This is a genomic window from Faecalibacterium hattorii (assembly GCF_003287455.1).
Taxonomy (GTDB): Bacteria; Bacillota; Clostridia; order Oscillospirales; family Ruminococcaceae; genus Faecalibacterium; species Faecalibacterium hattorii.
Genome location: NZ_PRLC01000010.1, coordinates 55,606 through 111,046, shown reverse-complemented (window position 1 = coordinate 111,046; position 55,441 = coordinate 55,606). Strand labels below are relative to the sequence as shown.

Genomic DNA, 55,441 nt, shown 5'->3' with positions numbered 1-55,441 from the left:
TCTTCCAAGTGGGCGTCGCACAGGTTCGACCACTTGACCGCGAACTCGGTGCCTTCGTCCAGCAGGGGCATGAAGTTTGCCGCAAAGGCCGTGTGGCGGCCGTTGGTCTTGGTGCCCACGATGCTCTCGGCAGGGATGTCCACCAGCCCCAGCGGCTCCTGCGCCACGATATTCACCCCGGAAAGGATCTCATCCAGCACCTCCAGATAAGGCGACTGGCCCCGCGCCACACAGGCACGGTAGGCGCGCTGACCCGCGCGCAGAGCGTTTTTATAATCTTCCAGCATAGCAAGACTCCTTTCAAAGAATGCAAAGCTGATCTTCCTTTTTTCAGAGCCTACGGCTCCAAGGACAGTATACCATGAAATTTTGATTTGTGGGAGACTTTCTCCCCCAAAGGTGTTGATTTCCATTCTTTTTTCAGGTACGATAAATAGAAAGATCGAATTTTGAGAGGTAGTCACTATGCAAACGGAACAGCTGCCCCGTCTGGAAGCGGGCGAATACCCCGGCGGCATCTGGTATTACGAACCCCACACCTACCAGCCCTACCGCTACGTTCTGGGCCGGGTGGGCAGACATCCGCTGGTCTGCATCGGCATCAACCCCAGCACCGCTCAGCCCGGTGCGCTGGACCCCACCCTGAAAAGTGTGGAGCGCCTTGCCGCCGCCAACGGGTTCGACAGTTGGATCATGTTCAATGTTTACCCCCAGCGTGCCACCGACCCCAACGATATGGACAAGACCCCCGACCGGGCCCTCTGCCACGAGAATCTGCGCTGGCTCAAGGCCGTCCTCGCCGAGACTGAGCCGACCATGTGGGCCGCATGGGGCACCCTGATCGAGAAGCGGGACTATCTGCCCAGCCTGATGCGGGAGATGGTGGCCCTGACCCGTGAGCGGGACATCCCGTGGGTCACCTTTGGCAAGCGGAGCAAAAAGGGCCACCCCCACCACCCCCTCTATCTGCGCAAGGATTCCACCCCGGAACCCTTTGATGTGGAGAACTATCTCGACACCTGTTTTTGATTTTTTCAGGAGGGCTGCACCATGACACCGGAACGCTATCAGAAGCTTTTGCACTGGATGGAGGCCCACCCTGCGGTCAGAACGGCCGTCATCGCCCTCAACCGCTGGCTCCCGGCGGTGCCCTTCGTCTGCTACCCGTTGCTCCTCGTGCTGTTGAACGTCCAGTGGTTCCGGCTGCTGCAAGTGGGGCTGAACCAAACCGCTCTTGATTTTATGCAGCTCATCGCCCGCGCCATTCTCGTGCCGGGGTTCGTCTTCTTCGGCGGAACGGTGCTGCGGGCCAAGCTCAACTTCCCCCGCCCCTATGAGCAACCCGGCTTCACTCCGCTGGTGGAAAAGGAGACCCACGGCCATTCCTTCCCCTCCCGCCATGCCCTGAGCGCGGCGGTGCTGGCAATGGTCTGGCTCTACTTCTATCCCGCCGCCGGGGTCGCCATGGTGGTCGTGGCCGCCGCCATCTGTGTGCTGCGGGTGCTGGCCGGGGTCCACTTCCCGCGGGATGTCCTCGCCGGGGCAGCTCTCGGTTTTGCACTTGGCTATGTCGGAATGTGGATTTTCTGACCGCATCGTGCCCCACCCGGCGAAAAAATTTCAAAAAAATTGGTATTTTTGCTTGACAGAACCGGATGGGTATGGTATTATATCTCTCGCAGCCCGCCGCCGACGGCTCGCTGTCCAAGATAAGGAACCCAATGGGATAACAACGTGCGCCCGTAGCTCAGGTGGATAGAGCAACTGCCTTCTAAGCAGTGGGCCGGGGGTTCGAGTCCCTTCGGGCGCATTTATGTGGTGCCTTTAGCGTAGTCGGTTAACGCGCCAGATTGTGGATCTGGAGACCGTGGGTTCGAATCCCACAAGGCACCCTCTCAAAAAAGATGCAGAAGCGATTGCTTCTGCATCTTTTTTTATCACAGTGCCTTGTGGGGTTCGAACAGGGCGGCGGTGCATTGCACCGTAAGCGATCAGCCCACTGGGCTGTCGCTTAGCCCGCGGGTCCTAGACCCTTAGGAATGTCTACCGGGGCTTCTGCATCTTTTTTTATTATAGTGCCTTGTGGGGTTCGAACAGGGCGGCGGTGCATTGCACCGCAAGCGATCAGCCCACTGGGCTGTCGCTTAGCCCGCGGGTCCTAGACCCCTAGGAATGTCTACCGGGGCTGCTCTCTCATGAAAGCAGCCGGGTCCCAAAGCCTGTATTCTGTTCTTCCCGTTCAAACAAAAACAGCCGCAGCGCAGGAAAAAGCATCTCCTGCACTGCGGCTGTTTGTTTAGCTGTTGAGCTGCCTCATGATTCTCGCCACCTCCCCGCTGCTGTACCCCTCTTTCAGCAGCTCGGTGCGGATGGCCGCATCATTCTTGCCCTGACTGCGCATCCGGGCGGCGGTATAGGGCACGGTGCCGCCGGAGGAAACGCCGCTCTTGCCCACGGTCAGGCCGCCGGTGCTGCCCAGTTGGCCGGTGCTGCTTTTCGCCGCCGCATCCGCGCTGGCCTTTTGGACCTGCTGCGCTGCCTTCGACTGCTTCAGCGCCCATTCCCCCTTCGCGATGTTCAGCCGTTGGCTGGTCACATCGTTGGTGAACTGCTGCTGGCGGAGCTTGTCCTGATACTGCTGCTGGGCAAGGGTGTTGTCGAACTGCTGCTGCGTCAGGCCGTCCTGATATTTTTTCTCCTGCATCTGCTGGTTCCACGCGGTGTCGGCGCGGTCGGCCTCGTAATCGCGGTTGTTGGCATAGATGTTGTACCCGGTGTTCAGCAGCGAACCAGCCAGCGAGCCGAGGCCCGTGGTGCCGGAAACCAGAAGCTGCACCGCGTCGCCCACGACGCCCAGCGCCGTGACGGCATTGTTGAACCACTGCTGCTTCTTGGCCGCCTGCTGCTGTTCCTGCTGGGAATAGTAACCGTACAGGGTGTTCAGGCGGCTCAGGTAGTCCTGATACCGGCCGTAATCCTTCTGGTAGGCGCTGTTGTAGGCACTGCCCAACTGTTCAAGCTGAGTGTAATAATCCGAAAGTTTCTGGTTGTACAGCCCCTGCGCGTTCTGTTCCTGCGCGCTGAGCTGGTCCAGCCGCGTCACAAGGGCATCGCCGCTGCTGTCGTAGGTGTCCAGTGCCAACTGGTACAGGGTCGGGATGGCCAGATTCAGCGCCCCGATCTGCTGCTGGTACGCTTGCTGGGCCACGCTGGCCGCGTAGCTGGAGCCGTAGCCGCCGGTCAGCGCCGCCGCCTGTGCCGCTGCGTCCGCGCTGGCGTTGTGGGCGTTCTGGGTGTACACCTGTGCATACTGGTGGTAAAGCGGGTCATTGACGTAATTGTAGCTGAAGTCCTTCTTCCCGCTCAGGTCGTCCAGCGCCGCGTCGATCCGGTCCTGATATTTGCTTTCATAGTCGCCGGGGCGGTTCTCCTGCAGTTCCTTCAGGGCATTGCCCGCAGCCGTCACGCTGTCAGAGGGGCGGTACCCCGCCGAGGCCAGCGCGTTCTGCACCTCCTGCCGGCTGTTCAGCCCCTCGGTGGAGTACGATCTCTTCCTTTCGTCGTTCGCCATAGGTTCTCCTTTCTCCTCACAGGCTGCGCAGCTTGGTGCCCAGCTCATCCGATACGTTTTCGATGTCCAGATTGGTCAGCACATACTGCAGCTGCTCCTGCATCTGGTAGAGGTAATTCCGCAGTGCGCGGGCATCCTCCGGGTCCATATTGTCGCTGAGTTTCGGCAGTCCCAGCTTGCTCAAACCGGAAACACTTGCCATCCGTCATACCTCCTGTTCTAAAATGCCGCCCCGCGCCGAAGCGATGGTCCGCGCCAGACTGCGCAGGGTGATCTGCCCTTCGCCGCGCAGCCGGAGCCGGAGCGTGCTGCACCGGCGGGGCACAAAACTCTGGTCAAAGTTCTTCCGCTGGCCGCTCACCTGCCACGCGGCCACAGGCTCCCACCCGCCGCCGTCATAGCTCACTTCCAGCGCCACGGTACTGGCGCAGTCGGCGTCCAGCCGGAGGGTCAGCCGGGAGAGGTAGCGGTCCTCCGCCCCGTCCAGCCCGATATCCCCCGTGATGAGTTCAAAGGGGATGGTCGCCTCCACGCCCTCGGTGGTCTGCCAGTCGCTTTCGCGGCTGGGGTCGGCAGCCCAGATGTCCGCCCCGTCCCAGAGGTAGAGCTGGCCGCCGGTACTGGCCATCTCGTAGGAGCAGCCGTTCTCCTCCTGCCACAGGCCCCGCTCGGTGTCGTAGACCAGCAGCCGCTCTTCGGGCTTCTCCCCGCCGCTGTCCCGCACGAGATACAGGTAATACCGTCCATCCAGCGCACCGCCCACTGCTGCCCGCACATTGGACAGCCGGGCGGTGTTCAGTTTTTCGGATACCTTGCTGGGCACGCTGCCGTCCCACGCCATCACACCGTCCGGCGAGAGGTAATACAGCGTCTCGTTCAGCACGCAGAGGCTGCGGCTGGCGTTCCGCGCCACGCCCCGGCAGCGGATGGCACTGAGCTGAAAGTCCGAGGGCTTGGAGCCGTACAGCTTGTGGATGCAGTTCTCCTTGAAAAAGAGCACATAGCCCAGACAGGTGGACGCGCCGGTAAAATCCCCGTCGCTGCCCACGGTCACGGCGTAGCTGTCCTCCGCGATGCCCCGGTAGGAGAACCAGTTGGTCGGGTCGCCCAGCTTGCAGCCGTAGATGGCATTTTCCGCCTTGGAGCAGCCCCACAGCCGGTTGTCGCACTCGGTCAGGTAATCGAGGTCGGGCACCCGCCGCTCCAGCCGGAACGGGTCGGGGCTGCCCTCCAAGCCGCTGCCCTTGCCGTCGATGCTCTTCCAGCGGATGACGTCTCCGCTCTTGGTCAGGGTGCCGTAGAAGTAATCGCCGCCGGGCTCGGCCCGGACCTGCACCCAGTCCTCGCCGCGGGCGTAGACGATGCGGTCCCCCTTCAGCCCCTTCCAATACCCGCCATCGTCGTCCTTGATGCCGCTCAGCGTCACGGTATCCCAGACTGCAAAATCGGCCCCGATGCCCTTGCACTCGATCCGGCACCAGTTCAGTTCAATGGCCGACCAGTTGCCCGAAGCCTCGCTGTAGATTTCGAGGATGCTTTCGCTGCTGTAGGGCACCTGCGAGTTGACTACCTTGAGGAACAGGTCGCCGTCTGCGGGGTCTGTCGGCTCCTTGGGGCCCCGGTTCTTGACGGTGTAGGTCTTCCCCGCCGCGTCGCAGGGCGTCAGCACCACATCCGCGTTCCCATTCGTCCACGCCGCCGCCAACGGCGTCACGGACAGGTCTTTCGTATCAAAGGCCGCCTTGTCCGGGAAGATGATGATCTTGGTGCCCATGCCCACCAGCACCTTTTTGCTGTCGGTCACGACGTTTTCCACGGTCTGCACCGTCTGCGGGGCGTCGTCGGTGCTGTAGCAGAGATTCGTCCCTTCCACCACCAGCAGCCCGTTCAGGTGGTACATTCCGTTCACGGGGGCCGCCGTCCGCAGCTTCCGGCGGGGGATGCGGGTGCTCAGCGCCGGGAAATTCCGGGCCGAGAAATTCTTGCCGCTGCTGCATTCGGCCTCGGTGCAGCTGTACGTCTCGTTCAGCCCACCGAAGGCCCGCAGCAGGGTGCGGGTGTTTTTCAGCCCCGCACGGTTTGCCAGTGCCATCGTTTTTCCCTCCTCACCAGCGCCAGCGCACCCGTCGGCGGGGCAGGTTCTCCTGCCGCAGCCCGGCGGCCAGTCCGCTCAGGATGCTGTTGTACTGCGCCTGTTCCCCGGCGTAGCGGTCGGTCTCCCCCAGCGCCGCGTCGATGCGGGCGCAGAGGAAGTGCGGGTAGAGGGTGTCGTAGGGCACCGGCACCAGCAGCTCCGTGCTGTCCGGCAGGGTGCTGCCAGACCATGCCGCATCGGCACCGACTTTTTCGTACCCGGCCGCGCCGCTTTTCTCAAAATACAGCTTGCGCAGCATGGCATCCTCCTCGCAGAGCCAGCGTCTGCGCGTCTCGTCCGAAAGCTTGCACCCCGGCCGCAGCTCTGCGGCGCGGTCCAGCGCTTCTCTAACGGTCATCTCATCGCTCCTTTCGAAAAAGGCCCGGCTGGGCGATCTTCCCGGCCGGGCCGCTGTTTGTTACTGTACGCCGTTTTCGGCAGCCGCGATGCGGGCGGCGGTCCGCTCGTCCTGCATCTGGCTGTGCTCCAGCACCTCGGCCACCTCCGGCGGCACCTCCACCTCAACGCCCCGGCGGATCTTATAATTCACCCCGTTGACGCTGACGAACAGATCCTCCTTGTACCGGCTGTTGTCCTTGAAAAGCTTGATTTTCATATGACTCCTTCCTGCCCTTTGCCGCAGGGCCCAACGGTTCTTCCTCTAAGCAGAGGGCACTTAGTTCGCGGATGCGCTGGCCGAGTAGCTCGACACACTTTCAATGCGGATCATGTACTGCTCCACCAGACGCTCGGCGGCGCGCATTCCCTTCCAGCCCACGGACGCACGCTGGTTCAGCGGGTCATCACCGTAGCCCAGCTGCTTGACAATGTGCTCCAGACCGCCGCCTTCCAGCTCGGTCACGCCGTAGGCGTGAGCGCCCAGCACCAGCGTGCCGAACACGGCCAGACCCGCCGGGCAGGTGGCGTCCTTCCAGATCTTCGCCTCGCTGGTCTCGATGAAGCGGATGTTGCCCAGCTTGCCGATCTCGCCCCGGAACATGGCCTCCGGGTCCGCGTACTTGTGCACCTCGATGAACTCCTTGCTGGTCTTCAGGTCGTAGGCAGCGTAGGGGTGGATGATGGCGATGTAGCTGTCGCCGATGGGGTCGGCGTTCATCGCGCCAAGCTGGGCGGCGGCTCGGAAGAACAGCTTCGGGGTCAGGGTGCAGGTCTTGTCCAGATTGGCGCGGCTCTTCACAACGGACTCGGTGCCGTCCGCCGCCACCTTGGGCGCATAGATGACATTGGTGCCGCCGGCCAGCACATCGCGGGTGATGCTGTCCATGGTGCGGCCCGCCTGACTGGCCAGCACGCGGGTGGCCTGTACCACATTGTTGTCGATGGCGGTCATCTGCAGCTGGTCGGTCAGCGGGGTCCAGCCGCCGTACTGGTGCAGGTCGCTGGTGATGGTGGTCACGTTCAGAGCCTGACCGTTGGGGGTCACGCCCTCGGTCAGCGGGGTGGTCGCCTTGGGCAGACTGTCGTACTTGCGGAACTCGATGGTCTTGCCGCCGTTCTGGGGCACCGGGTAGTAATCCGCAAACTGGTCATGGACGAGGCGCGGCTCGGCCTGATCGATGAGGCGCTTCTCATAGAAGGTCTTCATCTCGGCAGTCATGCCGGAGGTGCTGGTGGTGTTGTTCAGCGCGGCAGATGCGTCGGCGAACAACTGGAGGTCGATCATTTCATGCTTTTTCATAACGTTTTCCCTTTCTTTGTTGTTTCATCGATTCTTGGCTCCCCTATCAGGAGCGTTCCGCAAGACGCCGCCGGTGGCGGATCGCTGCGGTGACAAGTCCTCAAAATACGATCCGTTCGCCGTGCAGCGCTTTCCGCTCCAAGGCTTCCCGCTGGGCGCGGCTCATCCGGGAGACATCGGCTCCCGTCACCGCCGCGCTGCCGGGCCGGGTGCCGTTTTCCGCCGGGCGGGCGGCGCGCTGGCGGATGCGCTCCACGACGCCCTGTTCTACGTCGTGGGCCGCTTGGCGCAGCGCGTCATTGTAGTGGGCCAGCCGGTAGGCATCTGCCATCCGCATTCCGGGCAGCTGCATCAAGCGGCGCATTTCGGGGTTGCGCAGTTCCTCTTTCAGCGAGAACTCCGGCACCATCCGGCGCATCAGCGCTTCCTCTGCGGCCCAGCGGCTGTGGAGCCCGTCCACGACCTCCCGGCCCGGAAACCGTTCCGGCAGCGGTGGGCGGGGCGGCTCCGGCTGCGGCTTGGATTCTGATTCACCTCCTTCCCCGCCGGTTTCTTCGGCCGTTTCCTCCGGTGCGGGCGGTGCCGCCTCGTCGGCTTTTGCACTGCCCGGCTTCATGGTGCCGGAGGCAATGGCCTGCTGGGTCTGGGCCGCGCTCAGGGCCGGGGCAGCGCCCTCGCCGCCCTCCGCGAAGAGCTGCAGGTCCATCATCCCCCGTTCGCCCCGGCGGCTCACGTCGGCAAAGCGGAGGTTGTCCGGGTAGCGCTCGGCCAGCAGGGCAAAGCCCGTTTTCGCCAGCTCGAAGGCTCCCTCCACCCACGGCTTCTGCGGGGCATCGGCCACCACCGCCAGCCGGGGGCCGTCCGGCTCGTCCCATGCGTCGCTGTGGGTGCTTTCCTCCCCGGCCAGCAAGCTCACCAGAGCCTGCATCAGGGTGCTTGCCCCAGCGCAGACGATGTCCTGCCCGGCGGGGGCGTAGCCCGCGTGGCCCGCTGCTTCCAGCCGGAGCGTCACCCCCTCCGGCCCGTCCAGTTCGTTGTAGAGCACTTTGATCATTTACTGTTCCTTTCCAAGGCCCATGGCGTGCGCCACCGCCTTTGTCGTCAAGTTGTCGGCCGGGCCGGTCAGCGGGGCCCGCCGGGTCTGCATCTGCTGCATCCGGATGAGCTGCGTCTGCAGAGCGGTCAATTGCTGCGCGAGAGTCCCGTTCAGCCGCACCCGCTGGCGCACCTTCTCGATGCCCTCAAAGTCCATCATGTCCAGCGCCGCCAAGGCCGCGTCCGCGTTCGCCGGGGCAAAGAAGCCCAGTTGGTAGCACTCCTTGGCCGTCTCGTTCTGAGAGAGGCGGCTGAAGGTGGATTTCTTCTCGGCGCTCACCACGATGTCGAAGATCGGCTCGCGGCTGCCCAGTTCTACGCCGCCCACCACGCCGCCGGGCTGCGGGCGGAGCGCCGCGCCGGAAAAGGGCACGAACTCGTTTTCGCCGGTGCCGCCCACGATGCGGAACACCCGCTCCTCGTCGTAGAACTGCCGCATCAGATCAAGGATGAGGTAGCACTCCTTGGCAAAGGCCCGGTAGGCACTTTTCAGCATGTCGCGGCTGAGCTTCGACCCTGCCTCCTGCAGGGCCGCAATGGCCGAAGCCGCCGTCACGCCGCCCGCAGTGCCGCCTTGGGTCATATCCCGGTTGCCGGAGATCTCTTTCAGCTCCTCGATCCGGCTGGCGCGGTAGCTCAGGCTGTTGCCCTGCAAGCCCGCCGTCTGCAAGGGGCGGAAGCTGTCGTCGTTCAGCCGCCCCACCACATGCACGATATCGCGGGAAAAATCGGCCAGCTCCTCTTCGTTCACCCCCGCCGTGTCGCTCAGCACATACCGCTGTTTCGAGGAGAGCAGCACATTCTCGTCCATGGCGTGATTCATCCGGTCGATGGCGTTCTGGCACTCCTTCATCACGTCGATGTACCCGAAGCCCGCCGGGCTGTCCTCCTCCATGAAAAGCGGGTCGAACACGAAGGGATACTTGCCGTGGTCGTAGAAGCCCCGCCCGGCCAGCGCCGGATCGTTCTCGCTGGCGTAGAGGACCACGCCGTTGCAGAACTTGCAGTAGTGGAGCAGCACCCGGCCATTCTCATCCGGCTTTTTGTAGTACCAGTCCACCACCACGCTTTTTTCGCTGGTGTCCAGCCCGCCGTCGTGGATGAAGCGGGGCACGTCCAGCACGCTGGCGCTGTGACCCTTGAGCTGGGGCCAGCGGGCTTCCAACTGCTTTGTGTTCTCCATGTTCAGGGAGAAAAAGTGAGGCGATGCCTGAATATCCTCCACGCCCGGCTCCCAGTAGAGCATCAACAGGTTCATGGGGCGGATGGCGATCTCGCCCACGCCGCCGTGCTGTTCCGGGTCCCAGAAAATGCCCTTGACGCCGGTGCCCTGCTTGAGCTTGCGCCACCATGTGTCGCTGTACACCTGCTCGTAGTCGGCCTGTTCCAGCACCACGGGCAGAATGCTGGACAGCACCCGCGCCGTCTGCTCGTCGTCCGCCGCGCGGGGCAGCACGTTGGGGGCCGGGTAATTGTCCATGGCATCGGCGTGCTTGTTGGCGATGGAGTTGAACAGCCACCCGCTCGACGTCTGGGGCTTGCCCTCCATCATCGGGTTCTGGTAGTTTTTCCAGTGCCCCATCCGGAACCACAGTTCGTTGTCCACCAGCCGCTTGTCCAGCGCAGCCTTGCCCGCCTTGTACTTCTGCAAGATGGCCGCCGCCTCCGCGACCTCCTCCGGGCCGATGGGCAGTTCCCGCAGCTCTGTATTGTTCAAAATCTCATCTTTCATAGGTTCTCCTTTCCGTCAGCATCCTTGCCCTCTCAGTCAAAGCCTAACAGCTTTGCCAGCTCCGCGACACGCCGCCGTCAGGCGGACTGCGCGCTGAGAGGGCTAGATCCGGTAAAATCGCGCCCTCTGATGCAGCTCCAGCGGGTCATCCGGCTGCGGGGGCCGCACGGTGCGGCGGGGCGGCGAGATGGGCTTTTCCATCAGCACATACCGGCATTCGTCGTAGATGTGGTCCTCCTGCCGGGTGTCGATGTCCTCCACATTGCTCTCGTCGTAGACCAGATTCGGGATGGTCCGGATGAAGTGTTTGCAGGTATTGAAGACCTGAAACATCGGCTTGCCCTCCCCGTCAAACGCCAGCCGGTAGTGGAACTGCATCTTGCCCGCAAGGCGGGTGTGGTCGCCGGGCATCCAGTGCAGGAAGTTCGGGCTCCGCTCCATCATGGCCGCGATGCTCTCGCCCCGGCTCTCGTCGAAGATAGCAGGGTCGGCAATGCCTTGGATGACCCGCCCCCGCAGCACCGGGTCGTTCTGCTCGGCCTCCCGGATCCGCCGGGCCTGTTCCACCGGGTCGATCCGAAGCCCCTCGTTGGGGCGGCCGGTGCAGCCGTACAGCTCCTTGATCCGGTAGAGCCGCCCCTCCTCGTCCACCGCGTACCACCCCACCGAGAAAGGCTTGGAAAAGCCGAAGTCGTAGCCCCGGTAAATTTTCCAGTGCTTCGGGATGGGGAACGGTTCGATAACATGGGTCCAGCGCTGGTCGAAGTAATGGCTGGGGTCGTTCCGCCACTCGGTGAACACCTGCCCGGAAAAGCTGTCCCAGCTGCCGTAGAGCAGGGCCTGTTTTTCCGCTTCGGGCAGGGACGCAAGGCTGGCGAGGTAGTCCGGGTCATTTTCCAGCAGAGCGGGGTTGTCGAAGATGCTGGACGGGATGAACACCCGCGCCCGCTTCAGCCGCTTTTCGCTGCCGTCCGGCATTCGGATGGGATATTCCTCCACGATGGGGGTGCCGGGCGGGGCCGGGGTGATGAACCGGGCCTTCACCCACCCGTGGCCCACGCCGCCGGGGTTGGTGGTGGCCCGCAGATACACCCGTGTGCCGGGGCCGGTGGGGCGGTTGCGGCTCATCATGTAGCTGTACTCTTCCCACTCGAAGTGGGTCAGCTCGTCGAACCCGATGAAATCGAAGGCCTTGCCCTGATAATTCGTCCGGTCCTTGGTGTGCTGCATCGAGCCGAAATAAATTTTCGCCCCGCTGGGGAAGACCCAGACATGGCTCGTGGCGTTGTACTGCGCTTCGGGGAAAGCCCTGCGGTAGTAGAGCTGGCTCTTGTCCACAAGGTCGCTCAGCTGGGGGAAGGTCTTGCGCAGGATCAGCGCCCGGTAGTGAGGGATATCCACCTGCCGCAGCGCCTCGATCACCAGCGCGTCGCTTTTTCCGCCGCCTGCGGCCCCGCCGTACAGGGCCTCCGGCTCCGGCCGGCGCATGAACTCCATCTGCCGCGGCTGAGGCCGCCAGACCACGGCTGCATTCGTTCCAGTCTTCATACGTCCTCCACCTTCGGCAGCAGCACCACGCCGCACTCTCCGCCCTCGGCCTCTGCCCCCTGCTCGTTCACGGTCTTGGTCACAGCGGCCACATCCTTCAGGATGGCCGTGATCTCCTTCATCGCCTTTACGATGCCGCTGGTCTCGGTGCCGTCGCGCCGCGCCGTTTTCTGGCGGGCGCTCAGCTCCTTGACCTCCAGCGCCAGCATCGCGCTCAGGGTATCGGCGGCGCGGTAAAGGTTTTCAAGGCATTTGCCCTCTGCGGATCGTTTTTTCTGCGCCATTCGGTTTGTTTCACATCCTTTCGTTTTGGCTTGGCAAAAGAATACCACGTTTTTGTCTTGCCCGGCAGTGTGTCCTTTTGTAGGCCCACAGAGTAGTTTTCGCTTTTTGTTATCCAGTTTGTATAATCCAAGTGCATAAAAAGTTCCCTGTCCGCGTTCTTTTTTCGCAGACAGGGAATCGAACCTCCAATTTTTTGATGGAAGGCATCCAATTTTTTGCGCAAAAAAGGCCGACACAGCCTCTGCTCCACCCGGAGCGGCCATGTCAGCCTTTTCTTTTTTCCGAATTTATAACGTCTCTACGCGGTCAAACAGTTCCTTTGCCGCTTCCACAGCTTCCTTGCTGCCAAAAGCAACGCGGGTGCCGTGCTCTGCGGCCTTGCCGAGGTCTGCCGCCATCGCTTTCAGCGCCGCTTCGTCCACGCCGCACAGCGCCCTGCGGTCCGCCGCCAGCATCTCGTCGGTGATGCCGCAGAAGTACCGGCGGTCGAGTTCCTTCGCCTCGGCACAGGGCTTCATGGGCTTGTCCATCTCGGAAACGGTGCCCACGATGGACTCGGTCAGGTCCTTTTCGGTGTAGCTGCGCGCGGCCAGCTCCGCCGGGCCCTTGGCAAACGTCTCGTAGCTTTCGGCCATGTGGGGGTCGCGGTAGGTGTAATAGGCCTCCGCCCCGGCGCGGGTCAGCATCCCGGTGCCGTAGGCGCCGCCCACCTCGCGGATGTTGTGCCACAGGTATTCGTAGCTCATCACGCGGGCCAGTACCCGGCGCTCCGGCTTGCGCTCCTGCGGCCATGCCAGAATGTCATAGTTCACGCCGCCGTCAATGAGGAAGGCTTCGTTCACCGGGGCGGTCAGCTCCTGCGTGTAGGGTTTGGCCGTGCCGCGGGCTTCTTCCGCGAACACACTGCCGGGCAGCAGAGCTTCCAGCTTCTGTTTTGCCGCTTCGCTGCCGTGGAGGCTGATGGTCAGGGCCGCGTGGTGCAGCACCTTTTCCCGCACTGCTTCCAGCTTTTTGCCCAGCGCCGCCCAGTCGGCCTGTTCCAGCAGACCGCAGAGGAACTTGTACCCGGTCACGCCGCTGCAAGCCTCGCTCAGCGCATATTCCACTGTATAGTGGCTCATGGCGCGGACCATCGCATACTGGTTGCCCATCTGGATGAACTGCTGTTCCATGTTCAGCTTCTGCTGGCTCAGCACGCGGGCAAACGCCGCCTCAGCCTTTTCGCCGGTCAGCTTGGTCTCGTACAGGAATTCCCCGCCCAGCTCGATGGCCTTTTCAAGGCTGCGCTCCAACAAGCTCATGCTCAGCACCAGCTTTGCGTGGCAGGGGGTTCCCTCCTGCCGCCCGGTCCAGAACGCGATGCACGCCGTGCTGTCGCCCAGCCACGTGCTGCGCAGGGTGTTCAGCTCGCGGGCCGTGTGGCGCGGGGTGTCCAGCTCGTCCAGCATATCGGTCAGGATGTCCAGATACTGCACTTCTTCCTCGCTCAGCCCGCCGAGGTCGTAGTAGAGATTCAGGTACAGGCTGCCCTTGGAGGGGTGGTGCAGCAGCTCTGCCCCGGCCACTGTGCCCACCACGCCTTCGGCGCTGGGGCTGCCCTCGCCGAGGTCGGTCACGGTCAGCGGGTGGTCCAGCACCAGCTTGCCGTCGGTGCGGGCGGGGGCGGCGTTCTCGTCGTCCTTCTTGGGCAGGGTCGGCACTTGGATGACCTGCACCGGCGCGGGGGCAAACAGCTCCCGCAGCAGCTCGTTGAACCAGCCGCTGTCCAGCTTCTCCCGCAGGGCGGCAAAGAGCTTGTCCGTGTGGAGCAGCAGGGCCGGGTCTCCGGTGTGGAGCCAGCCGGTCGCGGCGTGGATGGCGTCCAGCACGCCGTCGGGCAGACTGCCCGGCCGCTCCAGCGAAGCGAACTCCGCCGCGTTCAGGCTGGCCAGCAGCAGCTCTGCCGGGATGCCCTCGGCAAGGATGCCGTCCACCGCGCGGCGGACCGCTGCGGCGAACTGTTCCGCCGTTTCCTCGGTCGCGCCCCGCAGCACCAGCTCCAGAACGGGCTGCAGTGTGCTGTCATCGAAGCCCACATCGATATCCGCGCCCAGCTTTTCTTCCAGCAGTGCCGCTTTCAGCGGGGACTGGTTGGTGCCCAGCAGCGCGTCCAGCAAGATCTCCACGCCCAGCTGCCGCTCCCGGTCAGCGAAGGCGCCGGTGTACCACGCCAGCGCGCACTGCACCTCGTCGGCCTCCGGCTTTTCGGTGTAGTAGGGGATCTTCACGCAGACGCCCGGCTGCTCACTTTGCAAGGTCAGCTTGGGCTGGCTGGTGCCCTTGGGCATCTTGCTCAGGTATTCTCTGTCGAGAAAGTCCAGCTTCTCGGCCATATCCATCTTGCCGTACAGGGTCACGCAGCAGTTGTCGGCGCTGTAGTGGCGGCGGTACACCCGCTGATACTTCTCATAGGTCAGCGCCGGGATGGACGCCGGGTCGCCGCCGGAGACGAAGCCATAGGCCGTGTCGGGGAACATGGCCCGCTCCAGCGCATCTTCGAGCTGAGCGTCCGGGGCTGCCAGCGCGCCCTGCATCTCGTTGTACACCACGCCGCTCACGGTGCCGTCGGCGTCGCGGTGCCAGCCCTCCTGCTCGAACACGGCCTTGTCCACCATGGCCAGCGGGCAGAATACCGCGTTCAGGTAGACGTCCATCAGGTTCTTGAAGTCCGTCTCATTCGGGGTCGCAAAAGGGTACACCGTCTTGTCCGGGAAGGTCATGGCGTTGAGGAAGGACGCCATGCTGCTCTTGAGCAGTTGCAAGAACGGCGAGGTCACGGGGTACTTCTCGCTGCCCGCCAGCACCGAGTGTTCGAGGATGTGGAACACGCCCGTATCGTCGGAGGGAAAGGTGCCGAAGCCGATGCCGAAGGCCTTGTTCACGTCCTCGTTCTCCACCAGCAGGACGGTCGCCCCGCTGACATCGTGGGTCAGCACGGTCAGGGTGCCGTGCTGTTCGGGGCAGTCTTCGCTCCGCACGACCGTATAACCGGGATATTGCTTCATTGGGATTCTCCTTTTTTCTGAATTGGGTTTTGTTTTATTGTATCACGCTCTCTTGTAAGACGCAACAAACAAAAACAGAAGGGGATCGTCGGCGTTGCCGACGATCCCCTTCTGTTTTACTCTTTACAAGACATCTTGAACAGCACAAAGCCGATGATGAACAGCACGATCAGCGAGCCGACGCCCACATTGGCGCTGCCGGTCAGCTGGCTGCCCACGCTGACGATCATGGTGCCGAGGAAGGAGGCCCCCTTGCCGCAGATATCGAACAGGCCGAAGTATTCGCCCGACTTTTCCGGCGGGGTGATCTTGGCGAAGTGGGAGCGGCTCAGCGCCTGTACGCCGCCTTGGAACATACCCACGATGACGGCCAGCACCCAGAACTGCCACTGCTGGGTCAGGAAGAAGGCGAAGGCCGCGATGCCCGCATAGGCCGCGATGCAGACCGGGATCAGCGTCGTGGACGGGTATTTGGAGGACAGCCGCCCGAAGATCAGCGCCGAGGGGAAGGCGACGATCTGGGTCACCAACAGCGCCAGCAGCAAGCCGGTGGTGTCCAGCCCCAGCGCGGTGCCGTAAGCCGTCGCCATGTCGATGATGGTATACACGCCGTCGATGTAGCAGAAAAAGGCCAGCAGGAACCAGAACACCTGTTTGTCCTCGTGCAGATGCCGGATGGTGTGGCCGATGCGGGCGAAGCTCTGCCGGATGGCGTGCTCCTTCACCTCCACATAGTGTACCTGCTTATAATTTTTCAGCAGCGGCAGAGTCGTCACCAGCCACCACACAGCGGTGATGAACAGCGAAATGTTCAGTGCCGTCATCTGGCTCAGGCCGATGGCCCCGGCCCCCAGCACCAGTGCAAGGCAGACTAGGAAGGGCACGCAGCTGCCGATGTAGCCCCACGCATACCCGCGAGAGGACACTACGTCCATCCGCTCCGGTTCGGTCACGTCGCTCAGCATCGCATCATAGAACACCAGACTGCCGGAGAAGCCCACCTTCGCGAAGATGAAGATCAGCAAAAAGGGCAGCCACGTTTTCGCCAGCCCCATGGCGCAGCAGCCGGCCACGCCCACCACGAGGCAGAGGATGAAGATGGGCTTCTTGAAGCCCTTGGTGTCGGCCAGCGTGCCGAGGATGGGGCTCAGGATGGCCGTGATGACGGTCACCGCCGAGGCCGCATAGCCCCAGTAGGCCAGATACTCCACCGAACTCAGGCCGCCTTCCTCCGCCAGTGCATTGAAAAAGATGGGGATGAGGGTCGCCACCAGCAGCACAAAGGCCGAATTGCCGACATCGTATAAGATCCACGCGCGTTCCAGCCCGGTCAGGCGGAATTTTTCCTTCTGTTCCATTGATTCCTCTCAATTCTCTCCAAAGGTGTGCTGATACGCCGCATCCAACGGTGCATCCGTGCTCAGCCCGTCCACATACTCCGTGATGAGCCGGACCGCCAGCGGGATGGCCTTCTGGTACAAGGCATCCAGCCCGCAGCCGCTCTCGGCGCAGTCCGGGTTCGGCTTGGGGTTCGCCACCAGTCCGTGCATGAACTCCCACTTGCCCGCCAGCCGCATGGCGCTCAGCACCACCCAGCGCTTTGCCGGGTTGGAGGCCAGCAGCATCTTGTGGACGAAGACCATGCCGGTCATGGCCTGATAGGCTTCGTCCACGCTGATGCCCTCGTAGAACGGAGCCACAACATTCGCCCAGATGCGGCTGGGCTGGATGTGGCTGGCCGTCAGGTAGTGCATCGGGTCGTGGCCGTCCCGGCGGAGCAGCATGTTATCGAACTCCGTCTCGATCTCGCAGTGGCTCACCCCGCTGGAGCGGACATACTGCTCCACGTACGGGTGGCAGGTGCTGTCCAGCGCAAAGTGGCAGATGAACCCCAGCGCGTACACCAGCGCGGCATCCTTATTCTTGGACTTGCGGATGACGCCCCGCGCCCGCTCGAAGAACACCGCACCCGGCTGCTCGTGCATGGCGCCGCCCAGCCGGCTCACATGGTTCGACTGCAATGCCTTGTAGTAAAACAGCAGGTCCGGCCCGTGGAGACCCAGATCATACAGCGCACGGTAAGGCTCGATCTTGTCCCGCAGCTCTTCCGGCAGCCGAGCCAGAACATCCGCCCCGAACCGGCGGTGTGCATAAGTAGAAGGCATATTTACTCCCCCTTACGATTTTCATACGAAGCTAGTATACCAGAAACATTTTCCCTCTGCTACCCTTTCGGGCATTATTTTGGTAAAATATTTGAGATATCTTTTGTAAAAAAAGCTGTTCGGTTGCCGCAAAGCAGCTTCCGAACAGCCATTGCCTCACTTCAATTCATTCTTCGGGTCGCGGTCCATCAGGGTGCGCACGGCCTCCGCCGCGCCCATGCCCTTGTTGACGATGGCATTCACGGTCTGGACGATGGGCATGTCCACCTGATACTGCTCGGCCAGTTCCAGTGCGGCGGGCAGGGCGTTCATGCCCTCCACCACCATGCCGACTTCCTTGACCGCGTTCTCCGGCGTCTCGCCCTTGCCGATGAGGATACCGGCGCGGTTGTTGCGGCTGTGCATACTGGTAGCCGTCACGATCAGGTCGCCGATGCCCGCCAGACCCGCAAAGGTGTGGACATTGCAGCCCATCGCCACGCCCAGCCGGGCGATCTCGGCGATGCCGCGGGTGATGAGGGCAGCGCGGGCGTTGTCGCCGTAGCCAAGGCCGGTGGAGATGCCGACGCCCAGCGCGATGACGTTCTTCATAGCGCCGCTCAGCTCCACGCCCTTGATGTCCTCATTCGTGTACACGCGCATGACGCTGTTGGAGAAGACCTCCTGCACGAACTTGGCCGCCTCCATGTCCGGGCTGGCCGATACGATGGTCGTGGGCAGGTCCACCGCCACCTCCTCGGCGTGGGTGGGGCCGGACAGCGCCACCAGACGGATGCCCTTCGGGCCGCCCTCCTTGCCCAGCTCGTCGGCCAAGATCTCGGTCATGGTGTACAGGGTATCGGGCTCGATGCCCTTTGCCACGTCCACGATGATCTGGTCATCCGCCACATAGGGCCGCGCCTTGGCTGCCGTGGAACGCACGAACACCGACGGCACTGCAAACAGCAGCACGTCCTTGTCCTTGCACACTTCCTCGATGCTCTTGGTAAAGCGCAGCTCGTCCGGGACCTTCATTCCGGGCAGATTGGGGTGCACGCGGGTGCTCGACAGGCTGTCGATCTCCTTTTCGATGGCCGACCAGACCTGCACATCGTTCCCGCTCACGCAGAGCATCCGTGCCAGTGCCATGCCCCAAGTACCTGCACCCAGAACCCCGATATTCCGTTTCGTCACGTTCATATCCTCCGAATCCGCCGCGCGGCTTTCGCGCCGCTGGCATATTCCCCGCAAATTTGGCGGGGGCTTGTCAGTTTCTATTGTACACGAAACTCCCGTCAACGTCAACTCCTTGCCAGACTGCACAAAGTTAGCGCATGTTTCCCCGCGCTTTTGGTAATAACAGGGGAATTGCCCAAACAAATTGCGTCCGCTGGAAATTCATGTTATAGTTTTCTGGTAGGAATTATAGGATTTCACTTGACTTCAAGTGGCCTTTAAGGTATATAATAGACACTCCGCAGTTTCTTTTTGTCAAAAGAAGGAAGATTTTCAATGCTCGAAACGATTCTTTCCAACCGCACGGCCAGCGTTTTGTGGGAAGCGCTGCCCCGTATCCTGTCGGCGGGTCTCACCATGACCATCCCGCTGACCCTCATCTCCTTCTCCCTCGCCATGGTGCTGGCCGTGGTGGTGGCGCTGGTGCAGTACGCCAATGTTCCGGTGCTGCGGCAGGTGGCCCGGTTCTACATCTGGGTCATCCGCGGCACCCCGCTTCTGGTCCAACTGTTCATCATCTTCTATGGTCTGCCCAGTGTGGGCATCATGCTGGACGCCTTCCCGGCGGCGGTCATCGCCTTCGCCATCAACGAGGGGGCTTACTGTGCCGAGACCATGCGCGGCGCGCTGGAAAGCGTGCCGCAGGGCCAGCTCGAAGCCGGTTACTGCGTCGGCATGACGTGGTGGCAGATCATGCGCCGCATCGTGCTGCCGCAGGCGCTGCGCACCGCCGTGCCCGCCCTCTCCAACTCCCTCATCGGCATGATCAAGGATACCTCGCTGGCGTCCAACATCACGGTGGCGGAGCTGTTCATGGCCGGCCAGCGCGTCGCGGCCCGCACCTACATTTTCCTGCCCATCTACTGTGAAGTCGCCGTGGTCTACCTGCTGTTCTGCACGGTGGTCACCAAGCTGCAAAGCCTGTTGGAGCGCCATCTGAACGCCCACGGCTTCCAGTGAGAAAGGAGGAAGCAGCATGGCTATGTTAGAAATTCAAGACATCCACAAATCGTTCTATACCTACGACGATAAGCCCCGTTTCCACCTCGGCCCCTTCCCCCGCGGCAGCGCCCGCCGGGTGGCCAGCACCCTGAATGTGCTGCGCGGCGTGGACCTGACCGTGGAAAAAGGCGACGTCGTGGCCATCCTCGGCCCCAGCGGTTCCGGCAAGACCACCCTTCTGCGCTGCCTGAACTTCTTGGAGCCCGCCGACAGCGGCCGCCTCGTCTTTGACGGCGAGACCTTCGACCTCGGCAAGATCACCAAAGCCGACATCGCCCGTCTGCGCAAAAAGACGGCCTTCGTCTTCCAGAACTACAACCTGTTCCGGAACAAGACCGCCCTCCAGAACGTCACCGAGGGCCTCATCGTTGCCCGCAAAACGCCCAAGGAGGAGGCCGACGCCATCGGCCGGAAGATGCTGGAAAAGGTCGGTCTGGCCGACCGGGCGGACTACTACCCCCGCCAGCTTTCGGGCGGCCAGCAGCAGCGCGTCGCCATCGCCCGCGCCCTTGCCACCGACCCGGAGATCATCTACTTCGACGAGCCGACCTCGGCGCTGGACCCGGAGCTGACCGGCGAAGTCCTCGCCGTCATGCGGCAGCTGGCCGAGGAGGGCATGACCATGCTCGTGGTCACACACGAGATGGGCTTTGCCCGCAACGTCTCTTCCAAGACCGTTTTCATGGAAAACGGCGTAGTGGTCGAACAGGCTCCCTCCCGCGAATTCTTTGAGAATCCGAAGGAAGAACGTACAAGAGAGTTTTTACGTAAAATTGAACATACAAATTAAGAGGTATAGTATGAAAAGAAGAACCTTTATTTCCCTGATGAGCGTCATGGCAGCCGCCGGTGTGCTCACGCTCTCCGGCTGCTCCTCCAACAGCAGTTCCGCCAGCACCACCGCTTCCGGCGCTGCTTCCGCCGACTCCGCTGCGGCAGACCAGCTCGCCGCCATTCAGGCCAACGGCAAGCTGATCGTTGCGCTGGAAGGTGCATGGCAGCCGTGGAGCTATCACGATGAGAGCGACACCCTCGTCGGCTATGACGTCGAGGTCTCCCGCGCCATCGCCGAGAAGCTGGGCGTGGAGCCGGAGTATGTGGAGAGCGACTGGGACAGCCTGTTCGCCGGTCTGGATGCGGGCCGCTATGATATGGTCTGCAACGGCGTCGAGGTCACCGATGAGCGCGCCCTGACCTACGACTTCACCACCCCCTACGGCTACATCCACACCGCCCTCGCCGTCAAGAAGGACAACGACGACATCAAGACCTTCGAGGACCTGAAGGGCAAGACCACCGCCAACAGCCTCGCCTCCACCTATATGGAACTGGCCGAAAGCTACGGCGCCACTGTGCAGGGCATCGACACGCTGGAGGAGACCATCCAGCTCCTGACCGCGGGCCGCATCGACGCCACCCTGAACGCCGATGTCTCCTTCTATGACTACCTGAACGTCCATCCGGACGCCGACTTCAAGATCGTCGCCCAGACCGAGGAAGCTTCCCACGTCGCCATCCCCCTGCGCAAGGCCGACGCCAGCGCCACCCTGCTGGAGGCCGTCAATAACGCCATCGACGAGCTGCGCGCCGACGGCACCCTCAAAGAGCTGAGCGAAAAGTATTTCGGTCAAGATATCTCTTCCGAAAACTGAGCTTAAATTAAAATCGGCCCTGTCGAAAAATCGGAAAAGCGTTTGCGCCGACTGGCGCACCGCCCGATTTTTTTGACAGGGCCTTCTTATTTGGGGTTATCAGGGGCGAGCAGCCCTTGATTCGTGCCCGCGCCTCGAAAAAGCGGCGCTTTTCTGGTACTCTTTTGGCGCGCAAAAGAGTACATTCCTTCAGGTGTGAAAATACTCGTAAATGGTCTGCGCCAACAGCGGCCCCACACCGGGCGTATTCTCCAGCGCTGCGGTGCTGGCTTCCCGCACCGCAGCCACGCTCTTGAACTGGTTCATCAGCGCCTTGGCTGTTTTCGGCCCCACGCCGGGCACCTCGGTCAGGGCGGAGGCGTAGCTCTTTTTCTTCATCTGCTGCTTGCGGTAGGCGTTGGCAAACCGGTGGGTCTCGTCCTGAATGGCCGTGATGAAGGTGAATGTCCCCCGGTTCATGTTGATGGCGATTTCCCGCCCGTCGCTGTCCACGATGGCGCGGGTGCGGTGGTGGTCGTCCTTGACCATGCCGAACAACGGCACATCCGCCAGCTTGGTGCCCGCCAGCGCCGCCTTAGCCGCGCTGACTTGGCCCTTGCCGCCGTCCATCAGCAGCAGGTCCGGCTTCTCGCCGAAGTAATCCTCGCTGGCCTGCCCATGGGCGGCCAGCTCATGAACCCGTTCGTAGGCCGCCGCCCGGCGCGAGACCGTCTCGGCCAGCGAAGCGTAGTCGTCGGTGCCCGGCACCGTCTGCATCTTGAACTTCCGGTAGCCCGTCTTGTAGGGCTTGCCGTCCCGGAAGACCACCATGCCGCAGACGCTGGAACCGTCGCCCCAGTTGGAGATATCGTAGCTTTCGATGGTGCGGGGGGGCTTTGAAAGCCCCAGTACCTGCGCCAGCTCGTCCAGCAGTTTTTCCTCGCGGGCGTAGCGGCCGCTCTCCCGCGCCAAGCGCTCCACGGCGTTGGTGTGGGCCATCTCAATGAGGTGGGCCTTGTCGCCCCGCTGAGGGACATAGAGCTGCACCTCGCTCCCCCGCTTGTCGGTCAGCGCCTGTTGGAGCGCGTCGCTGTCCGGCGGCAGCTCGTCCACAGCGATGACCTTGGGGATCTGCTCGTCGTCCAGATAGTACCGGGGCAGGAACTCCTCCCGCGCCGCCGCAATGTCAGCGGTATCGTGAAAGAGGAACTCCCGCTTGTCGGTCAGCCGCCCTTCCCGGAAGCGGAGCACCGCCGCGCAGACGCTGTTGGGCGTGCCTGCCAGCGCCACCACGTCCATCTCCACGTCCGGGTCCACCACCACCTTCTGCCCCGCCGTCACCTTGGTGATGGCGTTGATCTGGTCGCGGAGCAGGGCCGCCGTCTCAAATTCCAGCCGGTCGGACGCTTCCATCATCCGCTCGTGCAGGGTCTTGAGGATATCCTTTTTGCCGTAGCGGATCAGGTGGACCGCGCTCTTGACGGCCTGATTGTAGTTTTCGCAGCTGATCTTCCCGCTGCACACGGCCATGCACTTGCCGATGTGGGCGTTCAGGCAGGGGCGGCCCTTGCCGCAGTCCTGCGGGAACCGCTTATTGCACCGGGGCAGCAGAAAGGCATCCATGGCCGTTTCGGCCATCTGCCGCGCCGCAAAGCTGGAGGTATAGGGGCCGATATACTCCGCTCCGTCCTCCTCTTTTTGCAGCGTGAAGGAGAGCCGCGGCCACGCCTCCTTGGTCACTTTGATATAGCTGTAGCCCTTGTCGTCCTTCAGCAGGATGTTGTACTTCGGGGTGTGGGCCTTGATCTGGCTGGCTTCCAGCACCAGCGCCTCGAACTCGCTCTGGCAGACGATGACATCGAACGCATAGGCGTGGGCGATCATCTGGCTGACCTTGTTATCGTGGGGCACACCCTCCCGGAAATACTGGCTCACCCGGATGCGCAGCCGCTTGGCCTTGCCGATATAGATGATGGTGTCGCTTTTATCCCGGATGATATACACCCCCGGCAGAAGCGGCAGCATACAGGCTTTTTTGTAGAGTTCCGCTTTGGTCATGCTTCAGCCTTTTCAGCCTTCTTGCGGGCATACTTATCCATATAGTAGTGGGTGCTGCCTATCCCGGCACCGATCAGCGCCGAGTTCAGCCAACTCGGCTTCTTTTCGGAAAAAATACACAGCAGCATATTGATGACGAACAGCACGCAGTAGATGCCGAAGAGCACCTTCGAGATGGTGCCCTCTTCGCAGACATCGCTCACCCTGCGCAGGAACTTCTCAGTGGATTCCTTCATGGCCAAAACCTCCTTGTTGTGTATCATACCAAAAAAGCGGCAGGATAATCTCCCGCCGCTTCAAAAATCAAAGGCTCGAATTACTCTGCAAAGCCGGACTCGACCAGCTTGATCAGGCCATCGACCGCAGCCTGCTCATCAGCACCGTCCGCAATAATGCGGATGGTAGTACCACCCACGATGCCCAGAGACAGAACGCCCAGCAGGCTCTTTGCGTTCACGCGGCGCTCTTCCTTCTCGACCCAAATGGAAGACTTGAACTCGTTTGCCTTCTGGATAAAGAAGGTAGCCGGACGAGCATGCAGACCAACCTGATTTTCAACGGTAACTTCTTTGACGTACATAGTAAAACGCTCCTATCTATTATCGTTTTCGGGAATGCAATATTGTTTCGTGCCTGTTGCGTTGTACCTATTTTAGCGCAAGCCGAAACCGTTGTACAGCCCCTCGACGCATTTTTGGCGGTTTTCCCAATGATATCCGGGGCTTTTTTCGCCATTTATACAAAGATAACAAAATTATTCCCCCGGCATTGGCTGGGTAATACAAAAGTTTTCAACATTTTTTCGACTGTCGACCGCCTTTGCGTCCCTTCGGCAGCATTTTTCAGCCCTCGTACCGCATCACGAGAAGCTCGCTGTGCACGGCGGCGAAGCGATCTTTCGCAGGGTCGAACACCAGCTCCACGCCGCACACCTTCCAGCCCATCCGGCGGTAAAGAGCCAACGCACGGGTATTTTTGTCCAGCACGGTCAGGGTGGGGTGGGGGTGTTCCGGCAGCTTTTTGCGGGCAAAATCCAGCATCTTCTGGCCGATGCCCTTGCCCCGCGCGCTGGCTGCAATGAACAGATGCTCGATCCGTCCGCCCTTATGGTCCACGCTGATCATGCCGTCCGGCTCATTTTTCGTGTAGTGCAGGTAGCACGCCCAGCCCTGCGCCTTTTCTTCCTTGAGCTGATCGTAGAAACACTCCGGCGTCCACTCGGCCAGCCCCTCCTCGGTCCAGCAGCCGCGGCCCAGATCGCGCCGGCCCTCCGAGAACAGCTGCGCTGCCGCGCGGAACTGCTCCTCCGTTTTCACGAGCCGGACGTTCTCGCCCCGCTTCCACTTGGGCAGCTCGGTGATGGGGTGGGTCTCGCACCACTGCTCATACAGCTCCGGGCGGCGCAGCCGGGTGCGGGTGCGGCTCTGCTCGCCCCGCCAAGCGTCGATTTTCTGGTGGTCGCCGCCCAGCAGCACCTGCGGCACCGCGCGGCCCTCCCAGACTTCCGGCCGGGTGTACTGCGGATACTCCAGCAGCCCATCCCAGTAGCTTTCCTCTTCGTATCCTTTCTGCTCCGCCAGCACACCGGGCTTGAGCCGCAGCACGCTGTCCGCCACGACCAGACTGGCCAGCTCGCCGCCGGTCAGGATATAGTCGCCGATGGAGATCTCTTCGTCCGCAAAGGCGTCGATCACCCGCTCATCGATGCCCTCATAGTGGCCGCAGACCAGCGTCAGGTTGTCGTACTCCGCCAGCCTCCGGGCGTGCTCTTCGGTGTAGCGCTGGCCGCCCGCCGTCAAGAATACAATATGCGGCTTGGGGCGCCCCTGTTCCTCCACTTCCTTCTGCACGGCGCGGAGGCAGTCCGCGATGGGCTGGGCATACAGCACCATGCCGCAGCCGCCGCCGTAGGGATAGTCGTCGGTCTGCTTCTGCTTATTGGTCGTGTAATCGCGGATCTGGTGGCAGTGGGTCTCAATATAGCCCCGCTTGGCGGCGCGGCCGATGATGCTGGCATCCAGTACCTGCTGGCACATCTCCGGGAAGAGGGTCACGATGTCCACACGCATTCCCATGGCTCACTCCTCCTCCCGCTCGCTGTCGCAATCGTCATCCAGCAAACCGGGGATGGGGGTCACAAGGAGATACCCCTCCGGCGGGTTGCGCTCTTTCAGGAAGGCGTCCACGCCGGGGAACATATATTCCTTGCCGTTCGGGGCCTTGACGGTGTAGATATCCTGTGCGCCGGGATGGTCCACACTGGTCACGACGCCGTACACCTTGCCGGTGTCCGCATCCCGCACCTCGCACCCGATGAGGTCGGCCACATACCACCGCCCGGCGGGCAGGGTGGCGTCGCTGCGGTCAAAGTAGAACACCTGCCCCCGCAGTGCGCGGGCGGCGTCCATGTCCTCCACGCCCTCCAGCTGGAGCAGCGCCATCTGCCCCTGCGGGCGGATGGAGACGATCTTGTAGCATTTGCCGCCCTTGGCCGAAGCGTACAGGCGGCCCACTTTCTTCAGGAACGCCACGCCGTCGCACCACAGCTCCAGCTTCATTTCACCGCGCACACCATGGGTCGTAACCACTTTGCCCGCTTCAAGGTATTGCTGCATTTTTTTCTCCTATTCAACCTCTCCGTCTCCCTTGCGCCCCCCTCGTAGGGGAGGTGGCATTGGGAAGCAATGACGGAGAGGTTCTCGTTCTTTTATAAGAAAAGCCCTCTGCCAAGCGGCAGAGGGCTCGTAGGGTGCTCAGTCGATCTCAACAAGGACCTTTTCATCGACCCGCACAGCAGCCGCGCGCATCACCACACGAATGGCTTTTGCGATCCGGCCCTGCTTGCCGATGACACGGCCCATATCTCCCTCCGCCACGCTCAGGTGGTAGACGATGGTGCCGTCCTCGCGGGGTTCGTCCACCGTAACCTTGACGGCGTCCTTGTCCTCCACGAGACCGCGGGCAACTGCCAGCAACAGCTCCTGCATGAGTCAGCCCTCCTACTTACAGAATGTTGGACTTCTTCAGCAGCACGCGAACGGTATCGGTGGGCTGTGCGCCGTTGGCGATCCACTGCTTAGCCTTCTCGGCGTCGATCTTCACCTCAGAGGGCTCCTTGTTGGGATCGTAGGTGCCGATCTCCTCGATGAAACGGCCGTCGCGGGGGAAGCGGCTGTCAGCAACAACCACACGATAGAAGGGAGCCTTCTTGGCGCCGACGCGGCGCAGACGAATCTTAACTGCCATGGTAAATATCCTCCAAAAATTCTTTGTGCCCCGATATCGGGGTGTTTAAAATCTATCTGTACAACCCCAGCGGGGTGTATACCAAAATCATTTCAGGCCGCGGAAGGCGTTCGGGCTGCCCATCATGCCGCCGAGCCGCCGGGCAAAGCCTTTGGGGCTCTTCTTGAACTGCTTCATCATCTTCTGCATCATCTCAAACTGCTTGAGCAGCTTGTTGACGTCTTCCACGCGGGTGCCGCTGCCGGCGGCGATGCGGCGCTTGCGCTTGGGGTTGATGATGGAAGGCTTTTCGCGTTCCTCTTTGGTCATCGAGTAGATCATGGCCTCGATGCGGTCGAAGGCCTTCTCGTCGATCTGGCTGGCGTCGATGCCCGACATACCGGGCATCATGCTCAGCATGGCCCCTGCGCCGCCCATCTTGCGGATCTGCGCAAACTGGGCCAGCATATCGTTCATGTCGAACTTGTTCTCCATCATCCGCTTGGCGGTCTCTTCGGCGGCCTTTTCGTCGGCGGCGTCCTGCGCGCGCTCGATCAGGCTAAGCACATCGCCCATGCCGAGGATGCGGCCGGCCATGCGGGAGGGGTGGAACACTTCGAGGTCATCCAGCTTTTCGCCGGTGCCTTGGAATTTGATGGGTTTGCCGGTGACGGCCAGCACCGAAAGGGCTGCACCGCCGCGGGTGTCGCCGTCGGTCTTGGTCAGGATGATGCCATCCACGCCGACGGTCTCGTTGAAGGTCTTGGCGACATTCACCGCGTCCTGACCGGCCATGGCATCCACCACCAGCAGCGTCTCGTCCACAGGGACGGCTTCCTTGATCTGGACCAGCTCCTGCATCAGGACCTCGTCGATCTGCAAGCGGCCGGCGGTATCAAGGATGATGATGTCATTGCCGTAGTCCTTCGCGTGGGCCAACGCCTTTTTGGCGATGACCGGCGGCTTTTCGCCGTCCAGCGTAAAGACCGGTGCCCCCGCCTGTTTGCCCACGACCTGTAACTGGTCAATGGCGGCAGGGCGGTAGATATCGCACGCCACCAGCATGGGGCGGCGGCCCTGCTTGATGAAATACTTGGCAAGCTTGGCCGCGTGGGTGGTTTTACCGTTGCCCTGCAAGCCGCAGAGCATGATGATGGTCTGGCCCTTGTTCTTGACGATCAGCTTTTCAGCTTCCTCGCCGCCCATCAGCGCAACGAGCTCTTCGTTGACGATCTTGACGACCTGCTGGGCCGGGGTCAGGCTTTCCATGACCTCCTGCCCCATGGCTCGTTCGGAGACCTTGGCGCAGAAGTCCTTGGCCACCTTGTAGTTGACGTCGGCTTCCAGCAGGGCCATCCGCACTTCGCGCATGGCGGCCTTGATGTCCGCTTCGGTCAGTTTGCCGTGGCCGCGCAGTTTCTTGAACACACCGGCAAGGCGGTCGGTCAAAGATTCAAAAGCCATGTGCGGTGCTCCTCTCAAAAGAATGTGGTTTCAGCTCTCGTTGACCTCGTCCATGGACCGGATGATCCCCAGCATCTTGGTCAGCGTGGCTGCGTACTCGGTGGTGGTGAGCTTGGCGTAGGGGCCGGTGCACTCGAATCGTGCATCGATGACGAGCTGTTCCAGCTCTTCCAGCTTTTCCTGCACCCGGCGATACCGGGCCGCAAAGCCCACCTTGGCTTCCAACTCCTTCAGGGCGGTCTCACCATGCTTGATGGCGTCCCGTGCGCCCTGCCGGGTAATGCCGAAGTTTTCGCCGATCTCACTCAGGGAGAGGTCATCGTTGTAATACTGGTTCAGCATCTCGCGCTGCTTGGGCGTGAGGACCTCGCCGTAAAAATCGAGCAGATAGCCCATCTCAAAATCTTTTGCCATTGTGCTTTTCTGCCCTGACCTCTCATTGTTTGTAAAGGTTTTTTGCTTTACATACGGAGTATAACAGACTGTTCGTCCCTTGTCAAGGCTTTTCTTCATCACTCTGCCAATTTTTTTCGCGAAATTTCTCCGTTTTTGCCAAAGTGCAGCTTGACGCCCCGGCCCGTTTGCGTTACGATTATTATAATGTATCCCACCAAAGGAGGAATTTCGTGCCCATCCATCCGAATTTTTATCAAACGCTCCTGCCCTGCCCCATCGTGGAGCTGCGGGGCTACCTTGCGGCTTGCGGGCTCAAGGGGCGGCTGTATGCGTATCTGGATTTCAACGGCCCCACCGGCACATCCCGCGATGGGCTGGCCGAAGGGATGCTGGCCCTTGCGGCGGAACAGCACGCCCTTGCCCCCGGCCAGCCCATCATTGAAGCCTCATCGGGCGCCTTTGCCGTCGCGCTGACGCTGGCCAGCCGCACCGCCGGGCATCCCATCGTGCTCACCATGCCGGAGGACGCCCCCGCCCTGCGGCAGGAGTATCTGCTCCGCCTTGGGGCCCAAATCCTCCACTCACCGGCCCGGAACGGGCTGGCCGGAGCGCGGGCGCTGGCTGAGACCAAGGCCGCCGAAAACGGCTGGTACTATATGAACTGGCTGGCCAACGACAATAACCCCGAATACCACCGCCGCGTCACCGGCCCCGCCATCGCCAGAGCCATTGCGCGGGAGGGTTCCAGCCTTGTGGACAGCGTCGTGGTCGGCGTGGGCAGTGCGGGAACCATCACCGGCGTGGGCGAAACGCTCAAGGCGTGGACCAACGATGTCCGCATGGTCGCCGTGGAACCCTTTGAGAGTCAGGCCCTGAGCGGCGGCTTCACCGGCGGCCACGGCATCCCGGAGATCGGCTTCGGCTTCATCCCAAAAAACTATAACGCCTACGTCGTGGACAATGTGGCCGCCGTCACCCGCGCCGACGCTGTCCGCGCGGCCCAGAAGGTCCTCGCCTCCGACGCCATCCCCGCCTCCCTCAGCGCCGGTGCCGCCCTCCACGCCGCCGCTCAGCTCATCGCCAACGGCACCAGCCGCTCCGCTCTGGCCATTTTCAGCGGCAGACAAAATATTATTTGAGAAGGAATCCCCTATGACCAAAGACATGACGACCGGCTCCATTCCCCCGCTGCTGGTCAATTTCACCATTCCCCTCGTGCTGGGCAACCTGTTCCAGCTCACCTACAACGCCGTAGACAGCATCATCGTGGGCAAATTCGTCGGCGAGGATGCCCTTGCCGCCGTCGGCACCTCCAACCCGCTGATGACGCTGGCCATCCTCTTCATCAACGGCATGTGCCTCGGTGCGGGCATCCTCGTCAGTACCGCCTTCGGCGCAGGTGACAACAAGCTGGTGGAGCGCCAAGTCTCCACCACCGCCATCGCGGGCACGGTCTTCTCGCTGGCCTTCTCGCTGGCGTGCATCCTGCTGGCAAACCCGCTGCTCCGGCTCCTCCAAGTCCCGGAAGAGATCCTCCCCATTGCGGTCAATTACCTCCGCATCGTCTTCGCCGGGCTCATCTTCACCTTTTTCTATAATTTCCTCGCCGCCACCATGCGGGCGCTGGGCGACAGCAAGAGCGCCCTCTACTTCCTGATGGTCAGTTCGGTGCTGAACATCGGCGGAGACCTCTTCTTCGTGGAAGTCCTCAACTGGGGGTCGGAGGGCTGCGCCCTCTCCACCGTCCTCAGCGAGGCCGTGTGCTGCGTGCTCTGTCTCATCTACATCCGGTTCAAGATCCCGGTGCTGCAATTGGGCCGCCGCTGGCTCATTTTTGACAGCTCTCTGCTGAAAAAGACCGTCAGCTACGGCTGGACCAGCGCCATGCAGCAAGCCACCGTCCAACTGGGCAAGATCGCCGTCCAAGCCATCGTCAACACCATGGGCGTCAACGCCATGGCCGCCTTTGCCGCGTCCAGCCGCATCGACGACTTTGCCTACACCCCCCAGCAGAACATCGGCCACGCCACCACCACCCTGATGGCCCAGAACCGCGGCGCGGGCAAAAAGGATCGGGTGCGGGCGGGCTTTTTCTGTGGTCTGAAGATCGAAGCCATTTACGCCGTCTGCATCGCGGTCCTCTGCTTCTTCGGCGCTGAGCCCATCATCCGCCTCTTCGTGGATGACCCCGGCGTCGTGGAGCTGGGCGTCCGCTTCCTGAGGCTCGTTTCCCTGTTCTACCTGATGCCCGCCCTCACCAACGGCATTCAGGGCGGCTTCCGGGGTCTGGGCGATCTGAAGATCACCCTCAACAGCAGCATGCTCAACATGGCGGGCCGCGTCGCCGCTGCCGCCGTCTTCGTGCTGGTGCTGAAGATGGACATTGAGGCCCTCCCCTACAGCTACGCCGTCGGCTGGGTCCTCATGCTCGTCTATGAAGTCCCCGCCCTCGTCCGCTGCCTGAAGGATGGGACGCTGTAATTTTTATCGTTGATACAGCAAAAAAATGCCTGTTGCAATGCAACAGGCATTTTTTGTTATAAGCTCTCTTTTAGCTGCGCTTTGCCAGCAGAGCCTCGATCTTCTGGATGGGGTCGATGATGCTGGAAACGGACATATCGTGGTTCAGAGCAACGACGAAGTACGCCGCATACTTGGAGACATCGACGTCCACGTACCAGTCGCGGGTCAGCAGGTCGGGCATACGGTAGGTCAGGTTGGTGCCCACCACGTAGTCCAGCATCCCGTCGGCAACGGCCTGATCGAACTTTGCGAGGCCGCTGGTGAACAGCGGGAAGGTGGCGTTGGCGATGATGCGCTTGGCGCCGCGCTTCTTCAGGTTGCCGGCAACCTCCAGCATACTCTCGCCGGAAGCGATGATGTCGTCAGCGATGAAGACAGTCTTGTCCTCCACGGATTCGCCCAGATACTCATGGGCAACGATGGGGTTGCGGCCGTTGACGACGCGGGTGTAATCGCGGCGCTTGTAGAACATGCCCAGATTGCAGCCCAGCACGCTGGAGAAGTACATGTTGCGGCTCATAGCGCCCTCGTCGGGGCTGACCACGATGAACTTTTCCTTGTCGAAGCTGATCTCCGGGTTCTTCTTCAGCAGACTCTTCAGGACCTGATAGGTCGGCATGGCGTTGTCAAAGCTGAGCAGCGGCACAGCGTTCTGGACGCGGGGATCGTGAGCGTCGAAGGTGATGATGTTCCTGACGCCCATGGTCTGCAGCTCCTGCAGAGCCACAGCGCAGTCCAGACTCTCGCGGACGACGCGGCGGTGCTGACGGCCGCCGTACAGGCTGGGCATGATGACCGACACGCGGTGTGCCTTACCGGCGACCGCTTGGATCAGGCGCTTGAGGTTGGCGAAGTGGTCATCGGGAGAGAGGTGATTCTCATAGCCGAACAGGTTGTAGGTCACACTGTAGTTTCCCGGATCGACCACGATGAAGATATCGTCGCCGCGGACGGATTCCTTGACCAGACCCTTGGCGTCACCGCTCTGGAAGCGGGGGCACTCGCAGGGGATGATGAAGCTCTCTTTTTCCACACCGGCAGACTTGGCCCACTCGACAAGATGCTTGTCGATGAGGGCGGTCAGCTCTTCCGCACCGGGGCAGGCCAGCAGACGCAGATCTGCAACACTGGGCTCCTGAAAAAATGCCATCGGATTAATTTCGTTGGACATATTTATACTCCTTCATGTTCCTGTACCAAACCGAACGATCAGACCACTTGAAGTCCATATCGTCTTTATTTTATCACAAAATTCCCGTTTCGACACCCAAAACTTCGCCCGTCAGCGGATTTTCTGCGCCTTGCACATCTGTTCTTCCAAAATCCGTGGGACTCTGTGAGTTTTTTACAAAAAGTACGATTTTTTCTGACAAACCGACCTCCCGGCGCAGCAAAAAGGGGCTGTTGCAACGAACTCCCTCAGTCACGGCTTCGCCGTGCCAGCTCCCTCTCGGAGGGAGCCTTGGCGTAACGGTAAGCGGTGAAAGCCTCCCTCTCAGAGGGAGGTGGCATCGCGTCAGCGATGACGGAAGGAGTTATGCACAGCCCCTTTTTGTGCGAATCTTCGGTCTTACAGTGCCGCGACGGCAGCCTTCAGCTCCTCTACGCGGTCGGTGTTCTCCCACTTCACACCCAGATCCTCGCGGCCCATGTGGCCGTAAGCAGCCAGCTTGCGGTAGATGGGCTTGCGCAGACCGAGATCGCGGATGATGGCGGCGGGGGTCAGGTCAAAGACCTTCTCCACAGCCTGCTCGATCTTGTCGTCTGCCACCTTGCCGGTGCCGAAGGTGTCCACCATGATGGAAACGGGCTTTGCCACGCCGATGGCATAAGCCACCTGCACCTCGCACTTGCTGGCCAGACCGGCAGCCACGATGTTCTTGGCCACCCAGCGGGTCGCGTAAGCGGCGCTGCGGTCCACCTTGCTGGGGTCCTTGCCGGAGAACGCACCGCCGCCGTGGCGGGCATAGCCGCCGTAGGTATCGACGATGATCTTGCGTCCGGTCAGGCCGGAGTCACCCTGCGGCCCACCCACGACGAAGCGGCCGGTGGGGTTGATATAATACTTGGTGTTCTCGTCCAGCAGCTCGGCGGGGATGGTGGCCTTGATGACCTTTTCCATCACGTCGGCGCGGAGCTTTTCCATGCTCACCTTCTCGCTGTGCTGGCTGGAGATGACGACGGTATCCACGCGGACGGGCTTGCCGTTTTCGTCGTACTCCACGGTGACCTGACTCTTGCCATCCGGGCGCAGATAGTCTATCTCGCCGCTCTTGCGCACGGCGGTCAGGCGCTTGGCCAGCTTGTGTGCCAGCGAAATGGGCATGGGCATCAGCTCCGGGGTCTCGTCACAGGCATAACCGAACATCATGCCCTGATCGCCCGCACCGCCGACCTCGTCGTTGGTGCCGAGGGCGATATCGGGGCTCTGGCCGTCGATGTTGGAGATGACGGCGCAGGTGTCAGCGTCAAAGCCGTACTTTGCGCGGGTGTAGCCGATATCGGAGATGACCTCGCGGACGATCTTCTGGAAATCGACGTAGCAGCTGGTGGTGATCTCGCCCATGATGTGCACCAGACCCGTGGAAGCACAGGTCTCGCAAGCCACGCGGGCGTCGGGGTCGTGGGTCAGGATCTCGTCCAGAATGGCATCGGAGATCTGGTCGCAGATCTTGTCGGGATGTCCTTCGGTGACGGACTCAGAAGTAAACAGATGTCTTGCCATAAAATTGTCCTCCAGAAATGTGTGGTGATTCTTTCACAGCTTCATACGCGGCATCAAGATTTTGCGCAAACAAAAACGCCCAGAACCGAAGTTCTGAGCGTTGCACTCTTATCTTTCGGTTTCCCGCAGGATTTGGCACCTTATGCTTCCGCACAGGTTGTCGGGCTTCGCAGGGCCTGTCCCCTCAGCCACTCTTGATAAGTCGGTATTCAGTTGTTTTCCGAATGCTATCTTAGCATTCCTTCGTCGAAATGTCAAGAACAGTCCGACTATTTTTAGACAACTTTCTGAAATTGATAAGGGAGCACTCCCTCCGTCATCGCTCACGCGATGCCACCTCCCTCAATGAGGGAGGCTATCGCAGTGGGCCGTCACGCTAAGGCTCCCTCCCAGAGGGAGCTGGCACGGCGAAGCCGTGACTGAGGGAGTTCTCAGTACCCCTTCGCCTGTTCGCCGTTCAGCAGCTTGACTGCGCGGGAAGTACCCAGACGGTCTGCACCCAGCGCGAGGAACTTTTCCATGTCCTCGACGGTGGAGATGCCGCCGGCTGCCTTGACCTTGCAGCGGCCATGCACGCCCTTGACCATCAGCTCGACGTCGTGGAAGGTGGCACCGGCGGTAGAGAAGCCGGTGCTGGTCTTGATGTAGTCAGCGCCCGCCTCGCAGACGATGTCGCACATCTTTTCCTTCTCCTCGTCGGTCAGCAGGCAGGTCTCGATGATGACCTTGAGCACCTTGTCGCCCACCGCCTGTTTCACGGCGCGGATGTCCTCGCGGACGGCGTCGTACTCCTTGTTCTTCAGGCGGCCGATGTTGATGACCATGTCCACTTCGGAAGCGCCGTTCTCAATGGCCTTCTTGGCCTCGAACGCCTTGGACTCGGTGTCCATGGCGCCCAGAGGGAAGCCAACGACGCAGCACACCGGGATGCGGCCGGCCAGATACTCCACGGCCTGTTTCACATAGCAGGTGTTGATGCAGATGGAAGCCGTGTGATTTTCCACGGCCTCGTCGCAGATAACCTTGATCTGCGGCCAAGTGGCCTCCGGCTTGAGCAGAGTGTGATCCACATGGGAGAGAATTTCTTCACGAGTCATGTTTGTTTCTCCTTTTTACTTGCTGGCACGGCGCACCTTTGCCATGCCGACAGCACTCAGGGCAATTGCAGTTGCAGAGACCGTTGCACCAATGATGCCCAGCACCAGACCGGAGACCAGAAATGCAAAACCTTTCAGACCACGCTTCATAAAACCGTACCTCCTAAAATGTTGATATTTTTCAAACTCCCTTCGTCTGCGTCTGCGACGCAGCCACCTCCCTCAAGGAGGGAGGCTTCTCAGCGTTCTGTTACGCCAAGGCTCCCTCTCCGAGGGAGCTGGCACCGAAGGTGACTGAGGGAGTTATTTCTTCTTAAAAATGATCAACTTGCTGAACACATAGTTCAGCACGATCACCAGTACATTGGAAAAGATCTTCACGGCAAGGCCCCAAAGCGCCTGCGCGTCGTAGAGGCCCGTGACGAAGATCGCCGTGGGGCCGTCTGCACCGCCGATGACGGCAATCGCGGCAGAGCCATCCGTGACCCCCGCCGGTGTGCCTGCATAGGAGGCTGCCATCTGGATGGCCGTATCCGGGCCAAGCCAGTGGGCCACCACGCTCAGCACCCCCTGCATCAGCTCGTCCATCAGCGCTGCACCCTGCGCAGCCAGCAGATTGCCCAGCACCAGCATAATTGCAGTGTCCAGCAACATTGTACCCAGACGACAGGTGACGAATGCACCAAATTCCCTCGCCATGGCCTTGCCCTGCGTTTTGCTGCGGAACACAAAGGCGCGGTTGGTGCAGTAGGCAAACAGGATGCAGATGATGTTATCCAGCACATTGCCCCAGCTGTTGGCAGCTGTGTAGCCGAACAGCTTGTTGAACAGCGCATACAGCACAATGTTCAGCAGGGTGCACAGCACGCCGAAAACCAGATAGCTCAGCACTTCCCAGTGTTTCTTGATCCAGTTTATCATAAAAACATACCAAAACAGCCCCGCCGCCGTTATCCCGGCAACGGGGCTGTTGATCGCATTGTGTCAGGCAGATGCCTTCCCGATGCGCTGATTACTCAGCGTCGTCGTTCAGCAGAGCCTTCATGGACAGGCTGATGCGCTTCTTATCGAAGTCAACATCCAGCAGCTTCACATCGACCATATCGCCGACCTTCAGTGCGTCAGAGACCTTCTCAACGCGGTCATTGCTGATCTCGCTGATGTGGACCAGACCGTCAACACCCGGCAGGATGCGGACGAAAGCACCGAACTTGGTCAGAGAGACGACCGGAGCGTGGAAGGTGCTGCCGATGGGGTAGTTGTTCTTCAGCTGCTCCCAAGGATTGTCCTCAGCCTTCTTGTAGCCCAGAGAGACCTTGTGGTTCTCGGTGTCGATGTCCTTCACATACACCTCGATGGTGTCGCCAACGGAGACGACCTCAGAGGGATGCTTGATGCGGTTCCAGCTCAGCTCGCTGATGTGGCACAGGCCGTCCACACCGCCGATATCGACGAATGCACCGTAAGAGGTCAGGCTCTTGACAACGCCGGTGTAGGTCTTGCCGACCTCGACATTTGCCCAGAACTCCTCGCGCTTTGCCTTGTTCTGCTCAGCGGTGACCTTGTTGATGCTGCCGACGATCTTGCGGCCGGAGCACTCGGTGACGACCAGCTGAACGTGCTGGCCGACCAGAGCAGTGTAGTCCTCGTCGCGGCGCATGGTGGCCTGAGAACGGGGGACGAACACCTTGACGCCCTTGACGTTGACAACAACGCCGCCCTTGTTGAACTCGGTCACGTCGCCCTCGACGACCTCACCGGATTCTGCTGCCTTGGCGATCTCTTCCATGCCCTTGCGAGATGCGAGCTTCTTGCGGGAGAGCTGGATGACGCCGTCTTGGTCCATAACCTTCTCGACGATGAGGTCCAGCTCATCGCCAACCTTCACCAGGTCTTCGACCTTGGCGGAGGAATCATCGGTCAGCTCGCTCAGCTTGACAAAGCCGGTCTGCTTCGCACCGATATCCACCTGGATCTCGTTGGCAGAGATGCTGGTCACGATTCCTTTCACAATACTGCCTGCATGAACACGCTTCTCCTCGGATGCGTTCAGCATCTCCTCGAAGCTCATGCTGTCATTGATTTCTGCGCTCATACTGTTAAGTACCTCCTCAATAATAGACGATGGCGTTGAAGCCCCGGCTGTGACGCCCGCCGTTTTAACATTCGCAAACCATTCAGGCCGAAGTTCGCTCGCTGTCTCGACCGTTACGGCTCGCGTGTGCTTTGCGGCGACCTGTACCAGCTTTTGGGTATTGGAAGAATGATGACCGCCAATGACAACAATGATGTCGCATTGTTGGCTGAGGTCTTCCGCTTCCTGTTGCCTCGCCCACGTCGCATTACATATTGTATCAAAAATTCGGGCGTTTGTATAGGCTTTTTTGAGAAACTCCGAACTTTCTTGCCATTTTGTCACCTGAAATGTGGTCTGTGCAACCGCAAAAATGGGTTTTGAGGGGTCGGAAGGGCCTTTCCAAGCCTTCAATTCGTCCAGATCACTGAAAACAAATACCTCTCCCCCGGTATGTCCGACGATGCCCTGCACCTCCGGGTGGGTCTTGTCGCCCGCCACCAGCAGCACTGCGCCCTCGGCTTCGGCCTTGGCGGCGATATTCTGGATCTTCTTCACAAAGGGGCAGGTGGCGTCGTGGTAAACGAGGCCGCGCTGCTCCAGCGTATCGTAGATGCTGCGGGGCACGCCGTGGCTGCGGATGATGACCTCATATCCGGTGGGGATGTCGTCCACCGTATCGACCACCAGCGCACCACGCCGCTCCATGTCGGCCACGGCCTGCGGGTTGTGGATGAGCGGGCCCAGCGTTGCCACCTTGTGCCCCTCGTCCAGCAGATTGTAAGTCAGCTCCACCGCGCGGTTCACACCGAAGCAGAACCCCGCCGTCTTCGCCAAACGGATCTCCATACTCACCCTCCTAATTTTTCCCACGCATCCAACAGCGTCTGCTTGTTGGCGCGCAGAGTCTTCAAGTCGCGGCGGCTCTCCATCGCGAACTGTGCGGCGGGCATCGGCTCGCCGTAGATGACTTTCACTTTGCAGAAGAGCCGCATCTTCCCATCCGGCGTGTCGTAAAGGATGCGCACCGGCACCACGTCCACCGCAGCCTGTGCCGCAATGACGAACAGACCGCTCTTCGGGGGCAGGAGCTTGCCCTCTTTTTCGCGGGTGCCCTCCGGAAAGATCAGCAGCGTGCCGCCGTTTTTGCACACCTCCACCGTCTTGTCGATCGTTTCCAGCTCGTCGCGGGTGCCGCGCACGCACAGCGCCCCCATACAGCGGAAGAACCACGTCAGCAGGGCGTTGATCTCAAACAGCTCCTTCTTGGCGAAGACGACCATCCGCTTTCCCCAGAACCGGGTGATGACCACGAACACCGGGTCGATGGCGGAAACATGGTTCGGCGCGAGGATGCAGCCGCCGGTCTGCACTTTTTTCAGGTTCTCACGGCCCACACACTCCACCCGGAAGCCGATGTGGAACACCAGCCACGCCAGCGGGAGCAAAATATAATATAGTACCATCGCGCGTTCCTCAGACCTTAGCGGCGATGATCTGCTTCATCGCCTCAAAGCTCTGCTCAAAGTTGAGCTCCGACGTATCCAGCAGCACAGCGTCCTCGGCCTGTTTCAGCGGGGCCGCCTCGCGGTGGGTGTCCTGATAGTCCCGCTGCTTCACGTCGGCCAGCACGTTTTCAAAGGAGACGTCCACGCCCTTTTCCTGATACTCCTTCCAGCGGCGCTTGGCGCGGGCTTCGGGGGTGGCGGTCAGGAAGATCTTCACGGTGGCCTTCGGCAGCACCACGGTGCCGATGTCCCGGCCGTCCATCAGGACGTTCTGGGTCTCGGCCATTTTCCGCTGCTGGTCCAGCAAAAAGGCACGGACTGCGGGGTTCGCCCCCACCGCCGAAGCGGCCATGCCGGCCTCCTCGGTGCGGATGGCCTTGCTCACATCCTCGCCGTTCAGGTAGATGTGCTGCTCCCCCTCAATGGACGCCAGCCGCAGGGTGATCTCCGGCAGCAGCGCGTTGACGGCAACGCTGTCCTTGGGGTCCTTGCCCGCACGCAGAGCATACAGGCCAACGGCGCGGAACATGGCACCGGTATCGACATAGATGTACCCGAACTCTGCCGCCAGACGGCGGGCCAGCGTAGACTTGCCCGCACCTGCGGGCCCATCGATCGCAACTGAAATCATGGTTTTCTCTCCTTATAAATTGTTTGCAAAACTCTGCGCGGTGCAAAAAGCGATCTGCAAATTATAGCCGCCCGTATAAGCGTCCACATCCAGCACCTCGCCCGCGAAGTAAAGCCCCAGCGCCTTTTTGCTCTGCATGGTCTTGGGGTCCACCTCCCGCACGGAGACGCCGCCCGACGTGATGACCGCATGGGCCAAGTCGCCGCGGGCATCGATGGGCACCTTCCAGTGCTTGCACAGGTGCACCAGCTCCCGCTTCTGCTCGCGGGTGATCTGGTTGGCCTTGGTGGCCGGGTCGATGCCCCAGCGGGCCACCATCACCGGCTGCATGCTGGAGGGCAGCAGCTTGACCAGCGCCCCCTGCGCTGCATGGTTCGCCAGCAGGGCAAAATCGCGGGTGATGCGGTCGTAGAGCTGCTCTTCGCTCAGAGCGGGCTTCAGGTCGATCTCGGCGTAGTAGGTGTGCTTTTTCATGTCGCCGAGGTGGCTGGATGCGCTCAGGGTCAGCGGGCCGCTGATGCCGAAGTGGGTGAACAGCATCTCGCCCTGCTCGTCGAAGATGGCCTTGCCGTCCTCAAAGAGGGTCAGGGTCACATTTTTCAGCGCCAGACCCATCATTTTTTTGCAGTCCGGGTCATGGCTGACGAGGCTGACGAGGCTGGGCACCGGTTCCACGATGGTGTGGCCCGCCTGCTGGGCCAGCCTGTAGCCGTCGCCGGTGGAGCCGGTGGTGGGGTAGCTCAGGCCGCCCGTGGCCACCAGCACCGCGTCGGCGCGGTACTCTTTGCCGGAAGTGCCCCGCACGCCCACACAGCGGGCCGCCGGGCCGGGCTTTTTCTTTTTGGTGTGGCGCGGATCTTCCGGGGCGGCTGCGGGTTCTTCTGCCGGGGCCAGCGGCTCCAGCAGCAGCTTTTTTGCGCCGTCGTGGACGATCTCGGCCCCCTCGGCGTAGCGCAGCAGGGCCAGCCGGATCTCCTCCGCCTTGTCCGACACCGGGAACACCCGGCGTCCCCACTCCACCTTCAGCTCCACGCCAAGACCCTCGAACAGCTCCATGGTCTTGGCGGGCGGGAAGGCCCCCAGCGAGGAGAACAGGAAGCGCGGGTTCGTCCGCACGTGGCGCAGGAACTCCTCGGCGGTGCAGTCGTTGGTCACGTTGCAGCGGCCCTTGCCGGTCACAAGGATCTTCTGGCCGGGCTTGTCCATATGCTCCAGCACCGTCACCTTGTGCCCCTGCCGCACCGCCGCGCCGGCGGCCATCAACCCGGCTGCGCCGCCGCCCACGATCAACACGTTTGCCATCCTGTTTCCTCCCGTTCCAGTTCTCTCGTCGAAATTTGTTCTATTGTATCATACCAGAATCGGCCCGCAATTGCAATCCGCAGCGGTTGGAAAATGCGTACAAAAAACCCGCCGGGAGCACTTGCGCTCCGGCGGGCTGCCGCGATTTTAGTTCCTGCACTTTGCGGGGTCGAGGTAGGCATCCCCCTGCTTCACTTCAAGGTGGATGTGGTCTTCCTCGGCGCACTCGCAGCCGACGCTCCCCACCTTGCCGAGGGTCTGCCCGGCGGCCACGATGTCGCCCTCCTTCACCTTGGGGCTGGCCACGCCACAGAGCCGCCAGATGCGGCCTGCGTCATCCTTGATCGCAACGGTGGGGCCCCAGCTCCCGTCGGAACCGGCCAGCACCACGCTGCCCGCCACCGGCGCGGGCACGGCCTCCCCCGCCTTGGCGGCGTAGTCGATGCCGTTGTGGGTGCGCCAGTCGCCCAGCGTCTTGTTGTACACCAGCTCATCGCCGCTGTAGCCGTTCAAGATTTTGCCAAAGCCGGGCTGCGTGGAGGCAGCCGCTGCCGAGCTGCTGGCAGAGGAGGAGCCGCCTTGCAGCGCGGAGGGTTCGCGCACCGAACCAGAGCCAGACGCCGCCCCAGAAGAGGGCGAAGAAGACGAAGCCGAGGGCAGCTCGGCCTTGGGCACATTGGCCACACTGTTTGCGGCGGGCGTATCGGGCTGCTGCCATTCGGGATATTCCTCCTCCGGGATGAGTGTCAGGTCTTGGTCGATGCCGGGCAGGGTGGAAGTGCTGTCCGGCGTTTTCAGGCCGTCGAGGTTCTCCTTCAGCTCGTCACGGACGGTGCGCACCGCCCAGACCCCCGCCGCTGCCGCCGCCACCAAGCACGCCAGCAGCGCCAGCACAAACCCTTTGTCCCGCAGAAATTTTCGGAATTGTTCCATGGTTCGTTACTCCAATCATCGTTTGTGTACGGTTCAAATCCTGATGGTAGTGTGCGACCCCTGCGGGGACTTTATTCAGTTCGGTGCATAAAAAATGAGAGGTACCCTCACCGAGAGCACCTCTCACATAAATCAGACGAGTCAGTTGCGGCGGCGGCTGTTGCCCAGCAGACGGACCACATACAGGAAGATGTTGATAAAGTCCAAATACAGCGTCAGCGCACCGTAGACGGAAGCCTTTTCGGCCATCTCGGAGTCGGCGGCGTAGTAGCTGTACATCTGCTGCAGCTTCTGGGTGTCGTAGGCGGTCAGCAGCATGAAGACCACCAGACCAATGCCGCAGTAGAGCACCGAGCCGCCAAAGCTGAAGCCGAACAGCATTCCCACCAGACCGGTGACGATCAGGGCCACCAGTGCCATCATCAGGCGGGGGCCCCAGCCGGTGAGGTCCTTATGGGTGGTGGTGCCGTAAACGGCCATCAGGCCGAAGTACACGGCAGTGGACAGGAAGGCTAAGATCAGCTCCCCCACCGAGAAAGCGATGAAGTAGTAGCTGAGCACCATGCCGTTGAGCAGCGCGTACCCGAAGAAGGCGGCGCGGGCCCCATGCACGGACATATTCTGCACGCGGGCGCTGAGCACATACACCAGCGCCAGTTCGGCGATGGTAAGCACAAGGTAAAGCGAGTCGACCAGATAGATCAGCGAGGTCGTCGCGGTGATATAGGCCATTGCGAAGGTAATGAGCAGCCCGCACGCCATCCAGCGGTAGGTGCGGGTCATATAGTCCGATGCGCTCATCGTAGGCTCCGCATAGCCGCGGTCATAGTGGTTGTAATCCATGGTAAGATCCTCCAGTCTTGTTCCGGAGCCTTGCCCCGGTCTGTAAAATATAGTATACTGCATAGAAATGAACGTTTCATGAAAAAGGCAGTGATATTTCGTGTCTCTTGGACTTTATCTGCATATTCCTTACTGTTTTTCCAAATGCCGGTACTGCGATTTCTATTCTGCACCCGGAAAGCGGGGCGTTCCCCACGCTTACGTGGATGCCCTTCTGCGGGAGCTGCACCGCTTTGCACCGGACGCTCCCCTCCGGCCGGACACCCTCTATTTCGGCGGCGGCACCCCCAGTCTGCTGGACCCGGCGGACGCGGCCCGGCTCATGGAAGCCGCGTCTCCCCTGCCCGGCGCAGAGATCACCTTGGAGGCCAACCCGGAGACGGTCACAGAAGAATCCCTCCGCGCCTTCCGGGAAGCCGGCGTCAACCGCATTTCCTTCGGGGTCCAGTCCGCGCGGGACAGCCAGCTCAAAACGCTGGGCCGCCCCCACACCGCCAAACAGGCGCGGGCCGCATTCCGGGCGGCACAGCGGGCCGGGTTCGAGAACATCAGCGGCGATATCATGCTGGCCCTGCCCCATTATACGCAGGCCGAGTTCGATGAGACGCTGGAGCTGATCGAATCCGGCGGGGCCACCCACATTTCGGCCTACCTATTAAAAATCGAACCGGATTCCGCCTTTGGCAAGCACCCGCCGGAGGGTCTGCCCACCGGCGACGAAGCAGCGGACTTCTACCTCTATGCCGTGGAGCAGCTGGAACACCACGGCTACCAGCAGTACGAGATCTCGAACTTCGCGAAACCCGGCTATGAGGGCAAACACAACCTCATCTACTGGGACTGCGGCGATTACCTCGGCCTCGGCCCGGCGGCCCACTCCTGCATGGGCGGCAAGCGGTTCTACTACCCTGCCGACACAGAAGCCTTCCTCAACGACAACGCCGCACCCGTCTTGGATGGCGGATGCGGCGCGGAGGACTATCTGATTTTGCAATTGCGGCTGCGGAAGGGGCTGGACTTGGCCGAATACAAGGCCCGCTACGGTAAGGAATTTTCCACTGCCCAGCTTGCCTTTGTCAAAAACTGCGTCAAAAGCGGCTACGCCGCCTTCGACGGCCATACCCTCGCCCTCACCCCCGCCGGGCTTATCGTGCAGAACAGCATTCTGGCAGAACTGCTGTAAGGCAAGCGGGCTTGCCCTGCCATTCAGCAGCCGCGTTGCCAGCGGATGACCGGGTGTTTCCCGGTTGTCCGCCGCTTACCCCAACTCGATAACCTGCCACCCCAATTCCTCAATGGCTTCCCTGTCGTGGGTCGCCAACAACACGACCTTTTCGCCGCAGCGTTCCTTCAAGAGCGCCGCGGCTTTTTTCATGGTAGCGGGGTCCATGCCGGTGAAGGGCTCGTCCAGCAGCAGGGTGTCGCTCTCGGCCCAGAGAGCCCGCAGCAGCGCCGCCCGCCGCTTCTGCCCGCCGGAAAGCTTCCGCGCCGGGAGCGCAAGGGCTGCTCTATCCAGTCCAAATCGTAGAAAATCCATTTCAATTTGCTCTTTGTATTGTTCTTTTCCCTCCGGCAGCACCAGTTCGACGTTCTGGACGGCGTTCAACTGGGGGCAGAGACGGTCCTCCTGAAAGACTGCCCCCACCCTGCCCACGCCGGAGACAGTGCCGGAGGTGGGCACTTCCAGCCCCATCAGGATGCGGAGCAGGGTGGTCTTGCCCCAGCCGCTCGGTGCCCAGAGGATCGCCGGGCCGGTAACGGTCAGGTTCAGATCTTCGAAGAGCGTCTTTTCTACAAATCGTTTTGTAAGGCTTTGAATTTCCAGTTTGTACTGCATCATTCACCACTCCTCCCCCGCTGCGCGGGCCACGGCCTTGTCCAGCAGGGCCAGAAACAACTTCTCAAATGCAGCGCTCAGCACGATGATGACGAAGGTCCACGCGAACAGCTCCCCGGTGGAAAGGGTGATCTTGGCCCGGTAGAGAGCGTCGCCGATGCTGCCGTCCGGCAAACCGATGACCTCCGCCGCAACGCCGCTCTTCCAGCAGATGCCCAGCGCTACGCTGCACCCCTGCCGGAACGCAGGCAGCACCGCCGGGAGCCAGATGGCCTTGACCCGGCACGGGAGGGGCAGGCGGAAGACCCGCGCCATCTCCAAAAGCTGCCCGTCGGCGCTCTCGATGCCGGTGCGCACCGCGCCGTACAGCACAGGCAGCACCATGAAAAAGCTGATAAGGATGGACAACGACGACCCGCTGACCCACACCAGCGCCAGAATGATGAAGCTGGCCACCGGCGTGGCCTTGACCAGCTGCATCACCGGGGAGAGCAGGGCTTCCACCCACGCCCAGCGCTCGGCGGCCACGGCCAGCACCACGCTGGACACGGCCCCCAGCAAAAAGCCCAGCAGGATGCGCCCGGCGCTGAACCCGATGCGCTGCCAGAACTCCGGCTGCGGCAAAAGCTCCAGCAGGGTGCCCAGCGCCTGAATCGGCGACACCAGAAACACTTCCTGCCCGATGGCCATGGCCGCCAGCTGCCACACCACCAGCCAGAACACGACAGCTGCCCCGTACAGCAGCCTTTTTTTCGTTTTTTTCATGAACCTTCCCGTTCTCCTCTCTTTTATCCTTTATAAGATAACACATCATGTGGAGGAATACAATTCTTCACCTTTCTTTTTCTTGACATGAAGCCAATTTGATTCTACACTGGAACGTGTTCAACCACTTCACTTTCGAAAAGGGGGCATTTTTATGCAGGACCTGCGCGGCAAAAAACTGCTGCTCCTCGGTTTTACGCTCTTTTCCATGTTCTTCGGGGCCGGGAACCTGATCTTTCCGCCCCACCTTGGTGCGCAAGCCGGGGCAAACCTCTGGCCCGCCTTTGCGGGGTTCGCCGTCAGCGCCATCGGTCTGCCCATCATGGGCGTTGCCGCCGTGGCCAACGCGGGCGGGCTGGACCGGCTGGCCAGCCGGGTCCACCCAAAGTTTGCCCTCGCCTTTGCGATTTTGGTCTATCTCTCCATCGGGCCCTGCCTCGCCATCCCCCGCACGGCCAGCACTTCGTTCGAGATGCTGGTGCCGCTGCTGGGCGGCGGGCGCGGGCTGCAGCTAGGGTATTCCGTCGTCTTCTTCACGGCGGCCTTCCTCGTGGCGCTCCGGCCCGAAAAGCTCACCGACCGGCTGGGCCATGTCCTCTGCCCGGCCCTCATCGCCCTGATTTTGATTCTTTTCGCGGGCTGTCTGCTCCACCCGGTCGCCGCACAGTACGGCACCCCTGCCGCCGCCTACGCTCAGTTGCCCGCCTTGGAGGGCATCCTTGGCGGCTATCAGACCATGGACACCCTCGCCGGGCTCAACTTCGGGGCCGTCATCGCGCTGAACATTCAGGCGCTGGGCATCACCGAGCCGAAAGCCGTCCGGCAGGGCACCATCCGGGCCGGCATCCTAGCGGGCGGGCTGCTGCTGGTCATTTACGCCATGCTGGCCCATGTCGGCGCGCTGACCGGGGCCGCCTATCCCGACTGCGCCACCGGTGCCGAGACCCTGACGGCCCTCGCCAGCGCCCTCTTCGGCCGGGCGGGGCAGGTGCTGCTGGCGGCCATCTTCCTCTTGGCGTGCTTCAATACCTGCGTCGGACTCATCTCCTGCGTGGGGCAGTATTTCCACACCCTGCTCCCCCGCATCCCCTACCCGGCCATCGCGGGCTTTTTTGCCGCAGCCAGTATGCTCATCTCCAACATCGGCCTTGCGGGCATCATCCGGCTGTCCACCCCGGTGCTCCATGCGCTTTACCCGGTCGCCATCGTGCTGATCGTCCTTTCCTTCCTGCCCGCGCAGTTCCAGAAGCGCCCGGCCTACGTGGGCTGTGTTGCACTGACCGCCGCGCAGAGCGTCCTCGCGGCCCTGCCGCTGACCACCGTGTTTGCAAACGCCCTGCCGCTGGGGCAATTCGGCTTCGGCTGGGTCATCCCTGCCCTCGTCGGCCTTGGGATCGGGGTTTTCTGCCGTTAACGAAAAAGACTGTTACAAACTCCTTCCGTCATCGCTTACGCGATGCCACCTCCCTCAATGAGGGAGGCTTTCACAGCTTACCGTTACGCCAAGGCTCCCTCACCGAGGGAGCTGGCGCGGCGAAGCCGTGACTGAGGGAGTCTGCAACAGCCCTTTTTGTTTTATCCTTATTTTACGGAAGCGACCAGCCTCTCAAAGGCTTTCTGCACCCGCTTGGCAACGGTAGCCTTGGTGTAGTAGAAGTTGCCGTCCGGCAGCTTGCCGCCCACGGCTGCGGGGGAAGCATCGTACAGCACCTGCAGATAGGCGTTGACGTCGGCCTTCATCTCGTCGCCGATGCGGTAGACGATGTTGCACTTGGGCAGAGCCTTCTTGGCAATGGCCGCCTTGGCCACGACGCCCACCTTCTCGCACAGGGCAGCGGTGCCGTCGATATCGTTGTTGGCGGCCTCCACGCTCTTCTGGTAATCCTTCAGGAAGTTGATGACCTCTTCCGGGTGATCCTCGGCGTAAGCGGTGCGGACCACAGTGACGCCGGTGATGAGCTGGGTGTCACAGACCTTGTTCCACTCCTTCGTCAGGTCCAGCACCACACGCAGGTCGCTGTCCTTCATCTGAGCGGCCGTCACATAGGGCTGGGGCAGAACAGCGATGGCGTCCTTCTTGGTGGCAGCCATCTGGGCGGTCACCTCGGAAGCCTCGCTGTAGTATTCGATCTTCACATCCTTGTCCGGGTCGATGCCATTCTTGGTCAGCAGGTAGCGCAGCACGTACTCCGGCGTGGTGCCCTTGCCGGTGGACAGGATGGTGCGGCCCTTCAGGTCGGCAAAGCTGTGGACGGTGTCTCCCTTTTCCACCACGTACAGCACGCCCAGCGTGTTGACGGCCATGACCTGAATGCCGCCGTTGGTCTTTTGGTACAGGGTGGCGGCAAGGTTTGCGGGGATGGCCGCGATATCCACTTGGCCCTTGATGAGCTTGGGCACGATCTCGTCGGCTGCGCCGTAGAGCTGCAGATCATACTTCTGGGAAGCGGTGCCGTTTTCCTCCATGGCCAGCAGGTTCACCAGACCCATGGTGGTGGGCCCCTTCAGGCCCGCCACCCGGACGGTGGAGTTGGTCTTGGCCAATGCGCCGCACGCCAGCAGACTGACCAGCAGCACCACCGACAGCAGCAGAGATGTCAGTTTTTTCATCATTGTGTTGTTCCTTCCTCTCTCGATTTGTTCCAAACCCGAACAAATTTGCAAATTTTTCGAAAAACATTTGCTTTACAGGCTCAAGTTTACTATAATAGAGCCAAAAATACCGTTGCACGCGCAACGGAATCACCAAAGGGCGGTGAGGGCCCGGAGAACGCCTCACAGGACGATTATGGAAAACATTCTTCCTTTGTTGCAAACGACCTCTCTTTTCACCGGCATCGAAGCCGACGCGCTCCGTGTTCTGCTGGGCGAGCTGGGCGCTGTCATCCGCAGCTACGGCCGGGGGGAAGCCCTTGTTCAGGCCGGGGCCGCCAACCGCCGGGTGGGCGTGGTACTGACCGGCAGCATCGAGGCCTACCGCCCCGCGCCGGGCGGCGCACGGGTGCCCATCGCCCAGATGGGGCCCGGCGGCGTCTTCGGCGACGTGCTGGGCGGCTCCAGCCTCGACAGCCCCGTGACCGTAGTTGCCGCCTCCGGGTGCGAGGTGCTGCTGATCCCCTACGACCGGCTGCTCCTCTCGGACGGCAGCGCCGCCCACCAGAGGGTGCTGCAGAATCTTGTTCGCACCATCAGCGACAAGTATTTCCTCCTCTCCCGCCGGGTGGACCTGCTGGTGCTGAAGAGTCTGCGCGCCAAGGTCTGCGCCTACCTGCTCGGCGAAGCCGAGCAGCAGGGCAGTCTGACCTTCTCCATCCCCTACTCCCGCATCCAGCTGGCGGACTACCTCAACTGTGACCGCAGCGCTCTTTCACGGGAGCTCAGCCTCATGCAGCGCGACGGTCTGCTGGACACCTACCGCTCCAGCTTCAAACTGCTCCAGCCCGACGCGCTGCGGCAGATGGTGCAGTAAGGGAGGTCTTCATGAAAAATCCCCGAACCAAGCGCATCCTGCTGGCCTGTGGGCTGGCGGCGGGCATCTTGTTCCTTGCGCTGCTCTGTTTTTACCATCTGGACTACGGTGAGCTGATGGACTGGGATGAAGCCCGCCACGGCGTCAGCGCCTATGAAATGCTCCAAACCGGCGAACCGATCGTCACTACCTATGCTTACTCGCCTGACTATTGGAACCTGAAGCCGCCCCTCAGCGAGTGGCTCATCGCTTTGGGCTATAAACTGTTCGGGTATAACGCCTATGGTCTGCGCTTTTTCTCCGGCGTTTCCATGTTTCTGAGTGCGCTGCTCTGCGCCGCCTTCCTCTGGAAACGCTATGGAAAAACCGAGGCCGTTTTCTCCCTGTTCGCCTTTGCCTCCTGCGGCAAGCTGTTTTACTACCACGCCGCCCGCAACGGCGATGCGGACGCGCTGTTCATTTTTTGCTACACGATCGCCGTCCTCTGCCTGTGCGAAAGCCGCCGGAAATTTTCATGGACTTACGGCGCTTGCCTCGCATTCTCGTTTGCCTTCCTCGCAAAAGGCTGGCACGCCGGGACCATCGCGCTGCTCGTCCTGCTGACGCTGCTGTTCACCGGGCGCTTTTCGCAGATGCGCCTGAAGCACTATGCCCTCTGCGCCCTTTCCAGCCTTGGCCCCGCCGGGCTCTGGGCGCTGGCCCGCTGGCGGAAAGACGGCCTCTCGTTTCTGATTTCCATGTTCACCTACGATGTGGTCAACCGCGCCACCGGCTCGCTGGAAGAACACGCCGCCCCTGTCTATTTTTATCTGGGCGTTCTGGGCCGCAGTGTCAGCTCGATTTTCCTGATCCTGCTTTCGCTGTTCGGGCTTGCTTTGCTGCTGCGCAGCAATGCGTTCCGGCAGCGCAGCGCCCCTTTTTACGATGCGCTGGTCTGCGTGCTGGCGGTTCTGGTGCCTTTTGTTCTTTTTTCGGCGGCCTCTTCCAAGCTGTTCTGGTATATCCTCTGTGTCTATCCGGCCATCGTCCTTCTGAGTGCTCTTGCCGTTCATCAGGCAAAGCAGCGGCTTCCTTCCGCCGCATGGCCCAAGCTTCTGCTGACCCTCTCTCTGGGGCTGGTGGTCTGCTTTTCGGCTCATAATGTCTGGCGTTACGCCGTGGAACCCTCCCGCTCCGTGACCGGGCTTTCGCTCCTTCTGGCCGACTGCTCCACCCCCGCGAAGGCACATTATTATATCGACGCCGGAAAATGGCAGCAGATCAAGCTGATGGAGACCGAGTGGCTCACCGATGCCACCCCCTGCGACGGTGGGGCGGAGGCCTTCGCCGCCGACAGCGGCTCTTATCTGATCACTTCCGCTGCCGCGCTGGACGCCTACCCGCAATACGAGGTCATCCGGCAGACAGAGGAATTTGCACTGCTGTACAATCCATAAAAACGAGGTATCATTTTATGTCCAAACCGATTCTCTGGATCGTGATCCCCTGCTACAACGAGGAGAAGGTCCTGCCCATCACGGCACCGATGTTCCTGCAAAAAATCAAGACCCTTGCGGAAAAAGAGATGGTCAGCGACAAGAGCCGGGTGCTCTTCGTCAACGACGGCTCCAAGGACGCCACTTGGGAGCTGATCTGCAAATTTGCACAGGAAGACGAGCATTTCATCGGCATTTCTCAGAGCCGGAACCGCGGCCACCAGAACGCCGTGCTGGCCGGGCTGATGGAGGCCAAGGAAAATGGCTGCGACATCACCATCTCCATCGACTGCGACGGGCAGGACGACATCGACGCCATGGACGAGATGGTTCAGAAGTATCTGGATGGGGCCGAGGTGGTCTACGGCGTGCGCAGCCGCCGCGACACCGACACTTTCTTCAAGCGGTTCACCGCCGAGGGCTTCTACCACCTGATGAACGCGCTGGGCGCGGACATCGTGTTCAACCACGCCGATTACCGCCTCATCAGCGCCCGCGTGCTGGAGAGCTTTGCCGACTACAAAGAAGTCAACATCTTCCTGCGCGGCATGGTGCCGCTGGTGGGTTTCCCCAGCGCAACGGTCAGCTACGAGCGCCACGAGCGCCTCGCCGGCGAGAGCCACTACCCCTTGAGCAAGATGCTGGCGCTGGCCTTTGACGGCATCACCAGCCTGTCCAACAAGCCCATCCGGCTCATCACCGGGGCGGGCATCATCGTCAGCCTCATCAGCTTCATCGGCGTCATCTGGGCCATCGTACAAGCGGCCATGGGCAGCGTGGTGGCGGGCTGGGCCTCCACCGTCTGCATCGTCTGCTTCATGGGCGGGGTACAGCTCATCTGCCTCGGCGTCATCGGCGAATATATCGGCAAAATCTATATGGAGACCAAGGCCCGCCCCCGCTACATCATCAGTGAGCGGACATGGGCCCCCTACGAAAGGAAGTATCACGGATGAGCAAACAGAGTTGGAAAGGCAGCACCCTTCTGAACCCGGAGCCGCCGGTGCTGGTCTCCTGCGGCGGGCTGGAAACGCCCAACCTGATCACGATCGGCTGGACCGGCACCATCTGCACCCAGCCCAGCATGGTCTCCATCAGCGTCCGGCCGGAGCGATTCAGCCACCACCTGATCCAAGAGAGCGGCCAGTTTGCCATCAATCTCCCCACCGAAGCGCTGGTCCGCGCGGTGGACTGGTGCGGCGTCAAGAGCGGCCGCGAGGTGGACAAGTTTGCCGCGTGCGGCCTCCACGCTGCGCCGGGCTCAGTGCTGACGGACTGCCCCATCTTGGAGGAAAGCCCCGTCAACTTGGAGTGCAGGGTCACACAAGTCCTCCCGCTGGGCAGCCACGACCTGTTCTTGGCCGAAGTCGTGGCCTGTGACGTGGACGAATCCCTGCTGGACGAAAGCGGCAAGCTCTGCCTCGACAAGGCCAAGCTCATCGTCTACAGCCACGGCGAGTATCTGGCCCTCGGCAAAAAGCTGGGCACCTTCGGCTACAGCGTGCGGAAGAAAAAGAAAACACGTCGATAAGTAAAAAAAAAATCCATCTGACACCGTCAGATGGATTTTTTCTTTACTGGTTCAGCAGCTCCGTCAGGCACTGCACCGTGCGGCCATGGTAGCCGGTCACGGTCTCGGCGTGAAGCAGACTGCTCAGGACGCTTTCCTCCACGCACTCGGCCACCGCGCGGAAGAGCGGATTGATGGCGTCATCGTGGAGCATCTGCAGGGGGAGGATGGCCGTTTCAGAGTCATGGGGGACCCGGTTGGCCGTGGTGAAGGCGAGGACGATCTCGCCGCTGCCGTTGCCGCACATGGACCCGGTGCGGGACAGGCCCACCAGCGCCCTGCGGCAGAGCCGCCGCAACTGACGCTCACTGAGCGGGATATCCGTCGCCAGCACCGTGATGATGGAGCCTTTGTCCTCATGGGGCGGGATCGATTTGTCCAGCAGGTCGTGGATCGGAGTCCCCGCCACGATGAGGTCGTCGAAGACGGCGTGGTTCGAGAGAACGAGGGCACCGATGGTGTACCGTTTCCCGTCCAGCTCCAGCTGCCGGGAGGCCGACCCGATGCCGCCTTTCAGGCCGTGGCAGCGCATTCCCCGCCCGGCCCCGACGGCACCCTCGGCAAAATCGGCCTTGCAGTCGGCCAGTGCAGCGAAGACGTGTTCTTCGGTGACGTGAAGGCCCCGGATGTCGTTCAGGCCGCTGTCGTTGCACTCGCAGACCACCGGGTTCACGCTGCCGGTGGTCTCGCAGATGTCGGGGTTGCGGGCCAGCATGTACTTCACCAGCGCCGTCTCCACGGTTCCAACACTCAACGTATTGGTGAACAAAATCGGCGTTTCCAGCGTGCCCAGTTCATCGATCTGGACAAGGCCGGTGGTCTTGCCGAAGCCGTTGATAACATAGCTTGCCGCCAAGAGTTTGTCGTGGAAGACATCCCCCTGATGGGGCAGCAGAGCCGTCACGCCGGTCTGGATGTTTCCCTCCGCCAGCGTGCAGTGGCCCACCGTCACCCCCGGCACATCGCTGATCTTATCCAAGGGGCCGTGGGGCAGCCGCCCCACCGTGAACCCCCACTTGTTTCCTGCAATTCCCATGCTGCTTCCTCCTAAAAATGGGCCGTCGCCGCGCGGCAGCCCTTTTCTGACATATTATCTGGTTTCGTGCTTCACCCGCTCAATGGCACCAAGGTCATAGGGGGTATTCTGGTAGACGTAATAGTTCAGCCAGTTCTCATACAACAAATGTGCATGGGCCCGCCAGCGGAAGAGCGGCGGCTGCTCCGGGTCATCGTTGGGGTAGTAGTTCTTGGGGATGGCAATGGGCAGCCCCTTGGCCACATCCCGCTTATACTCGGCATCCAGCGTATACTTATCGTACTCCGGGTGGCCGGTAACGAAGATCTGCCGCCCGTTCTCGGTGCTCATCAGGAAAGGCCCGGCCTCGTCGCTCTCGGCAAGGATGCGCAGGGCCTTGCAGCCGTCCACGTCCGCGCGGGAGATGCCGGTGTGGCGGCTGTGGGGGGCGTAGAACACCTCGTCAAAGCCGCGCACCAGCGGGTTCGAGGGCCGGGTGACCCGGTGCTCGAAGATGCCAAACATCTTCTGGGGCAGGATCTCCTTGCGGATGCCGTAGTGGTAATACAGCCCCGCCTGTGCACCCCAGCAGACATGGAGGGTGGAGTAGACGTTCGTCTCGCTGAAGTCCATGATCTCGCACAGCTCCGGCCAGTAATCCACCTGCTCAAAGTCCATCGTCTCCACCGGGGCGCCGGTGATGATCATCCCGTCGTAGCGGTTGTTCTTCACCTCGTCGAAGGTCTTGTAAAAGGCGTCCAGATGCGCCGCCGAAACGTGAGTTGCCTCGTGGCTGACCGTCTGCAGCAGGGTCATATGGACCTGCAGCGGCGTGTTCGCCAGCAAGCGGGCGATCTGCGTCTCGGTGGCGATCTTGGTCGGCATCAGGTTCAGGATGAGGATTTCCAGCGGGCGGATGTGCTGGGAAGCCGCCCGTTCCCGGTGCATGACGAAGACGTTTTCCTCATACAGCGCATCGTAGGCGGGAAGCGTTTTAGGGATGATCAGGGGCATAGCGGTTCTTCTCCTTCAGGGTCAGATTTTATCAAGAGCCTGTGCGATATCAGCGATCAGGTCCTCACTGCTTTCGAGGCCGCAGCTCATCCGGACCAGCTCGGCAGGCACACCGGCGGCCTTCAGCTGCTCATCGTTCATCTGGCGGTGCGTGCTGGACGCCGGGTTCAGGCAGCAGGTGCGGGCATCGGCCACATGGGTCTCGATGGCGGCAAGCTTCAGGTTTTTCATAAAGGTGCTGGCGGCTTCGCGGCCCCCGGCCAGACCAAAGCTGACCACGCCGCAGCTGCCCTTCGGCAGATACTTTTCGGCCAGCGCATGATAGGGGCTGGATGCAAGGCCGCAGTAGTTGACGTAAGCCACCTTGGGGTGAGCTTCGAGGAACTGGGCCACTGCCATGCCGTTCTCACAGTGGCGATGCATCCGGACGTGGAGGCTCTCCAGACCGAGATTCAGCATATAGGCGTTCATGGGGGACTGCATGGAGCCGAAGTCCCGCATGAGCTGGGCGGTGGCCTTGGTGATGAAGGCCCCCTCCTTGCCGAAGCGCTCGGCGTAGGTGATGCCGTGGTAGCTGTCGTCCGGGGTGCACAGGCCGGGGAACTTCTCGGCGTGGGCCATCCAGTCGAACTTGCCGCTGTCCACGATGGCACCGCCCAGCACCGCACCGTGGCCGTCCATGTACTTGGTGGTGGAGTGGGTCACGATATCCGCACCCCACGCAAAGGGGCGGCAGTTCACCGGCGTGGGGAAGGTATTATCCACAATGAGGGGCACGCCGTGGGCATGGGCAGCCTTGGCGAACTTCTCAATGTCCAGCACGGTCAGGGCCGGGTTTGCAATGGTCTCGCCGAAGACGGCCTTGGTGTTGGGGCGGAAGGCGGCGTTCAGCTCCTCCTCGGTGCACAGCGGGTCCACGAAGGTGGCCTCGATGCCCATCTTCTTCATGGTGACGGAGATGAGGTTGAAGGTGCCGCCGTAAATGGTGCTGGACGCAACGATATGATCCCCGGCTTCGCAGAGGTTGAACAGCGCGAAGAAGTTGGCGGCCTGACCGCTGGACGTCAGCATGGCGGCGGTGCCGTCTTCCAGCTCACAGATCTTTTTTGCCACGAGATCGCAGGTGGGATTCTGCAGGCGGGAATAGAAATAGCCGTCGGCTTCCAGATCGAACAGCTTGCCCATGTCCTCACTGGTGGCATACTTGAAGGTGGTGGACTGGATGATGGGGATCTGGCGGGGTTCGCCGTTGCCGGGGGTGTAACCGCCCTGCACGCAGATGGTATCGCGATTCATACTACATACTCCTTTACTGGGTTTGTCTAAATAGCACAATTCCCCGCAGGAGAGCAGCTGCCTCCGGCGGGGAATCGAAACGTTAAATTGGAACTTCCTGCCGGAGAGATGGGCGGTGAGATACGGCTTTACTTTCTCAGCCGCTTATCGCTCTGGTTGGCCCAGAACGTACCGACGGACTGGAACGCCTGCACCAGCAGGATCAGCAGCACGACGCAGACGATCATGATGTTGGTCTGGTAGCGGTAGTAGCCATAGGAGATGGCCACCTTGCCCAGACCGCCGCCGCCGATGGCACCGGACATGGCCGAGTAGCCAAGGATCGTGGTCAGGGCCGTGGTCATGCTGGAGATCAGGCCCGGCAGACACTCCGGGATCATGACCTTGGTGATGATCTGGAACGGGGTCGCGCCCATGCTCTGTGCAGCTTCCACCACACCTTCGTCCAGTTCACGGAGGCTCGTTTCCACGAGGCGCGCCACAAACGGGAAAGCGGCGACCACCAGCGGCACGATGGTGGCCTTGGTGCCCACCGTCGTGCCCACGATGGCACGGGAAAGTGGGAAGACGCAGATCATCAAAATCAGGAACGGAACGCTGCGCAGGATGTTGATGACGATATTCAGCAGGTGCATCAGCCAGCCGGGCAGGGGCAGGACGCCGTCCTTATCCCCGGCCACCAGCAGCACGCCCAGCGGCAAGCCGATGACCAGCGAAAACGCAGTGGCGAGGACGGTCACATAGAACGTCTCCCACACGGCAAAGCCATAATCTGCAAAGCTCATTCGCCGGTCACCTCCTCTACGGTCACGCCGGGCTGGCCGCGCATATAGGCGGCCGCCTGTTTTGCCTGTTCGATGTCTTTGGGCAGCTTGAGCAGCATACTGCCGTAGCACTGGCCGCTCAGGTCACGGGTGTCAGCGCTCAGTACGCTGACCAGAATGCCGGTCTCGGCGGCAAGGCTCGCCACCAGCGGCTTTGCGGCGGACGAACCGTTGAAGGTCACGCGCACCACATGGTCGTCGGGCGCAAAGCTCGACAGATCCCGTGCGGCGCTGCCGCCGTTGGGTGCCACCAGACGCTTGGCCGCAGCGGTCTTG

General features: G+C 61.4%; 57 protein-coding genes, 2 tRNA genes and 1 riboswitch (2 of these 60 running past the window's edge). Of the genes, 15 read left to right on the top strand and 44 right to left on the bottom strand.

The genetic code is table 11. The features are described 5' to 3' along the window. On the bottom strand, positions 1-287 hold the start of the coding sequence (locus tag C4N23_RS08400) for a BMP family ABC transporter substrate-binding protein (protein ID WP_112145391.1). It extends 1,639 nt beyond the left edge of the window; 287 of the gene's 1,926 nt are visible here — the first part of the coding sequence; its start codon is at positions 285-287; its stop codon lies off the left edge, out of view. 178 nt (positions 288-465) lie between these two features. Here C4N23_RS08400 and C4N23_RS08395 point away from each other — a divergent pair, with 178 nt between their 5' ends. From C4N23_RS08395 to C4N23_RS08380, 4 genes are all read left to right on the top strand, one after another. Beyond that, complete coding sequence (locus tag C4N23_RS08395) at positions 466-1,029, top strand: DUF1643 domain-containing protein (RefSeq protein ID WP_097840061.1); 564 nt, start codon at positions 466-468, stop codon at positions 1,027-1,029. A gap of 21 nt (positions 1,030-1,050) precedes the next feature. Beyond that, positions 1,051-1,590, top strand: coding sequence for a phosphatase PAP2 family protein (locus C4N23_RS08390; protein ID WP_112145390.1), 540 nt, complete (start codon positions 1,051-1,053; stop codon positions 1,588-1,590). 146 nt (positions 1,591-1,736) lie between these two features. Continuing rightward, a tRNA-Arg gene (locus tag C4N23_RS08385) sits at positions 1,737-1,810 on the top strand. Positions 1,811-1,818: 8 nt separating this feature from the next. Continuing rightward, positions 1,819-1,892, top strand: a tRNA-His gene (locus tag C4N23_RS08380). Positions 1,893-2,296: 404 nt separating this feature from the next. Here C4N23_RS08380 and C4N23_RS08375 read toward each other — a convergent pair. The 14 genes from C4N23_RS08375 to C4N23_RS08310 all read right to left on the bottom strand — a co-directional run bounded on the left by C4N23_RS08375 (position 2,297) and on the right by C4N23_RS08310 (position 18,446). Further along, on the bottom strand, positions 2,297-3,571 hold the full coding sequence (locus tag C4N23_RS08375; protein ID WP_112145388.1) for a cell envelope biogenesis protein TolA: 1,275 nt from the start codon (positions 3,569-3,571) through the stop codon (positions 2,297-2,299). 16 nt (positions 3,572-3,587) lie between these two features. Continuing rightward, a complete protein-coding gene (locus C4N23_RS08370) occupies positions 3,588-3,773 on the bottom strand; it encodes a hypothetical protein (protein ID WP_055189724.1) in 186 nt (61 codons plus the stop codon). Between the two features lie 3 nt (positions 3,774-3,776). After that, positions 3,777-5,663 (bottom strand): hypothetical protein, encoded by a 1,887-nt coding sequence (locus C4N23_RS08365; protein ID WP_112145387.1) that lies wholly within the window; start codon positions 5,661-5,663, stop codon positions 3,777-3,779. 13 nt (positions 5,664-5,676) lie between these two features. Further along, positions 5,677-6,063: a hypothetical protein gene (locus C4N23_RS08360; RefSeq protein ID WP_055189720.1), complete on the bottom strand. Its 387-nt coding sequence runs from the start codon at positions 6,061-6,063 to the stop codon at positions 5,677-5,679. 60 nt (positions 6,064-6,123) lie between these two features. Beyond that, positions 6,124-6,321, bottom strand: coding sequence for a hypothetical protein (locus tag C4N23_RS08355; protein ID WP_055189714.1), 198 nt, complete (start codon positions 6,319-6,321; stop codon positions 6,124-6,126). Between the two features lie 60 nt (positions 6,322-6,381). Next, complete coding sequence (locus C4N23_RS08350; RefSeq protein ID WP_097840057.1) at positions 6,382-7,404, bottom strand: N4-gp56 family major capsid protein; 1,023 nt, start codon at positions 7,402-7,404, stop codon at positions 6,382-6,384. Between the two features lie 100 nt (positions 7,405-7,504). Continuing rightward, the gene (locus C4N23_RS08345; protein WP_112145385.1) at positions 7,505-8,458 is read right to left on the bottom strand and encodes a ribosomal-processing cysteine protease Prp; all 954 of its coding nucleotides are present in this window, start codon (positions 8,456-8,458) and stop codon (positions 7,505-7,507) included. After that, complete coding sequence (locus C4N23_RS08340) at positions 8,459-10,231, bottom strand: portal protein (protein WP_055189707.1); 1,773 nt, start codon at positions 10,229-10,231, stop codon at positions 8,459-8,461. Between the two features lie 102 nt (positions 10,232-10,333). After that, on the bottom strand, positions 10,334-11,779 hold the full coding sequence (locus C4N23_RS08335) for a phage terminase large subunit (RefSeq protein WP_112145383.1): 1,446 nt from the start codon (positions 11,777-11,779) through the stop codon (positions 10,334-10,336). Continuing rightward, on the bottom strand, positions 11,776-12,063 hold the full coding sequence (locus C4N23_RS08330; RefSeq protein ID WP_055189705.1) for a hypothetical protein: 288 nt from the start codon (positions 12,061-12,063) through the stop codon (positions 11,776-11,778). The genes C4N23_RS08335 and C4N23_RS08330 overlap by 4 nt, the downstream gene beginning before the upstream one ends. 288 nt (positions 12,064-12,351) lie before the next feature. Continuing rightward, positions 12,352-15,108 (bottom strand): insulinase family protein, encoded by a 2,757-nt coding sequence (locus C4N23_RS08325; protein WP_112145381.1) that lies wholly within the window; start codon positions 15,106-15,108, stop codon positions 12,352-12,354. A 116-nt stretch (positions 15,109-15,224) separates the two neighbouring features. Then, positions 15,225-16,466, bottom strand: a complete 1,242-nt coding sequence (locus tag C4N23_RS08320) for an MFS transporter (protein ID WP_055189703.1) — start codon at positions 16,464-16,466, stop codon at positions 15,225-15,227. 9 nt (positions 16,467-16,475) lie between these two features. Further along, the gene (locus tag C4N23_RS08315; protein ID WP_112145379.1) at positions 16,476-17,273 is read right to left on the bottom strand and encodes a zinc dependent phospholipase C family protein; all 798 of its coding nucleotides are present in this window, start codon (positions 17,271-17,273) and stop codon (positions 16,476-16,478) included. A 156-nt stretch (positions 17,274-17,429) separates the two neighbouring features. Beyond that, on the bottom strand, positions 17,430-18,446 hold the full coding sequence (locus C4N23_RS08310) for an NAD(P)H-dependent glycerol-3-phosphate dehydrogenase (protein ID WP_483423400.1): 1,017 nt from the start codon (positions 18,444-18,446) through the stop codon (positions 17,430-17,432). Between the two features lie 318 nt (positions 18,447-18,764). Here C4N23_RS08310 and C4N23_RS08305 point away from each other — a divergent pair, with 318 nt between their 5' ends. Genes C4N23_RS08305 through C4N23_RS08295 form a run of 3 tightly spaced genes read left to right on the top strand, consistent with a single transcriptional unit; the run spans position 18,765 to position 21,142 of the window. Next, positions 18,765-19,448, top strand: a complete 684-nt coding sequence (locus C4N23_RS08305) for an amino acid ABC transporter permease (protein ID WP_055189700.1) — start codon at positions 18,765-18,767, stop codon at positions 19,446-19,448. Positions 19,449-19,464: 16 nt separating this feature from the next. Continuing rightward, positions 19,465-20,280, top strand: a complete 816-nt coding sequence (locus tag C4N23_RS08300) for an amino acid ABC transporter ATP-binding protein (RefSeq protein ID WP_112145375.1) — start codon at positions 19,465-19,467, stop codon at positions 20,278-20,280. A 10-nt stretch (positions 20,281-20,290) separates the two neighbouring features. Next, a complete protein-coding gene (locus C4N23_RS08295; protein WP_112145373.1) occupies positions 20,291-21,142 on the top strand; it encodes a transporter substrate-binding domain-containing protein in 852 nt (283 codons plus the stop codon). A 189-nt stretch (positions 21,143-21,331) separates the two neighbouring features. Here the strand turns inward: C4N23_RS08295 and uvrC are convergent, their stop codons facing one another. The 9 genes from uvrC to C4N23_RS08250 all read right to left on the bottom strand — a co-directional run bounded on the left by uvrC (position 21,332) and on the right by C4N23_RS08250 (position 28,282). Beyond that, entirely contained in the window at positions 21,332-23,179 is a 1,848-nt protein-coding gene (uvrC, locus tag C4N23_RS08290) for an excinuclease ABC subunit UvrC (RefSeq protein ID WP_112145371.1), read from the bottom strand. Next, positions 23,176-23,415 (bottom strand): hypothetical protein, encoded by a 240-nt coding sequence (locus C4N23_RS08285; protein ID WP_112145369.1) that lies wholly within the window; start codon positions 23,413-23,415, stop codon positions 23,176-23,178. Before C4N23_RS08285 ends, uvrC begins: the two co-directional genes overlap by 4 nt. An 80-nt stretch (positions 23,416-23,495) precedes the next feature. Beyond that, complete coding sequence (locus tag C4N23_RS08280) at positions 23,496-23,759, bottom strand: HPr family phosphocarrier protein (RefSeq protein WP_005920365.1); 264 nt, start codon at positions 23,757-23,759, stop codon at positions 23,496-23,498. 262 nt (positions 23,760-24,021) lie between these two features. Next, on the bottom strand, positions 24,022-25,254 hold the full coding sequence (trmD, locus tag C4N23_RS08275) for a tRNA (guanosine(37)-N1)-methyltransferase TrmD (RefSeq protein ID WP_112145367.1): 1,233 nt from the start codon (positions 25,252-25,254) through the stop codon (positions 24,022-24,024). Between the two features lie 3 nt (positions 25,255-25,257). Then, a complete protein-coding gene (gene rimM, locus C4N23_RS08270) occupies positions 25,258-25,794 on the bottom strand; it encodes a ribosome maturation factor RimM (protein ID WP_112145365.1) in 537 nt (178 codons plus the stop codon). 138 nt (positions 25,795-25,932) lie between these two features. Further along, positions 25,933-26,166, bottom strand: coding sequence for a KH domain-containing protein (locus C4N23_RS08265; protein ID WP_005920371.1), 234 nt, complete (start codon positions 26,164-26,166; stop codon positions 25,933-25,935). Positions 26,167-26,182: 16 nt separating this feature from the next. After that, the gene (gene rpsP, locus C4N23_RS08260) at positions 26,183-26,425 is read right to left on the bottom strand and encodes a 30S ribosomal protein S16 (RefSeq protein WP_022257433.1); all 243 of its coding nucleotides are present in this window, start codon (positions 26,423-26,425) and stop codon (positions 26,183-26,185) included. A gap of 87 nt (positions 26,426-26,512) precedes the next feature. Beyond that, entirely contained in the window at positions 26,513-27,868 is a 1,356-nt protein-coding gene (gene ffh, locus C4N23_RS08255; protein ID WP_055189690.1) for a signal recognition particle protein, read from the bottom strand. A 30-nt stretch (positions 27,869-27,898) separates the two neighbouring features. Further along, a complete protein-coding gene (locus tag C4N23_RS08250) occupies positions 27,899-28,282 on the bottom strand; it encodes a sigma factor-like helix-turn-helix DNA-binding protein (RefSeq protein ID WP_055189689.1) in 384 nt (127 codons plus the stop codon). A 212-nt stretch (positions 28,283-28,494) separates the two neighbouring features. Here C4N23_RS08250 and C4N23_RS08245 point away from each other — a divergent pair, with 212 nt between their 5' ends. Both C4N23_RS08245 and C4N23_RS08240 read left to right on the top strand, forming a co-directional pair. Continuing rightward, a complete protein-coding gene (locus C4N23_RS08245; protein WP_112145363.1) occupies positions 28,495-29,403 on the top strand; it encodes a pyridoxal-phosphate dependent enzyme in 909 nt (302 codons plus the stop codon). A gap of 13 nt (positions 29,404-29,416) precedes the next feature. Then, positions 29,417-30,745 carry an MATE family efflux transporter gene (locus C4N23_RS08240; protein WP_112145361.1) on the top strand — a complete coding sequence of 443 codons (1,329 nt, stop codon included), beginning with the start codon at positions 29,417-29,419 and terminating at the stop codon, positions 30,743-30,745. A gap of 70 nt (positions 30,746-30,815) precedes the next feature. Here C4N23_RS08240 and C4N23_RS08235 read toward each other — a convergent pair whose 3' ends face one another. The 12 genes from C4N23_RS08235 to C4N23_RS08190 all read right to left on the bottom strand — a co-directional run bounded on the left by C4N23_RS08235 (position 30,816) and on the right by C4N23_RS08190 (position 41,900). Next, positions 30,816-31,958 (bottom strand): ribose-phosphate pyrophosphokinase, encoded by a 1,143-nt coding sequence (locus tag C4N23_RS08235; protein WP_055189685.1) that lies wholly within the window; start codon positions 31,956-31,958, stop codon positions 30,816-30,818. Positions 31,959-32,031: 73 nt separating this feature from the next. After that, complete coding sequence (locus C4N23_RS14320) at positions 32,032-32,160, bottom strand: hypothetical protein (RefSeq protein WP_278312331.1); 129 nt, start codon at positions 32,158-32,160, stop codon at positions 32,032-32,034. Positions 32,161-32,357: 197 nt separating this feature from the next. After that, positions 32,358-33,512 carry a methionine adenosyltransferase gene (metK, locus tag C4N23_RS08230; RefSeq protein ID WP_112145359.1) on the bottom strand — a complete coding sequence of 385 codons (1,155 nt, stop codon included), beginning with the start codon at positions 33,510-33,512 and terminating at the stop codon, positions 32,358-32,360. Between the two features lie 105 nt (positions 33,513-33,617). Further along, positions 33,618-33,716, bottom strand: a riboswitch (SAM riboswitch). A 227-nt stretch (positions 33,717-33,943) separates the two neighbouring features. Further along, on the bottom strand, positions 33,944-34,609 hold the full coding sequence (deoC, locus tag C4N23_RS08225) for a deoxyribose-phosphate aldolase (RefSeq protein WP_055189683.1): 666 nt from the start codon (positions 34,607-34,609) through the stop codon (positions 33,944-33,946). 15 nt (positions 34,610-34,624) lie between these two features. Next, complete coding sequence (locus C4N23_RS14315) at positions 34,625-34,759, bottom strand: hypothetical protein (RefSeq protein ID WP_005944717.1); 135 nt, start codon at positions 34,757-34,759, stop codon at positions 34,625-34,627. Between the two features lie 153 nt (positions 34,760-34,912). Continuing rightward, positions 34,913-35,530 (bottom strand): GtrA family protein, encoded by a 618-nt coding sequence (locus C4N23_RS08220; protein ID WP_112145357.1) that lies wholly within the window; start codon positions 35,528-35,530, stop codon positions 34,913-34,915. Positions 35,531-35,621: 91 nt separating this feature from the next. Further along, positions 35,622-37,532, bottom strand: a complete 1,911-nt coding sequence (locus C4N23_RS08215; RefSeq protein WP_055189681.1) for a bifunctional 4-hydroxy-3-methylbut-2-enyl diphosphate reductase/30S ribosomal protein S1 — start codon at positions 37,530-37,532, stop codon at positions 35,622-35,624. Positions 37,533-37,534: 2 nt separating this feature from the next. Beyond that, positions 37,535-38,149 carry a lysophospholipid acyltransferase family protein gene (locus tag C4N23_RS08210; protein WP_112145355.1) on the bottom strand — a complete coding sequence of 205 codons (615 nt, stop codon included), beginning with the start codon at positions 38,147-38,149 and terminating at the stop codon, positions 37,535-37,537. Positions 38,150-38,159: 10 nt separating this feature from the next. Continuing rightward, positions 38,160-38,822 (bottom strand): (d)CMP kinase, encoded by a 663-nt coding sequence (gene cmk / locus C4N23_RS08205; RefSeq protein WP_112145353.1) that lies wholly within the window; start codon positions 38,820-38,822, stop codon positions 38,160-38,162. A gap of 12 nt (positions 38,823-38,834) precedes the next feature. Beyond that, complete coding sequence (locus C4N23_RS08200) at positions 38,835-40,124, bottom strand: BaiN/RdsA family NAD(P)/FAD-dependent oxidoreductase (protein ID WP_112145351.1); 1,290 nt, start codon at positions 40,122-40,124, stop codon at positions 38,835-38,837. Positions 40,125-40,271: 147 nt separating this feature from the next. Continuing rightward, positions 40,272-41,057, bottom strand: a complete 786-nt coding sequence (locus C4N23_RS08195) for a M23 family metallopeptidase (RefSeq protein WP_112145349.1) — start codon at positions 41,055-41,057, stop codon at positions 40,272-40,274. A gap of 141 nt (positions 41,058-41,198) precedes the next feature. Beyond that, entirely contained in the window at positions 41,199-41,900 is a 702-nt protein-coding gene (locus C4N23_RS08190) for a Bax inhibitor-1/YccA family protein (RefSeq protein ID WP_112145347.1), read from the bottom strand. A gap of 100 nt (positions 41,901-42,000) precedes the next feature. Here C4N23_RS08190 and hemW point away from each other — a divergent pair, with 100 nt between their 5' ends. Next, the gene (gene hemW, locus C4N23_RS08185) at positions 42,001-43,083 is read left to right on the top strand and encodes a radical SAM family heme chaperone HemW (RefSeq protein ID WP_112145345.1); all 1,083 of its coding nucleotides are present in this window, start codon (positions 42,001-42,003) and stop codon (positions 43,081-43,083) included. 75 nt (positions 43,084-43,158) lie between these two features. On the opposite strand, the gene C4N23_RS08180 is transcribed toward hemW, so the two are convergent. Both C4N23_RS08180 and C4N23_RS08175 read right to left on the bottom strand, forming a co-directional pair. Next, entirely contained in the window at positions 43,159-43,740 is a 582-nt protein-coding gene (locus C4N23_RS08180) for an ATP-binding cassette domain-containing protein (protein ID WP_242983757.1), read from the bottom strand. Further along, positions 43,741-44,502 carry an ABC transporter permease gene (locus C4N23_RS08175; RefSeq protein WP_112145343.1) on the bottom strand — a complete coding sequence of 254 codons (762 nt, stop codon included), beginning with the start codon at positions 44,500-44,502 and terminating at the stop codon, positions 43,741-43,743. A gap of 154 nt (positions 44,503-44,656) precedes the next feature. On the opposite strand from C4N23_RS08175, the gene brnQ reads away from it, so the two are divergent. After that, the gene (gene brnQ, locus C4N23_RS08170; protein WP_112145341.1) at positions 44,657-45,916 is read left to right on the top strand and encodes a branched-chain amino acid transport system II carrier protein; all 1,260 of its coding nucleotides are present in this window, start codon (positions 44,657-44,659) and stop codon (positions 45,914-45,916) included. A 167-nt stretch (positions 45,917-46,083) separates the two neighbouring features. Here the strand turns inward: brnQ and C4N23_RS08165 are convergent, their stop codons facing one another. Beyond that, positions 46,084-47,112, bottom strand: a complete 1,029-nt coding sequence (locus tag C4N23_RS08165) for an ABC transporter substrate-binding protein (RefSeq protein WP_112145417.1) — start codon at positions 47,110-47,112, stop codon at positions 46,084-46,086. A gap of 196 nt (positions 47,113-47,308) precedes the next feature. Between C4N23_RS08165 and C4N23_RS08160 the strand changes: the two genes are divergently transcribed. From C4N23_RS08160 to C4N23_RS08145, 4 genes are read left to right on the top strand one after another with little or no spacing between them, the layout of a single operon-like run. Then, on the top strand, positions 47,309-47,971 hold the full coding sequence (locus C4N23_RS08160; RefSeq protein ID WP_242983756.1) for a Crp/Fnr family transcriptional regulator: 663 nt from the start codon (positions 47,309-47,311) through the stop codon (positions 47,969-47,971). An 11-nt stretch (positions 47,972-47,982) separates the two neighbouring features. After that, positions 47,983-49,407: an ArnT family glycosyltransferase gene (locus tag C4N23_RS08155; protein WP_112145337.1), complete on the top strand. Its 1,425-nt coding sequence runs from the start codon at positions 47,983-47,985 to the stop codon at positions 49,405-49,407. 17 nt (positions 49,408-49,424) lie between these two features. Further along, positions 49,425-50,402, top strand: a complete 978-nt coding sequence (locus tag C4N23_RS08150; RefSeq protein WP_055189642.1) for a glycosyltransferase family 2 protein — start codon at positions 49,425-49,427, stop codon at positions 50,400-50,402. Then, complete coding sequence (locus C4N23_RS08145; RefSeq protein ID WP_112145335.1) at positions 50,399-50,977, top strand: flavin reductase family protein; 579 nt, start codon at positions 50,399-50,401, stop codon at positions 50,975-50,977. The genes C4N23_RS08150 and C4N23_RS08145 overlap by 4 nt, the downstream gene beginning before the upstream one ends. Positions 50,978-51,020: 43 nt before the next feature. Here the strand turns inward: C4N23_RS08145 and C4N23_RS08140 are convergent, their stop codons facing one another. From C4N23_RS08140 to C4N23_RS08120, 5 genes are all read right to left on the bottom strand, one after another. Further along, positions 51,021-52,052, bottom strand: a complete 1,032-nt coding sequence (locus C4N23_RS08140; protein ID WP_055189638.1) for a DmpA family aminopeptidase — start codon at positions 52,050-52,052, stop codon at positions 51,021-51,023. Positions 52,053-52,106: 54 nt separating this feature from the next. Then, on the bottom strand, positions 52,107-53,045 hold the full coding sequence (gene metA, locus C4N23_RS08135) for a homoserine O-acetyltransferase MetA (RefSeq protein WP_055189636.1): 939 nt from the start codon (positions 53,043-53,045) through the stop codon (positions 52,107-52,109). Between the two features lie 21 nt (positions 53,046-53,066). Continuing rightward, positions 53,067-54,341 carry an O-acetylhomoserine aminocarboxypropyltransferase/cysteine synthase family protein gene (locus C4N23_RS08130; RefSeq protein WP_112145333.1) on the bottom strand — a complete coding sequence of 425 codons (1,275 nt, stop codon included), beginning with the start codon at positions 54,339-54,341 and terminating at the stop codon, positions 53,067-53,069. 128 nt (positions 54,342-54,469) lie between these two features. Next, a complete protein-coding gene (locus C4N23_RS08125; RefSeq protein ID WP_055189632.1) occupies positions 54,470-55,126 on the bottom strand; it encodes a methionine ABC transporter permease in 657 nt (218 codons plus the stop codon). Further along, a protein-coding gene (locus tag C4N23_RS08120; protein WP_112145332.1) for a methionine ABC transporter ATP-binding protein crosses the window boundary here: on the bottom strand, positions 55,123-55,441 show its final stretch. It continues 695 nt past the right edge of the window; only the last 319 of its 1,014 coding nucleotides appear in the window; the start codon falls outside the window, past its right edge; it ends in the stop codon at positions 55,123-55,125. The genes C4N23_RS08125 and C4N23_RS08120 overlap by 4 nt, the downstream gene beginning before the upstream one ends.

Bases quoted from the DNA above. Each gene is read 5' to 3' on its own strand.
- C4N23_RS08395 (WP_097840061.1), top strand. From the start codon at position 466: ATGCAAACGGAACAGCTGCCCCGTCTGGAAGCGGGCGAATACCCCGGC.
- C4N23_RS08390 (WP_112145390.1), top strand. From the start codon at position 1,051: ATGACACCGGAACGCTATCAGAAGCTTTTGCACTGGATGGAGGCCCAC.
- C4N23_RS08375 (WP_112145388.1), bottom strand. From the start codon at position 3,571: ATGGCGAACGACGAAAGGAAGAGATCGTACTCCACCGAGGGGCTGAAC.
- C4N23_RS08370 (WP_055189724.1), bottom strand. From the start codon at position 3,773: ATGGCAAGTGTTTCCGGTTTGAGCAAGCTGGGACTGCCGAAACTCAGC.
- C4N23_RS08365 (WP_112145387.1), bottom strand. From the start codon at position 5,663: ATGGCACTGGCAAACCGTGCGGGGCTGAAAAACACCCGCACCCTGCTG.
- C4N23_RS08360 (WP_055189720.1), bottom strand. From the start codon at position 6,063: ATGACCGTTAGAGAAGCGCTGGACCGCGCCGCAGAGCTGCGGCCGGGG.
- C4N23_RS08355 (WP_055189714.1), bottom strand. From the start codon at position 6,321: ATGAAAATCAAGCTTTTCAAGGACAACAGCCGGTACAAGGAGGATCTG.
- C4N23_RS08350 (WP_097840057.1), bottom strand. From the start codon at position 7,404: ATGAAAAAGCATGAAATGATCGACCTCCAGTTGTTCGCCGACGCATCT.
- C4N23_RS08345 (WP_112145385.1), bottom strand. From the start codon at position 8,458: ATGATCAAAGTGCTCTACAACGAACTGGACGGGCCGGAGGGGGTGACG.
- C4N23_RS08340 (WP_055189707.1), bottom strand. From the start codon at position 10,231: ATGAAAGATGAGATTTTGAACAATACAGAGCTGCGGGAACTGCCCATC.
- C4N23_RS08335 (WP_112145383.1), bottom strand. From the start codon at position 11,779: ATGAAGACTGGAACGAATGCAGCCGTGGTCTGGCGGCCTCAGCCGCGG.
- C4N23_RS08330 (WP_055189705.1), bottom strand. From the start codon at position 12,063: ATGGCGCAGAAAAAACGATCCGCAGAGGGCAAATGCCTTGAAAACCTT.
- C4N23_RS08325 (WP_112145381.1), bottom strand. From the start codon at position 15,108: ATGAAGCAATATCCCGGTTATACGGTCGTGCGGAGCGAAGACTGCCCC.
- C4N23_RS08320 (WP_055189703.1), bottom strand. From the start codon at position 16,466: ATGGAACAGAAGGAAAAATTCCGCCTGACCGGGCTGGAACGCGCGTGG.
- C4N23_RS08315 (WP_112145379.1), bottom strand. From the start codon at position 17,273: ATGCCTTCTACTTATGCACACCGCCGGTTCGGGGCGGATGTTCTGGCT.
- C4N23_RS08305 (WP_055189700.1), top strand. From the start codon at position 18,765: ATGCTCGAAACGATTCTTTCCAACCGCACGGCCAGCGTTTTGTGGGAA.
- C4N23_RS08300 (WP_112145375.1), top strand. From the start codon at position 19,465: ATGGCTATGTTAGAAATTCAAGACATCCACAAATCGTTCTATACCTAC.
- C4N23_RS08295 (WP_112145373.1), top strand. From the start codon at position 20,291: ATGAAAAGAAGAACCTTTATTTCCCTGATGAGCGTCATGGCAGCCGCC.
- uvrC (WP_112145371.1), bottom strand. From the start codon at position 23,179: ATGACCAAAGCGGAACTCTACAAAAAAGCCTGTATGCTGCCGCTTCTG.
- C4N23_RS08285 (WP_112145369.1), bottom strand. From the start codon at position 23,415: ATGAAGGAATCCACTGAGAAGTTCCTGCGCAGGGTGAGCGATGTCTGC.
- C4N23_RS08280 (WP_005920365.1), bottom strand. From the start codon at position 23,759: ATGTACGTCAAAGAAGTTACCGTTGAAAATCAGGTTGGTCTGCATGCT.
- trmD (WP_112145367.1), bottom strand. From the start codon at position 25,254: ATGGGAATGCGTGTGGACATCGTGACCCTCTTCCCGGAGATGTGCCAG.
- rimM (WP_112145365.1), bottom strand. From the start codon at position 25,794: ATGCAGCAATACCTTGAAGCGGGCAAAGTGGTTACGACCCATGGTGTG.
- C4N23_RS08265 (WP_005920371.1), bottom strand. From the start codon at position 26,166: ATGCAGGAGCTGTTGCTGGCAGTTGCCCGCGGTCTCGTGGAGGACAAG.
- rpsP (WP_022257433.1), bottom strand. From the start codon at position 26,425: ATGGCAGTTAAGATTCGTCTGCGCCGCGTCGGCGCCAAGAAGGCTCCC.
- ffh (WP_055189690.1), bottom strand. From the start codon at position 27,868: ATGGCTTTTGAATCTTTGACCGACCGCCTTGCCGGTGTGTTCAAGAAA.
- C4N23_RS08250 (WP_055189689.1), bottom strand. From the start codon at position 28,282: ATGGCAAAAGATTTTGAGATGGGCTATCTGCTCGATTTTTACGGCGAG.
- C4N23_RS08240 (WP_112145361.1), top strand. From the start codon at position 29,417: ATGACCAAAGACATGACGACCGGCTCCATTCCCCCGCTGCTGGTCAAT.
- C4N23_RS08235 (WP_055189685.1), bottom strand. From the start codon at position 31,958: ATGTCCAACGAAATTAATCCGATGGCATTTTTTCAGGAGCCCAGTGTT.
- metK (WP_112145359.1), bottom strand. From the start codon at position 33,512: ATGGCAAGACATCTGTTTACTTCTGAGTCCGTCACCGAAGGACATCCC.
- deoC (WP_055189683.1), bottom strand. From the start codon at position 34,609: ATGACTCGTGAAGAAATTCTCTCCCATGTGGATCACACTCTGCTCAAG.
- C4N23_RS14315 (WP_005944717.1), bottom strand. From the start codon at position 34,759: ATGAAGCGTGGTCTGAAAGGTTTTGCATTTCTGGTCTCCGGTCTGGTG.
- C4N23_RS08220 (WP_112145357.1), bottom strand. From the start codon at position 35,530: ATGATAAACTGGATCAAGAAACACTGGGAAGTGCTGAGCTATCTGGTT.
- C4N23_RS08215 (WP_055189681.1), bottom strand. From the start codon at position 37,532: ATGGAGATCCGTTTGGCGAAGACGGCGGGGTTCTGCTTCGGTGTGAAC.
- C4N23_RS08210 (WP_112145355.1), bottom strand. From the start codon at position 38,149: ATGGTACTATATTATATTTTGCTCCCGCTGGCGTGGCTGGTGTTCCAC.
- cmk (WP_112145353.1), bottom strand. From the start codon at position 38,822: ATGATTTCAGTTGCGATCGATGGGCCCGCAGGTGCGGGCAAGTCTACG.
- C4N23_RS08200 (WP_112145351.1), bottom strand. From the start codon at position 40,124: ATGGCAAACGTGTTGATCGTGGGCGGCGGCGCAGCCGGGTTGATGGCC.
- C4N23_RS08195 (WP_112145349.1), bottom strand. From the start codon at position 41,057: ATGGAACAATTCCGAAAATTTCTGCGGGACAAAGGGTTTGTGCTGGCG.
- C4N23_RS08190 (WP_112145347.1), bottom strand. From the start codon at position 41,900: ATGGATTACAACCACTATGACCGCGGCTATGCGGAGCCTACGATGAGC.
- C4N23_RS08180 (WP_242983757.1), bottom strand. From the start codon at position 43,740: ATGATGCAGTACAAACTGGAAATTCAAAGCCTTACAAAACGATTTGTA.
- C4N23_RS08175 (WP_112145343.1), bottom strand. From the start codon at position 44,502: ATGAAAAAAACGAAAAAAAGGCTGCTGTACGGGGCAGCTGTCGTGTTC.
- brnQ (WP_112145341.1), top strand. From the start codon at position 44,657: ATGCAGGACCTGCGCGGCAAAAAACTGCTGCTCCTCGGTTTTACGCTC.
- C4N23_RS08165 (WP_112145417.1), bottom strand. From the start codon at position 47,112: ATGAAAAAACTGACATCTCTGCTGCTGTCGGTGGTGCTGCTGGTCAGT.
- C4N23_RS08155 (WP_112145337.1), top strand. From the start codon at position 47,983: ATGAAAAATCCCCGAACCAAGCGCATCCTGCTGGCCTGTGGGCTGGCG.
- C4N23_RS08150 (WP_055189642.1), top strand. From the start codon at position 49,425: ATGTCCAAACCGATTCTCTGGATCGTGATCCCCTGCTACAACGAGGAG.
- C4N23_RS08145 (WP_112145335.1), top strand. From the start codon at position 50,399: ATGAGCAAACAGAGTTGGAAAGGCAGCACCCTTCTGAACCCGGAGCCG.
- C4N23_RS08140 (WP_055189638.1), bottom strand. From the start codon at position 52,052: ATGGGAATTGCAGGAAACAAGTGGGGGTTCACGGTGGGGCGGCTGCCC.
- metA (WP_055189636.1), bottom strand. From the start codon at position 53,045: ATGCCCCTGATCATCCCTAAAACGCTTCCCGCCTACGATGCGCTGTAT.
- C4N23_RS08130 (WP_112145333.1), bottom strand. From the start codon at position 54,341: ATGAATCGCGATACCATCTGCGTGCAGGGCGGTTACACCCCCGGCAAC.
- C4N23_RS08125 (WP_055189632.1), bottom strand. From the start codon at position 55,126: ATGAGCTTTGCAGATTATGGCTTTGCCGTGTGGGAGACGTTCTATGTG.